The following is a 56,972-nucleotide window of genomic DNA, read 5'->3' as shown; positions in this document are numbered from 1 at the left end:
CGGAGGATCTCCAGGATGGAGTTGGGGAAGTCGGTGTCCCAGCCGCCGGTGCCGAAGCCGACCTGGCCGAAGATCTCCCTGTGCCGGAAGGAGGAGAAGGCCTTCGCGTCGCACAGGAAGCCGTAGAAGGTCTGGTTGTCGAGCTTCTCGACCAGCCGCGCCCAGATCTCGCGGATGCGCGGCACGTCGCGCTCGCGGATGGCGTGCTGCATGTCGGAGAAGTCGGCGCCCTCCTCCAGGCAGGCGTTCCAGGCGTCCATGACCTGGTGGTAGACCTCGGGCAGGTCGTCGAGGGTGCGGGCGTAGTGGGACTCACCCTTGAGGTCGACGACCGTGGACGGGGTGTCCGGCGCGAGGGGGTTCGGGAACGGCGTGGTCTCCAGGCCGGTCAGGTCGACGTAGTGCCGGAAAGCGGTGGAGGAAGGCGGGAAGCGCATGGCGCCCATCTCCGCCGTGAGGTCACCCTCGCAGCCCTCGAAGCGGTCGGTGCGCAGCCGTCCGCCGAGCCGGTCGGCCTCGTACACGACGGGCCGGAGGCCCATCTTCATCAGCTCGTAGGCGGCGACGAGGCCGGACAGGCCGCCGCCGACCACGGCGACCTCGGTGCCGTGTTCGGTGGCGGGCACCGAGCCGATTCCCGCCGGGTGGGCGAGGAAGTCGTCGTAGGCGAAGGGGAAGTCCGGGCCGAACATGGTGAGCGGCCTGCCGGCCTGTGCGGTGGCGTCCGGGTCGTGGTGGTCGTCGTGCGCGGCGGTGGGCACCATGGACGTCATCGGGGCGGTTCTCCTTGCGGGTCGTGCGGGTGGCGCGGGCTGTACAGGTCGGAGCGGCGGTCGGTGAGGTAGGGGTTGCGTGCGCGGGAGGCGGCGAGGAGGGCGGGATCGGCGTCCCCGAGGACGAGTTCGCCGCCTGCTCCTGCGCGGGCGCGGACGGCACCGTCGGGGGCGGCCAGGCAGCTGAGGCCGGCGAAGTCGAAGTCCCCCTCGGGGCCGCAGCGGTCGGCGTAGGCGATGTAGATCTGGTTCTCCCAGGCGCGGGCGGGCAGCAGGGTCTGCGCGACGAACTCGTAGGGCCGCATCAGCGCAGTGGGCACGAGGAGCAGGTCGGTGCCGGCCAGCGCATGCGCGCGTACGGTCTCCGGAAACTCGACGTCGTAGCAGACGAGGAGGCCGATCCGGAGGCCGTCCAGGTCCGCCTGGACGACGAGTGTGTCGCCGGGGGTGAACTGGGCGGTCTCGTAGCCGCCGTAGAGGTGTGTCTTGCGGTAGTGGGCCAGCGGTTCGCCGGTGGGGCCGATCAGCTGCACGGCGTTGTGGACGGCCTTCCCGGCGCGTTCCGGGTAGCCGTAGGCGACGGCGAGGCCGTGCCGCGCAGCGATGCGCGCGACGGCGTGGGCGCCGGGCCCGTCGGCCTCCTCGGCGAGGTCCGTGACGCGGTCGCCGAGTGCGTAGCCGGTCAGGTACAGCTCGGAGGCGACCAGGAGCCTCGCGCCCGCGGCGGCGGCCCGGCCCGCGGCGTCGTCGAGGGCCTCGAGGGTGACGTCGGTGGAGGCGGGTACGCCGCCCGGCCCCTGGAGCAGCGCGGTGCGCAGCGGCGTCATGGAACCCCTGACCTGGTCGTACGGGATGCGAGCGAACACATCGACGGTACGGTCGAGCGGGGAAGGCCGACAAGACGACTCCGTTGCGGGCCGACGGGCGGTTCGTTGCGTCTTCGGCCGTTTCCACGGCGATTCGTTGTGCGTGGGTGGCGCGCCGGAGCGTGGGGCGTCGGTCAGGTGGGGGCGCCGGAGCCGTAGCGGCGGAGCAGCGGGGAGAGCACCAGGACCGACTTGGTGCGTTCCACGAACGGCTCGGAGGCGATGCGTTCGAGCACCGCCTCGAAGTGCCGCATGTCGGAGGCGAAGACCTGCACGACGGCGTCGGCGTCGCCGGTGACGGTGGAGGCGGCGACGACCTCGGGGTAGCGGGTGAGGGCGCGGCGGATGTCCTGGGGCCCGGTGTTGGACCGGCAGTACATCTCGATGAACCCTTCCGTCTCCCAGCCGAGCGCCGCAGGGTCCACGCGCACCGTGAAGCCGGTGATCGCGCCGTCTTCGCGGAGCCTGTCCACGCGGCGTTTGACCGCGGGAGCGGACAGACCGACCTCGGCGCCGATGTCGGCGTAGGAGCGGCGGGCGTCCTCCGCGAGGACGCGGACGATGCGTTCGTCGAGTTCGTTCAGGTGTCGCACTGCGGGTGGTTCACTCTTCTTCTGCGCTTGCGGTGGCCGGGCGGCAGCGGCGCACGCCGTATCCGCAGTAGACCACAGGGCCGCCCGCCCGCCGGGCACGGCGGTGCGGGCGGGCGGGCGAGGCGGGCGGTCGTTCACCGCGGCAGGGCCCGCGCCCAGGTCCGGTCGTCGGTGAGGTAGGCGTCCAGAGTGAGACCGGCCCGGTGCAGCGCCTGGGCGAAGTCGGCCTCGTGGAGGTCGTGGGAGACGAAGGTCTGGCTCCAGGCGGCGTCCTCGAAGGCGTACTCCATGCGGGTGCGCTTGGCGCCGCCCCCGGCGGGTTCACGGAGCGCGATCCGCACGGTCATGCCGTCGTGCTCCCACTCCTCCCCCGTGGTGCGGGTGCGGTGCCATTCGCCCTCGCGCTGGACGAGGACGGCCCCGCCGGGGGCGAGGTGGTACGCGCAGGTGCGCAGCAGCGCGTCGCGCAGCGCGTCGTCGGCGGTGTTGATCAGGAAGGACGCCAGGAGCACGACGTCGAACCGTTCGTCCAGCCGCAGGTCCTCGATGGTGGAGCGGACGGTGGGTGCGCCGTCGATCTGCGCCAGCATCTCGGCGGACTCGTCGACGGCCGTGACGCGGAATCCCTTCTCCCGCAGGGGGCGGGTCAGGCGGCCGGCGCCGGAGCCGAGTTCGAGGAGGGTCGCGCCGCTCGAGGCGGCGGCGGCGACGATCTCCGGCTCGTCGCCGGCCGGGAGGCGTGCGTAGAGGCTGACGGAGCACCCGTCGGGGGTGATGTGTCCGGGGCCGGTGCCCCGGTGGTGGCGCGCGCGGTAGGTGACGCCGTGGGGTGCGGGGGCTGTGTGTGCTGCGGGGGCCGTCTCGTCGCTCATGCCCGCATTCCAGCAAGGAGAGGGGAGCGGGAGAAGGGATTCGCACGGATCCGAATGTTCTCGCCGCGGCTCCGTGATCTGTGCGCGGGTGCCGGCCGCGACCGGGCCGCCGCAGGGTGCGCCCGCGACGGCCACGGGTCACCAGCTGGCGTGCAGCGGCTTGCCCTCGGCGTAGCCCGCGGCGCTCTGAACGCCGACGACGGCCTTCTCGGTGAACTCCTCGAGGGACCCGGCACCGGCGTAGGTGCAGGCGGACCGGACTCCGGCGATGATCGCGTCGATGAGGTCCTCGACTCCGGGCCGGACGGGGTCGATGAACATCCGGGAGGTGGAGATGCCCTCCTCGAACAGGCCCTTGCGGGCGCGGTCGTAGGCGGACTCCTCGCTGGTGCGGTTGCGCACCGCGCGCGCGGACGCCATGCCGAACGACTCCTTGTAGAGCCGCCCGTCGGAGCTCTGCTGCAGGTCGCCCGGCGACTCGTGGGTGCCGGCGAACCAGGAGCCGATCATCACGTTCGACGCACCGGCGGCCAGCGCCATGGCGACGTCACGGGGGTGGCGCACGCCGCCGTCCGCCCAGACGTGCTTGCCGTGCCGCCGGGCTTCGGCGGCGCACTCCAGCACGGCGGAGAACTGCGGACGTCCCACGCCGGTCATCATGCGGGTGGTGCACATCGCGCCGGGGCCCACGCCGACCTTGACGATGTCGGCGCCGGCCTGGATCAGGTCGCGTACGCCGTCGGCGGCCACCACGTTCCCGGCGACGACCGGGACCTGCGGGTCGAGGGCGCGTACGGCCTTCAGCGCGTCGAGCATGCGCTCCTGGTGTCCGTGCGCGGTGTCCACGACGAGGGTGTCGACCCCCGCGTCGAGCAGCCGCCGCGCGCGGTCCGCGACGTCGCCGTTGATACCGACGGCGGCGGCGACGCGCAGCCGTCCGGCGTCGTCGGTGGCAGGGGTGTAGAGGGTGGCGCGCAGCGCGCCCTTGCGGCTGAGGATGCCGACGAGACGGCCGTCGCCGTCGACCGCGGGGGCGAGCTTGCGGTGGGCCGCGTCCAGGCGGTTGAAGGCCTCGCCCGGGTCCAGCCCGGCGTCGATGACCAGCAGGTCGCGGGACATGACCTCGGAGAGCTGGGTGAAGCGGTCGACGCCGGACAGGTCGGACTCGGTGACGATCCCGACCGGCCGTCCCTCGTGCACGACCACCCCGGCGCCGTGGGCCCGCTTGGGCAGCAGGGCGAGGGCGTCGGCGACGGTCTGCTGGGGGGCGAGGGTGATCGGGGTGTCGAGCACCAGGTGGCGCCGCTTGACCCAGGAGGTCACCTCGGCGACCACGTCGAGCGGGATGTCCTGCGGGATGACGGTGAGGCCGCCTCGGCGGGCCGTCGTCTCGGCCATCCGGCGCCCCGCGATCGCGGTCATGTTGGCCACGACGAGCGGGATGGTGGTGCCGGTGCCGTCCGGGGTGGACAGGTCAACGCCCTGGCGGGAACCGACGGCGCTGCGGTTGGGAACCATGAAGACGTCGTCGTAGGTGAGGTCGTAGGACGGACGCTGATCATTCAGAAAACGCACGTACCTCATTCTCCCATGTCAGGGGGCGGAGGGGGCGCGGAGAAAACCCCAGGGCGCAGCGCGGCCGCTCGTGCGATCGTACGAGCCGGCGCGGGGGGGTGCGCGGGAGCCCTGCGCGGGAGCCGTTCACGGGGCCCGTTCAGAGCCCATCGGGGTCGGCCCGGTCCAGGGCAGGGCGGGGCGGCAGCGGGGCGCCGTCCTGGAGCAGATGGTCGGCGGCCGCGGTGTCGGTGACGAGACTGGTGACCAGGCCGGAGCGCAGCACCGCGCCGATGGCGTCGGCCTTGCGCTGGCCTCCCGCGATGGCGACGACCTCAGGGATGCGCCGCAGCCGGTCGGCCTCCACGGTGATGCACCGCTCCCCCAGGTCGCGTCCGATGCGGCGGCCCTGGGCGTCGAAGAGGTGCGCGGACATCTCGGCGGCGACGCCGAGGGAGGAGTAGTGGGCGCGCTCGGAGTCGCTGAGCATGTCGTGCACGGTGGAGACGCCCGGCTCCCACGAGCCGATGGAGACGGCGGCAACGGTCACCTTGTCGAAGTACTCGAACGCGCGGGAGATGCCGGTCTGGCTGCGCAGCGCGGCGGCGGTCGCGGAGTCGGGCAGCAGCATGGGCGCGTAGAGGGGATGCGCCTCTCCCCCGGCGACCTCGGCAGCCCGCCGTACCGCCTCGACCGAGCCCCGGTCGGCCGTCCCCGCGTCGTAGACCCCGGTGAGCTGGACGACGGTGCACGGTGGCAGCTGCCGGAGGGCGGCCGCCATGTGGATGGTGGACCGGCCCCACGCCAGGCCGAGCACGTCACCGTCGGTGACCAGTTCGCCGAGCAGGTCGGCGGCGACCTCGCCGAGGTTCTCGGGGTCGGCACCGGCCTCTTCCGCGGCGGTGTCGGCCCCCTCGGTGGGCGACTCGACGACGACAGCGTGACGCAGCCCGTAGCGGGCCCGCAACGCGTCCGAGCGCTGGGCGTCCAGCTCGGCCGGGACACGAATCTCGATGCGTACCAGGTCGCGCTCCAGTGCCGTCTCCAGAACGCGCGCCACCTTGAAGCGGCTGACGCCGAACTCGTCGGCGATCTGGATCTTGGACTTCCCCTCCAGGTAGAAGCGGCGTGCGATGGCCGCCGCCTGCATGAGCTCGGCGGGTCCCATTCTTGTGGCCCGACCCGTCGACACCGCACTCACCTCACTGTTCTGCCGTACCTGCGCGTTCGCGCCGCGTGTTCATCCTCGCAGATGCGGCGCCGTGTAGGGCCCTGCGGGCTCGTTGATCACGGGTGTGCGGTACATGCACCACATCCCCGCGGGAGGGCTTGCGTGCCGAAGCGTCAGTGGGCGCATGTGCGGGACGCGGTCTCCTCCGCCTGCGCGCGGAGTGACCGGACGGCCGCGGCCGGGTCGTCGGCGCCGTAGACGGCCGAGCCGGCGACGAAGACGTCGGCTCCGGCCTCGGCGCAACGCTCGATCGTCTCGGCGGACACGCCGCCGTCAACCTGGAGCCACATCTGCAGCCCGTGCCGCTCGATCAGCCGCCGGGTGCGGCGGATCTTGGGCAGCATGATGTCGAGGAACGCCTGTCCGCCGAAGCCGGGCTCGACGGTCATGACCAGCAGCATGTCCAGTTCGGGAAGCAGGTCCTCGTACGGCTCGACGGGGGTGGCCGGCCTGAGCGCCATCGCCGCGCGGGCGCCCTGCGCGCGGATCTGGCGGGCGAGCCGCACCGGGGCGGCGGCGGCCTCCGCGTGGAAGGTGACCGATCCCGCGCCGGCCTCCACGTACTGCGGCGCCCAGCGGTCTGGGTCCTCGATCATCAGGTGGCAGTCCAGCGGGGTGTCCGTCGCCTTCCGCAGCGACTCCACCACGGGCACGCCGAGCGTGAGGTTGGGGACGAAGTGGTTGTCCATCACGTCGACGTGCAGCCAGTCCGCGCCCTCGACCGCCCTCGCCTCGTCGGCGAGGCGGGCGAAGTCGGCCGACAGGATGCTCGGGTTGATCTGTGCCATGCCTCCAGTATCCCGGTCCCGGGGGCCGGTTCGCGGGCGGGTCGGCGCGCGGCCCGCCGGGTCGCCGGTCCGCCGGGGTCGCGGGTCGGCCGGGTCGCGGGTCAGCCGGTGCGGCGCAGCAGCGCCAGGTACATGGCGTCGGTGTGGTGCAGGTGCGGCCACAACTGCACGTCGGGGCCGTCGCCGAGGCCCGGCATGTCGGGCAGCAGCGGGCGGGCGTCGAGAAGTTCGGCGCCCCCGGTGTGCTTGAGGACGTCGTCGACGACGGCACGGGTCTCCGCAGGGTGCGGGGAGCAGGTGACGTAGCCGACGACCCCGCCCGGGCGGGTGGCCTTCAGCGCCTGCTCCAGCAGGCCGCGCTGGAGGGGTGCGAAGCCCGCCAGGTCCTCGGGGCGGCGGCGCCAGCGTGCCTCGGGGCGGCGGCGCAGCGCTCCCAGGCCGGTGCAGGGCACGTCGACCAGGACCCGGTCGAAGGCGCCGTCCCGCCAGGGCGGGCGGGTGCCGTCGGCGGTGAGGACCTGGTAGGGGCCCGGGTTGCCGCGCAGCGCGCGGGCGACCAGGCGCGCGCGGTGATGCTGCCGTTCGCCGGCTGTCAGGGTGGCTCCGCGCCGGGCCGCGAGCGCGGCGAGCAGCGCGGCCTTGCCTCCGGGGCCCGCGCAGGCGTCCAGCCAGGAGGCGTCCGGGCCGTCGTCGAGGGGGGCGGCGGCCAGGGCGAGGGCGACCAGCTGGCTGCCCTCGTCCTGGACTCCGGCGCGGCCGTCCTGCACGGTCTCCAGGGTGCCGGGGTCGCCGCCCTCGCTGAGCCGGACCGCGTAGGGCGACCAGCGGCCGGGGGCCGCGTCGGGGACGGTGGCCAGCAGTTCGCCGGGGGTGGTGCGGCCGGGGCGGGCGACGAGGGTGACCTCGGGGCGGTCGTTGTCGGCGGCGAGGAGTTCCTCCATCCCCCTGCGGCCGCCGCCGAGGGCGTCCCACAGCGCGGACACGACCCACCGGGGGTGGGAATGGCGGATGCCGAGGTGTTCCTCGGCGTCGTCGTCGTACGGCGGGGCGACGCGGTCCAGCCAGCCGTCCAGGTCGTCGGCGGCGATGCGGCGCAGCACGGCGTTCACGAACTTGGCGCGGCCGTCGCCGAGGACGACACGGGCGAGTTCGACGGTGGCGCTGACGGCGGCGTGGGTGGGGATGCGGGTGCCGAGGAGCTGGTGGGCGCCGAGCGAGAGCACGTCCAGGACGGGCGGGTCGACGTCGCGCAGCGGCCGGTCGACGCATTCGGCGATGATCGCGTCGTAGGTGCCCTGGTGGCGGAGCGTGCCGTAGACTAGTTCGGTGGCCAGCGCCGCGTCGCGGGCGTCGAGGTCGCCCGCGGTGCGGGCCTTGCGGAGCAGTGGGGGGAGCACGAGGTTGGCGTAGGCGTCGCGTTCGTCGACGGCACGCAGGGCCTCGAAGGCGAGGATGCGGACGGGGTCCCTGCGGGGTCGGCGGTACGGCTTGGCGGGGCGGCGCGGCCTGTTGCTCACGGTGGGAAGGTGCTCCGGGTGCGGTGTGGTGGGGCGGTGCGTCCAGGGTAGCCGCGGCGTGTCAGACGCCGAGCGTCTCGCCGGGCTGGATGCGCACGCCGCGAGCCCAGTCCGCGGCCTGCATCGGCTTCTTGCCCTGCGGCTGCACCCACAGCAGCCGCACCGCGTGCGACCCGGTGCCGGCGTGGACGGCCTTCTTGCCCGCGACGAGTTCGCCGGGCGCCGCCTCCGTGTGCTCGGGGGCGAGTTCCGCGGTGCGCACCTTCAGTCGTTCGCCGCGGAAGGTCGTCCAGGCGCCGGGGGCGGGGGCGCAGCCGCGGACCACGCGGTCCACGCGCAGCGCGGGCGCCGTCCAGTCGATGCGGGCGTCCTCCACAGTGATCTTCGGGGCGAAGCTGACGCCGTCCGCCGGCTGCGGAGCGGCTTCCAGGGTGCCGTCCTCGATGCCGTCCATGGTGGCGGCGAGCAGGCCTGCCCCGGCGAAGGCGAGCCGGGTGAGGAGGTCGCCACTGGTGTCGGTGGGGCGGAGGCGTTCGGTGAGCACGCCGTAGACCGGCCCGGAGTCGAGGGTCTCCTCGATGAGGAACGTGGACGCGCCGGTCATGTCGTCGCCGGCGAGCACCGCGTGCTGCACGGGGGCGGCGCCGCGCCACGCGGGCAGCAGCGAGAAGTGCAGGTTGACCCAGCCGTGCCGGGGGATGTCCAGGGCGGCGCGGGGCAGCAGGGCGCCGTAGGCGACGACGGGGCAGCAGTCGGGCGCGATCTCGGCGAGACGTGCGAGGAAGGCGGGGTCGCGGGGCCGCTCCGGGCGGAGCACCTCGATCTCCGCCTCGCGGGCGCGCTGCGCGACGGGGCTGGCCACCATGTGCCGGCCGCGGCCTGCGGGCGCGTCCGGGCGGGTGACGACGGCGACGACCTCGTGCCGGTCGGACGCGAGCAGGGCGTCCAGGGCGGGTACGGCGACCTCGGGTGTTCCGGCGAAGACGAGCCTCATCGGTGGGTGGTGACCTCTCGCAGCGGTGGTACGGCGCCGACGAGTCTACGGGGCTGACCCCGGGCGGGGGCGCGCGGTGCGACTCGTACGGGCGCTTGTACGCCCCCGGGGCGTGACTGATCCGGGCGTTGCCGCGTTGGTCAAAGCAGATTGACCTCACGAGGCCGCAGCGGTGGCCTCGTCGTACCTTCCCGTCACGCCGGCTCGAGAGGCTTCTTCATGGCCGACCACGCAACCCACGACGCTCAGGCGCGGGCCAGCCTGCACCTGCTGGTCCGGGACATCGAGCGGGTCCGCAGGCAGGTGGACGCGCTGCGGACGCTCACCGCGCAGCTCGGCAACGTCTACCGACCCCGCCGTACCGGCCCGTCGACCGGTTTCGTCGTCTACGGACGGGCCCCGGCGCCGACCGTGCGGCTCGCCCAGGAACTGCGCGACAGCGTCGAGACCCTGGTGACGGCGGCCGTCGACTTCGACCGTTCACTGGGCTTCTCCTGGGACGCGGTGGGCTCGGCGCTCGGCGTCACCAAGCAGGCGGTGCACCGCCGTTACGGTGCGCGGCGCAGCACCGGCAGCACCGCCGCGCAGCAGCAGGTGCCGCCGGTGCCGGGTCCGGAGGAGACCGCGGGCCCGCCGACCGGGCGGCGGCCCGTGGCCCCCGTGGCGCCGGCCGTCGCGGGACGCGCGCCGGCGACGCCCGGAGCCGTGCCCGCCGCCCGGTCGGTGCCCGCGCCGCCTGTGCGGCCGGTGCGCCCGGAGACCCGGCCTGGGGTGTTCCCGGGCCCTCGCAACGGCTGAACCCTCCGCAGCCGTCACACCGCCCGGCGCCTCCGGCCCTCCCCCGGCCGGGGCGCCGGGCGGCCGTGTGCCCGGGGCGTGCCGCGGTGCGGCTTCGGCCTTGCCCGGCGGGGAAGGATCCGGAACCGGTCGACGGGCGGCCGTCAGCCGATGTCGGGCGGGTCGATGCGGAGCCGCACGGCCGGCCCTTCGCGCCGGGCCAGCCGCAGCGCCTGGGTCTGCTTCAGCGCGGCCGCCAGCGCCGCGCCGTCGCCGGGCGGGACCCGGATCAGCGCCCGCTCCCACTGTTCGCCGGGCGGGGGCTCTCCGGTACGGCGGGGCCGGCCGGCCGGGACGACCGGCAGCGGCACCGGCCCCAGTACCTCGGCTCGTTCCGGCAGCCCGGCCTGGGCGAGGAACGCGGCGACGCCGTCGGCGGGGCCGCTGACCGCCGCCATCCGGGAGACCGGGGGGAAGCCGAGTTCGGCGCGTTCGGCGAGTTCGCGGACCGCGTGGCCAGCGGGGTCCCAGCGCAGCAGTGCCTGCACCGGGCGCAGCGTCGGCTCGGCGACGACCAGGACGCTGCCGCCCTCGCCCCCCGGACGGACCAGCGCCGCCGCCGACAGCCAGCGGCGCAGCGCCTCCTCGTCGGCCCGCAGGTCGGGCCGGCCCAGCAGGGCCCAGCCGTCGAGCAGCAGCGCCGCCGCGTAGCCAGCACCCGTGGCGGGCGGTTCGGCGCCGGGCGTGGAGACGACGAGGGCCGGCCGGTCCGGGACGGAGTCCAGGATGTGGTCGCGGCCGGAGGTCCGGACGGGCACGGCGGGGAACGCCCTGCCCAGTTCCTCCGCCGTGCGGCGCGTCCCGAAGACCGACCCGCGCAGCCGGGTGCCTCCGCACTCCGGGCAGGCCCAGCCGGGGGCCTCGGCTGCGCACCAGGCGCAGCGCAGCGTCTCCTCCGCTCCGGTGGCTTCCAGCGGTCCGTGGCAGCGGGTGCAGCGTGCCGGGGTACGGCAGCGGACGCAGGACAGCCGTGGGACGTAGCCGCGACGGGGCACCTGGACCAGGACGGGGCCCTCCTCCAGCGCGTCGCGCACGGTCCGCCAGGCGATGCTGGGCAGCCGGGCGGCGCGGGCGGCGGGGTCGCGGGCCTCGTCGCCGTCGCCGACGGTGCGGACGGCGGGGGCGGCGGCGCGGACCGTGGCGCGGTCGGCGGTCAGCGGCCGGGCCCAGCCGCTGTCGACGAGCTGGGCGGCCTCGACGGTGCAGCCGTGGGCGCCGAGCAGGAAGCCGGCCTGCTCGTGGGCCGCGCGCAGCAGCAGTACCTCGCGGGCGTGCGGCTGGGGTGCGTGGTCGTCGCTGTGGGCCGGGTCGGCGTCGTCCCAGAGGGCGGCCAGGCCGAGGTCCCGGACGGGGGCGAACATCGCGGCGCGGGTGCCCACGACGGCGCGCACGGAGCCGCGGGAGACGGCGAGCCAGCGGCGGTAGCGGGCCTCCGGACCGGCGTCGGCGGTGAGCATGACGTGGTGGCCGGGGCCGAGCAGCGCGGTGAGCGCCTCGTCCGCGCGGGCGGCGCTGCGGCCGTCGGGCAGGACCGCGAGGGCTCCCCGGCCGCCGGACAGCGTGGCAGCGACGGCTCGGGCCAGTTCGTCCGGCCAGCCGGGGCCGGGCAGCGCGGTCCACACCGCGCGGGGTGCCGCACCCCGGGCGAGGGCGTCGAGGAAGCCGGACCCTCGGGGGTAGCGCTCCCAGCCCTCCGGCCGCGGCGCGGGCGGAGGGGGCTGGGGAGGCGGTGACGCGGCCTTCTCGGCGCGGGCCATCCGGGGCGGAACGGCGAGTTGCACCACGTCGGCGAGCGAGCCGGCGTACCGGTCGGCGACGGTCCGGCACAAGGCGAGCAGGCCGGGAGTGAGCACGGGCTCGGGCGACAGCACCTGCGCGAGGGGGGCCAGGGTGCCGGGGTAGTCGCTCTCCTCGACCCGGTCGACGATGAAGCCGCCGGTGAGGCGGCCGCCCTCGCGCCGGCCCTGCTTCTCCCCCGCTCCGAAGCGGACCCGGACGCGGACGCCGGGGGCGGCCTCGTCGTCCATCGCGGCCGGGACCGCGTAGTCGAAGTAGCGGTCGAGGTGGACCAGTCCCTTGTCGACGAGGACGCGGGCGACGGGACGCTCGGGCGCCAGCGCGGCGCCGCGCCAGGTGCGCGGCCGGGCGCGGGGTTCCCGGCTGCGTCGGACGGTGTCGCGGAGCAGGGCGAGCTGCTCCGGCGGCCGCGCCGCGGAGTCGTCTGTGTCGTCGTCGCTGCTCACGGCTTCCTTGCTACCAGACGGCTCGGACATCGGACGTCACGGCTGCCGGACCGAGGGAACAGCGCGGGGCACGGTCCGGGCGTCTCCCCCCCGCACGCGCCGGGGCCCGGATGTCCGTGGCGGACGTCCGGGCCCCGGCGTGAGCGGGCGGCAGCGGGCCGGTTACAGGCCGACGGCCTGGCGGAGTGCGTCGACGCGGTCGGTGCGCTCCCAGGTGAAGTCCGGCAGCTCGCGGCCGAAGTGCCCGTAGGCGGCGGTCTGGGCGTAGATCGGGCGCAGCAGGTCCAGGTCGCGGATGATCGCGGCCGGGCGGAGGTCGAAGACGTCCGAGATGGCCTGCTCGATCTTCTCCACCTCGACCTTGGCGGTGCCGAAGGTCTCCACGAAGAGGCCGACCGGTTCGGCCTTGCCGATGGCGTACGCCACCTGCACCTCGCAGCGGGTGGCGAGGCCCGCGGCGACGACGTTCTTGGCGACCCAGCGCATCGCGTAGGCGGCGGAGCGGTCGACCTTGGACGGGTCCTTGCCGGAGAAGGCGCCGCCGCCGTGGCGGGCCATGCCGCCGTAGGTGTCGATGATGATCTTGCGGCCGGTGAGCCCGGCGTCGCCCATCGGGCCGCCGATCTCGAAGCGGCCGGTGGGGTTCACCAGCAGCCGGTAGCCCTCGGTCTCGATCTTGATGCCGTCCTCGACGAGCTGCTTCAGCTCCGGCTCCACCACGAACTCGCGGATGTCGGGGGCGAGGAGGGAGTCGAGGTCGATGTCCGCCGCGTGCTGCGAGGACACCACGACGGTGTCCAGGCGGATCGCCTTGTCACCGTCGTACTCGATGGTGACCTGCGTCTTGCCGTCGGGGCGCAGGTAGGGGATGGTGCCGTTCTTCCGGACGGCCGAGAGCCGCTGGGAGAGGCGGTGCGCCAGGGTGATGGGCAGCGGCATCAGCTCGGGCGTCTCGTCGCAGGCGTAGCCGAACATCAGGCCCTGGTCGCCGGCGCCCTGCTTGTCGAGTTCGTCCTCGTCGCCTTCGACGCGCTTCTCGTACGCGGTGTCGACGCCCTGGGCGATGTCCGGGGACTGCGCTCCGATGGACTCCGACACGCCGCAGGACGCACCGTCGAAGCCCTTCTTCGAGGAGTCGTAACCGATCTCCAGGACCTTGCCGCGCACCAACGAGGCGATGGGCGCGTAGGCCTTGGTGGTGACCTCGCCGGCCACGTGCACCAGGCCCGTGGTGATAAGCGTCTCGACGGCGACGCGCGAGGTCGGGTCGTCCTTGAGCAGGGCGTCGAGAATGGTGTCGCTGATCTGGTCGGCGATCTTGTCGGGGTGACCCTCGGTCACGGACTCCGAGGTGAACAGGCGGCGGGACACATCGCTCCCTGGGGTTGCAGCGGCTGCTGGCTGAACATGGCCGGATGCGTCGGGGGCTGCGCCCGATGACGATCCGTGGCCAGTTTATCCATGCCGGCCCGAATCCAATCGCGGTGTCTCGAACTGCGACATGATTCAGGGAAAACCTCAGGACCGCGGAAAGCGGTCCCGCACCAGGTCCCACACCGTGTCGGCGAGTGCCTCCTTGGGGCCGTACGGGACCGGGGTCTCGCTGCCGTCGGCGCCGAGCACCACCGCCTCGTTCTCCTCGGCGCCGAAGGTGCGCCGCTCCCCCACCTCGTTGACGACCAGCAGGTCGCAGCCCTTGCGGACGAGCTTGGCGCGCCCGTTGGCCAGTACGTCGTCGGTCTCCGCGGCGAACCCGACGACGACCTGCCCCGGCCGGGTCCGGTCGCCGGCCACTTCGGCGAGCACGTCGGGGTTGCGCACGAGGGCGACCGGCTCGGGGTCCCGGCCCTCCTGTTTCTTGATCTTCCCGGTGGCGTAGGCGGCGGGCCGGAAGTCGGCGACCGCGGCGGCCATCACCACGGCATCGGCGTCGCCCGCGGCCTCGAGTACCCGTTCCCGCAGTTCGACGGCGGTGCCGACGGGGACCACCCGCACGCCGGCGGGGTCGGGCAGCGCCGTGTTGGCGGCCACCAGAGTGACCCGGGCGCCACGCGCGGCCGCCGTGCGGGCGAGGGCGTAGCCCTGCTTGCCGGAGGAGCGGTTGCCCAGGTAGCGGACCGGGTCCAGCGGCTCGCGGGTGCCGCCGGCGCTGACCACCACGTGCCGTCCGGACAGGTCGGCGGGCGCGGCGCCGCGGGCCAGGACGTTCCGGCATGCCTGGAAGATCTGGTCCGGGTCGGGCAGCCGGCCCCGGCCGGTGTCGGCGCCGGTCAGGCGGCCGACCCCCGGTTCGAGGACGACGCAGCCGCGACGGCGCAGGGTGGCGACGTTCTCCCTGGTGGCCGGGTGCTCCCACATCTCGGTGTGCATGGCCGGGACGAAGAGGACGGGGCAGCGGGCGGTGAGCAGCGTGTTGGTCAGCAGGTCATCCGCCATGCCGTGGGCGGCCTTCGCGAGCAGGTCCGCGGTGGCGGGCGCGACGACGACGAGGTCGGCGCGCTGCCCGATGCGCACGTGCGGCACCTCGTGCACCGTCTCCCAGACCTCGGTGGCGGCGGGGCGGCCGGACAGCGCCGCCCAGGTCGGTTCGCCGACGAAGCGCAGCGCGGAGGCGGTGGGCACCACGGTGACGGCGTGCCCGGACTCGGTGAGGCGCCGCAGCAGCTCGCACGCCTTGTAGGCGGCGATGCCGCCACTCACTCCCAGCACGACCTCGGTACGGGCCCGGTCCATCGTTGCTCCCCACTCGTGCTCAGGCCGGGGCCCGGCCTCCGGGCGCCCGGCGTCAGGGTTCCATGACACACCAGGGGCCCGGCAGCCGCGCTGCCGGGCCCGTGCTGGGTGCCGTGCTTACGGGGTGACCGGGCCGTCCACGGCTTCGGAGGTGAGGAGGCCCGCGTTGATCTCCCGCAGCGAGATGGAGAGCGGCTTCTCGTGGACGTGGGTGTCCACCAGCGGGCCGACGTACTCCAGCAGGCCCTCGCCGAGCTGCGAGTAGTACGCGTTGATCTGGCGTGCGCGCTTGGCGGCGTAGATCACCAGGCTGTACTTCGAGTCGGTGGCCTCGAGCAGCTCGTCGATCGGCGGGTTGATGATGCCCTCGGGCGTGGTGAGGGAAGAGGACACGCTGAAACCTTCCGGAGTGTCGAGGATGGTTCACGAGTGGCGGGCGGAAATCCCGTCGGCACGGGTCGGCGCCGCTGAGGTCACTCGTCGTTCATCAAGGCTAGCAGCTCGGCGGAGACGTCCTGGACGGAGGTGTTGACCAGGGTGGTGTCGAACTCCGACTCGGCCGCCAGCTCGGTGCGGGCGGCGGCCAGCCGGCGTTCGATCACCTCGGGCGCCTCGGTGCCGCGGCCGGTGAGTCTGCGCACCAGCTCCTCCCAGCTCGGCGGGGCCAGGAAGACCAGCCGGGCCTCGGGCATGGAGGCCCGGACCAGCCGGGCGCCCTGGAGGTCGATCTCCAGGAGCACCGACTCGCCGGCCTCCAGCCGGTCCAGCACGGCGCGCCGGGGCGTGCCGTAGCGGTTGCCCGCGAACTCGGCCCACTCCAGCAGTTCGCCGTTGGCGACGAGCTTGTCGAACTCCTCGTCGTCGACGAAGAAGTACTGCACGCCGTGCTTCTCGCCGGGGCGGGGGGCACGGGTGGTGGCGGAGACCGAGAGCCAGACCTCGGGGTGTTCTTTGCGCAGATGGGCGACGACCGTGCTCTTGCCGACCCCGGAGGGGCCGGAGAGCACGGTCAGCCGCGGACGATGAGCCATGGAGCGATTATCCAGGTTTCCCGCCGGGGCGGGAAACCTGGGGATTCAGGCGCTGCCGAACTCCCGCTCCAGGGCCGCGATCTGGTTGGACCCGAGACCGCGCACGCGGCGGCTCTCGGAGATGCCCAGTCGCTCCATGATCTGCTTGGCGCGGACCTTGCCGACGCCGGGCAGGCTCTCCAGGAGGGCGCTGACCTTCATCTTGCCGATGACGTCGTTCTCCTGGCCCTGCTTGATGACTTCGTGGAGGGAAGCGCCGGAGTGCTTCAGCCGGTTCTTGACCTCGGCGCGCTCCCGGCGAGCCGCGGCGGCCTTCTCGAGCGCGGCTGCGCGCTGTTCAGGGGTAAGGGGCGGAAGAGCCACGCCTACGTCACCTCGGATGTCGAACTGTCGGATATGGATCGGTGTGGAGCCTGGCGGCTCCGCACCCGCGGAGCACCGAGCAACGCGTCCCCCTGCCCCTTCGGACCTGGGGAGGCTCCACTTCTACGTGCTCCCGACGGAGACTAGCGGCCGAGGGCGCTCCAGTCAGCGATAACTGCGGAAAAGTCCTGGTCAGCTTGTTTCCCCTGGGGTCATTTACGGACATATCACCACAGAAAGACTCAGGAGAGGAAGCGGGCGAGCTCCTCCGCCTGTGTCGCGGCGGCCGCACGCAGGGCCTCCACGCCGGGCCCGTGCCGCAGCACGCCGCGGCTCACGCTGGGCAGCACGTGGGAGGCGGCGGCCCCGAAGACGCGGGGCAGGTCCTCGGCGGCGGCGCCCTGTGCGCCGATCCCGGGCGCCAGCAGCGGCCCGTTGATCGCGAGCGGCGCGCCGAGGCGTTCCGGGACGTCGCCGAGGGTGGCGCCGACGACCGCGCCGAACGAGCCGAACGGCTCCGCCCCGGCGTTCTCCGCACGGAGCTGCTCCAGCACGGCCGCGGCGACGGTGCGGCCGTCCTCGCCGCGGGCGTGCTGCACCTCGGCGCCCTCCGGATTGGAGGTGAGGGCCAGGACGAAGACGCCGCATCCGTTGTCCCGGGCCGTCTCCAGGGCGGGCCGCAGCGCACCGAGGCCGAGGTAGGGGCTGACGGTGACGGCGTCGGAGAACAGCGGGGAGCCCTTCTCCAGGTAGGCGGCGGCGTAGGCGGCCATGGTGGAGCCGATGTCGCCCCGCTTGGCGTCGGTGATCACCAGCGCTCCTGCGCCGCGGGCCTCGGCCACCGCGCGTTCGAGGACGGCGACGCCGCGGGAGCCGAAGCGTTCGAAGAACGCGGACTGCGGCTTGAGCACGGCGACGCGGTCGGCGAGCGCCTCGACCACGGTGCGGGTGAAGGTCTCCAGGCCGCCGACGTCGTCGGCCAGGCCCCAGGAGGCGAGCAGCGAGGGGTGCGGGTCGATGCCGACGCAGAGCGGGCCGCGGGCGTCCATCGCGGCGCGGAGGCGGACGCCGAAGGGTTCCTGGGCGGGTGCGGGGCTCATGGAGTGGCCTTCCGGGTGTCTGCGCCGACGGCTTCGGCGAGGGTGGCGTGCGGGCTGGCGGCGAGGCGTGCGGCCAGGCCCTTGTGGACCGAGCGGCACCACAGCGGGCCGCGGTAGACGAACGCGCTGTAGCCCTGGACCAGGGTGGCGCCGGCGAGGATGCGCCGCCAGACGTCCTCGGCGTCCTCGACGCCGCCCACGCCGACCAGGACGATGCGGTCGCCGACCCGCTCGTACAGCCGGCGCAGCACCTCCAGGGAGCGTTGCTTCAGGGGAGCGCCGGACAGGCCGCCGGTCTCGGCGACGACGGCCGGGTCGGCGGTGAGCCCGAGGCCGTCACGGGCGACGGTGGTGTTGGTGGCGATGATCCCGTCCAGCCCCAGGTCGAGGGCGAGGTCGGCGACCGCGTCGACGTCCTCGTCGGCCAGGTCGGGGGCGATCTTGACCAGCAGCGGCACCCGGCGGCCCGGCACCGTCCGGTCGGCGGCCTCCCGTACGGCCGTCAGCAGCGGGCGGAGCTGCTCCGCGGCCTGCAGGTTCCGGAGCCCGGGGGTGTTGGGCGAGGAGACGTTGACGACCAGGTAGTCGGCGTAGGGCGACAGCCGCTCGGCCGAGGTGACGTAGTCCGCGACGGCCTCCGCCTCGGGGACGGCCTTGGTCTTGCCGATGTTGACACCGACGGTGGTGCGGAACGCCGGGCCGCGGGCGGCGCGGCGGGCCAGGCGTGCGGCAACGGACGCCGAGCCGTCGTTGTTGAAGCCCATCCGGTTGACCAGCGCACGGTCCGGGACCAGGCGGAACAGTCGCGGCCCGGGGTTCCCGGGCTGCGGCCGCGCGGTCACGGTGCCGGTCTCGACGTGGTCGAAGCCGAGCATCGCCATGCCGTCGATGAGGGTCGCGTTCTTGTCGAAGCCCGCAGCGAGCCCGAACGGGCCGTGCATGCGCAGGCCCAGCGCCTCGGTGCGCAGCGCGCGGCGGCGCTGCGCGAGGCAGGCGGCGAGGAGGGTGCGCAGCACGGGGACGCGGGCCGCGAGGGCGATCCAGGCGGTGGCCAGGTGATGGGCGCGCTCGGCGTCCATCCGACTCAGGACCGTGCGGAAGAGCAGCCGGTACATGTCCCCCCTCAGACGCCGCGGGCGGCGGTCAGGTGGCCGGCGTGCTCCTGGAGGGAGCGGACTCCGACCTCTCCCCTGCCGAGCGCGTCGATGCCCTGCACGGCGGCGGCGAGCGCCTGGACCGTGGTGAGACAGGGCACGGAGCGGGCGACGGCGGCGGTGCGGATGTCGTAGCCGTCCAGGCGGCCGCCGGTGCCGTAGGGGGTGTTGACGATGAGGTCGACCTGGCCGTCGTGGATGAGCTGGACGATGGTCTTCTCGCCGTTCGGGCCCTCCCCCTCGCTGTGCTTGCGCACCACGGTGGCGTGCATGCCGTTGCGCCGCAGGACCTCGGCCGTGCCGGAGGTGGCGAGCAGCTCGAAGCCGAGCGCGACGAGTTCCCGGGCGGGGAAGATCAGCGACCGCTTGTCGCGGTTGGCGACCGAGACGAACGCGCGGCCCTTGGTGGGCAGCGCGCCGTAGGCGGCGGCCTGCGACTTGCCGTAGGCGGTGCCGAAGACGGAGTCGATGCCCATCACCTCGCCGGTGGACCGCATCTCCGGGCCGAGGATGGTGTCCACGCCCCGGCCGTGGACGTCGCGGAAGCGCGTCCACGGCATGACGGCTTCCTTGACGGAGATCGGCGCGTCCATCGGCAGGGTGCCTCCGTCGCCCTCGGCCGGCAGCATCCCCTCGGCACGCAGCTCGGCCACGGTGGCGCCCAGCGAGATGCGGGCGGCGGCCTTGGCCAGCGGCACGGCCGTGGCCTTGGAGGTGAAGGGCACGGTGCGGGAGGCGCGCGGGTTGGCCTCCAGGACGTAGAGGATGTCGCCGGCCATGGCGAACTGGATGTTGATCAGTCCGCGGACGCCGACTCCGGCCGCGATGGCCTCGGTGGAGGAGCGGAGGCGCTTGATGTCGTGGCCACCGAGGGTGATGGGCGGCAGCGCGCAGGCGGAGTCGCCGGAGTGGATGCCGGCCTCCTCGATGTGCTCCATGACGCCGCCGAGGTAGAGCTCGTGGCCGTCGTAGAGGGCGTCCACGTCGATCTCGATGGCGTCGTCGAGGAAGCGGTCCACCAGCACCGGGTGTTCGGAGATCAGTCCGGCGTGCCGGGTGAGGTACTCGGCGAGGGAGGGTTCGTCGTAGACGATCTCCATGCCGCGTCCGCCGAGGACGTAGGAGGGCCGCACCATGACCGGGTAGCCGATCTCGGCGGCGATGCCCTTGGCCTCGTCGAAGGAGTAGGCAGTGCCGTACTTGGGGGCGGGCAGGCCGGCGTCGGTGAGGACGCGGCCGAAGGCTCCGCGCTCCTCGGCGAGGTTGATGGCCTCCGGGGAGGTGCCGACGATGGGCACCCCGTTGTCCTTGAGCGCCTGGGCGAGCCCGAGCGGGGTCTGGCCGCCGAGCTGCACGACGACGCCCACGACCGGTCCGGCCTGCTGTTCCGCGTGCACGATCTCCAGAACGTCCTCCAGGGTGAGCGGCTCGAAATAGAGCCGGTCGGAGGTGTCGTAGTCGGTGGAAACGGTCTCCGGGTTGCAGTTGACCATGACGGTCTCGTAGCCCGCGTCGTGCAGGGCGAAGGAGGCGTGGACGCAGGAGTAGTCGAACTCGATGCCCTGGCCGATGCGGTTGGGACCGGAGCCGAGGATGATCACGGCCGGCTTCTCGCGGGGCGCGACCTCGGTCTCCTCATCGTAGGAGGAGTAGAAGTACGGGGTACGGGCGGCGAACTCGGCGGCGCAGGTGTCGACGGTCTTGTAGACCGGGCGGACGCCGAGCGCGTGCCGCACCTCGCGGACGACGTCCTCGCGCAGGCCGCGGACGGCGGCGATCTGGGCGTCGGAGAAGCCGTGCCGCTTGGCGTGGTCGAGGAGACCGGCGTCGAGGCGTTCGGCGGCGGCGACCTCCTGGGCGATCTCGTGGATGAGGAAGAGCTGGTCGGTGAACCAGGGGTCGATCTTCGTGGCGTCGAAGACCTCCTGCTGTGTGGCACCGGCCCGGATGGCGTCCATGACGGTGTTGATCCGGCCGTCGGTGGGGCGTACGGCCTCGGCGAGGAGGGCAGCCTTGTCGCCGGGCGTGCCGGTGAAGTCGAACTGGGAGCCCCTCTTCTCCAGGGAGCGCAGCGCCTTGTTGAGGGCCTCGGGGAAGTTGCGGCCGATGGCCATGGCCTCTCCGACCGACTTCATGGTGGTGGTCAGCGTGCTGTCGGCGGCGGGGAACTTCTCGAACGCGAAGCGTGGCGCCTTGACGACGACGTAGTCGAGTGTCGGCTCGAACGACGCCGGGGTTTTCTCCGTGATGTCGTTGGGGATCTCGTCCAGGGTGTAGCCGATGGCGAGCCGTGCGGCGATCTTCGCGATGGGGAAGCCGGTGGCCTTGGAGGCGAGGGCGGAGGACCGGGAGACGCGGGGGTTCATCTCGATGACGACGACCCGGCCGTCCTCGGGATTGACGGCGAACTGGATGTTGCAGCCGCCGGTGTCCACGCCGACCTCGCGGATGACGGCGATGCTGACGTCGCGCAGGATCTGGTACTCGCGGTCGGTCAGGGTCATCGCGGGCGCGACGGTGATGGAGTCGCCGGTGTGCACGCCCATCGGATCGAAGTTCTCGATGGAGCAGACCACCACGACGTTGTCGTGCCGGTCACGCATCAGCTCCAGCTCGTACTCCTTCCAGCCGAGGATGGACTCCTCCAGGAGCACCTCGGTGGTCGGGGAGAGCGTCAGGCCCTGGCCGGCGATGCGGCGCAGCTCGTCCTCGTCGTGGGCGAAGCCGGAGCCGGCGCCGCCCATGGTGAAGGACGGCCGGACGACGACGGGGTAGCCGCCGAGGGTGTCCACCCCGGCGAGGACGTCGTCCATGGTGTGGCAGATGACCGACCGGGCGGACTCGCCGTGTCCGGTCTTCGCGCGGACCGCCTCGACGACCTCCTTGAAGCGGTCGCGGTCCTCGCCCTTGTGGATGGCGTCGACCTCGGCGCCGATCAGCTCGACGCCGTACTCGGCGAGCACCCCGGAGTCGTGCAGGGCGATGGCGGTGTTGAGCGCGGTCTGGCCGCCGAGGGTGGGCAGGAGCGCGTCGGGCCGTTCCTTGGCGATGATCCGCTCGACGAACTCCGGGGTGATCGGCTCGACGTAGGTGGCGTCGGCGATCTCCGGGTCGGTCATGATCGTCGCCGGGTTGGAGTTCACCAGGACGACGCGCAGGCCCTCGGACTTCAGGACCCGGCACGCCTGGGTGCCGGAGTAGTCGAACTCGGCGGCCTGGCCGATCACGATCGGGCCGGAGCCGATGACCAGGACGCAGGCGATGTCAGTGCGCTTAGGCACGCTGGCCCTCCATAAGGGTCACGAAGCGGTCGAAGAGGTAGGCGGCGTCGTGGGGGCCGGCGGCCGCTTCGGGGTGGTACTGGACGCTGAAGGCGGGGCGGTCGAGGAGCCGCAGACCTTCGACGACGTCGTCGTTGAGGCAGCGGTGGGAGACCTCGGCCCGCCCGTAGGGAGTGTCGGCGGGTCCGTCGAGCGGGGCGTCGACGGCGAAGCCGTGGTTGTGCGCGGTCACCTCGACCTTGCCGCCGCTCCAGGTGCCCCCGTCGGTGCGTTCCTGGACGGGCTGGTTGATACCGCGGTGGCCGTACTTGAGCTTGAAGGTGCCGAAGCCCAGGGCCCGGCCGAGGATCTGATTGCCGAAGCAGATGCCGAAGAGCGGGGTCCGGCGCTCGAGCACGCCGCGCATCAGCGCGACGGGGTGTTCGGCGGTGGCGGGGTCGCCGGGGCCGTTGGAGAAGAACACGCCGTCGGGCTCAACTGCGTAGATCTCGTCCAGGGTTGCCGTCGCGGGGAGGACGTGGACCTCGATGCCGCGTTCGGCCATCCGGTAGGGGGTCATGCCCTTGATCCCGAGGTCGACGGCGGCGACGGTGAAACGTTTCGCGCCCTGGGCGGGGACGACGTACGCCGCGTCGGTGGCGACCTCGCCGCACAGGTCGGCGCCCTTCATCTGCGGCGCGGACCGGACCCTCTCCAGCAGCGCGGCCTCCTCGCCCAGCGCGGTCCCGGAGAAGATGCCGACGCGCATCGCGCCGCGTTCGCGCAGGTGCCGGGTGAGCGCACGGGTGTCGACGCCGCTGATGCCGACGACCCCCTGGGCGGTCAGCTCCTCGTCGAGGCTGCGCACCGAGCGCCAGTTGGAGGGCACCCGGGCGGGGTCGCGGACCACGTAGCCGGCGACCCAGATGCGGCCGGACTCGGGGTCCTCGTCGTTGACGCCGGTGTTGCCGACGTGCGGGGCGGTCATGACGACCACCTGGCGGTGGTAGGAGGGGTCGGTGAGGGTCTCCTGGTAGCCGGTCATGCCGGTGTTGAAGACGGCCTCGCCGAAAGTCTCCCCCACCGCGCCGTAGGAGCGTCCGCGGAAGACGCGACCGTCCTCCAGGACGAGCATCGCGCCGTTGGGCCGGGTGCGCTGGGCGGGGGTCGTCATCGTGCACTCTCCTGGGCGTCGGTCAGGGCGTTCACCGCGTCCACCCAGGCGGGGTGCTCGGCGGCGCGGTCGGAGCGGAAGCCGGAGTCGATGCGGCGGTCGCCGTGCTCCCAGGTGATCACCAGCAGACCGCCCTCGGTGAGGACCTTGCCGGCGATGCCCTTGTCGAGCCGTGCGCCGCGCAGCCGCCCGGCGGGGACGAAGAAGTCCTCGGCGCCGGGCCTGCGGACGTCGAGCCCCCGGTCGGTGAGGGTCACCTCGGCCCGGCTGCGGACGCCGAGGCCGTGGGCGACGATGCGGTCCAGCCACTGGCCGGCAGTGGTCGAGCCGTGGTAGCGGCCGGTGAGCGCCAGGCGCTCCGCGCCGGGGTCGGCGGGGGCGGCGGGGAGCGGCGGCAGATCGCCCTGGAGGGTGCCGCGCCACTTCCAGCCCTGCCGCATCAGCCAGTACAGCAGGGCGACGAACAGCAGCAGCCCGACGGTCCAGCCGATGCGCGCGGGCCAGTTCGTCACTTCCTGGGACTTCGGCTCCGCCGCGGCGAGGCCGGCCAGGTGGTTCAGGTGGGTGAGGACGTTCGGGTGGTTCAAGGGGCTCACTGCAGCTTTCCGTCGACGACCGTCGGCGTTCCCCGCAGGAAGGTGTGAGTGACACGTCCGGGCAGCTCACGACCCTGGTAGGGCGTGTTGCGGCTGCGCGAGGCGAAGCCCGCGGGGTCCACCTGACCACGGTATGCCGGGTCGAGGAGGGTCAGGTTGGCGGGCTCACCCGGTGAGACGGGGCGGCCCTGTCCGGCCAGGCGGCCGATGGCCGCGGGTCGGGTGGACATCCGGTCGGCGACGCCCGCCCAGTCCAGCAGGCCGGTGTCGACCATCGTGTGCTGCACCACGGACAGGGCGGTCTCCAGGCCGACCATGCCCATTGCGGCGGCGCCCCACTCGCAGTCCTTGTCCTCGTGCGGGTGCGGGGCGTGGTCGGTCGCCACGCAGTCGATGGTGCCGTCGGCGAGCGCCTCGCGCAGTGCGCGGACATCGGCCTCGGTGCGCAGCGGCGGGTTGACCTTGTAGACCGGGTCGTAGGAGCGGACCAGCTCGTCGGTGAGCAGCAGGTGGTGCGGGGTGACCTCGGCGGTGACGTCCCAGCCCTTGGACTTGGCCCAGCGCACGATCTCCACCGAGCCCGCGGTGGAGAGGTGGCAGATGTGCACCCGGGAGCCGACGTGGGCGGCGAGCAGCACGTCCCGCGCGATGATCGACTCCTCGGCGACGGCCGGCCAGCCGCCGAGGCCGAGTTCGGCGGAGACGACGCCCTCGTTCATCTGGGCGCCCTCGGTGAGCCGCGGCTCCTGGGCGTGCTGGGCGACGACGCCGTCGAACGCCTTCACGTACTCCAGTGCCCGGCGCATGATCACGGCGTCGTCGACGCACTTGCCGTCGTCGGAGAAGACGCGGACCCCGGCGGCGGAGTCGTGCATGGCGCCCAATTCGGCCAGCTGCTTGCCCTCCAGACCGACCGTGACGGCGCCGACGGGCTGCACGTCGCAGTAGCCCGACTCGCGGCCGAGGCGCCACACCTGCTCGACCACGCCGGCGGTGTCGGCGACGGGGAAGGTGTTGGCCATGGCGTGCACGGCGGTGAACCCGCCCATGGCCGCCGCCCGGCTGCCGGTGAGGACGGTCTCGGAGTCCTCCCGGCCGGGTTCGCGCAGGTGGGTGTGCAGGTCGACGAGACCGGGGAGCAGGATCTGCCCGTCGGCGTCGATCACCGGGGCGCCGGTGCCGTCCAGGCCCGTGCCGGTGGCGGCGATCCTGCCGTTCTCGATCAGTACGTCGGTTGGCTCAGCGCCGAGCACGCGGGCCCCGCGGATCAGGGTCTTGCTCATCGGTCGTTCTCCTCGGCGGTGGGTGCTGGCGGTGTCGTGCTGGGCTGGGTGGCGACAGCGGGCTCGCTGCCGCCGAGCAGCAGGTAGAGGACGGCCATCCGGATGCTGACGCCGTTGGTGACCTGTTCCACCGCGGTGCAGCGCGGGGAGTCGGCCACGTCGGCGGTGATCTCCATGCCGCGGTTCATCGGGCCGGGGTGCATCACCAGGGCGTGGGCCGGCATCCGGGCCATGCGCTGTCCGTCGAGGCCGTAGCGGCGGGCGTATTCGCGCTCGGTGGGGAAGAAGGCGGCGTTCATCCGTTCGCGCTGGACGCGCAGCATCATCACGGCGTCGGTCTTGTCCAGGACGGCGTCCAGGTCGTAGCTGACCTCGCAGGGCCAGTGCTCGACGCCGACCGGGACGAGCGTGGGCGGCGCCACGAGGGTGACGTGTGCGCCGAGCGTGCTGAGCAGGTGGACGTTGGAACGGGCGACGCGGCTGTGCAGGATGTCGCCGACGACGGTGATGTGGCGTCCGGCCAGGTCGCGTCCGGTGCCCTCGCCCTCGGACAGGCGACGGCGCATGGTGAAGGCGTCGAGCAGCGCCTGCGTGGGGTGCTCGTGGGTGCCGTCGCCGGCGTTGACGACGCTGCCGCCGATCCATCCGGAGGTGGCGAGGCGGTGCGGGGCGCCGGAGTCGTGGTGGCGGATGACGACGGCGTCGGCGCCCATGGCCTCCAGGGTGAGCGCGGTGTCCTTGAGGGATTCGCCCTTGGAGACCGAGGAGCCCTTGGCGGAGAAGTTGATGACGTCGGCGGACAGCCGCTTGGCCGCGGCCTCGAAGGAGATCCGAGTGCGGGTGGAGTCCTCGAAGAAGAGGTTGACCACGGTGCGGCCGCGCAGCGTGGGGAGCTTCTTGACCGGCCGGTCCGCGACGCGGGCGAGTTCCTCGGCGGTGTCGAGGATCAGTACGGCGTCGTCGCGGGTGAGGTCGGCGGCCGAGATGAGATGACGCTTCATCGGTTGCCTTGTCTGGGTGAGGAGGTGCCGGGCGGAGCTGTTGCCGGCAGCGCGGGGCGGAGGTGGGCCGCGCGCCGTCCGCGGGAGTCGTTCGGCGGGGTGCTAACGCTCGCGGGCCGGGGCGGGCGCGCGGGTACCCAGGAGCACGCCGTCGCGGCCGTCCTCCTCGGTGAGCTGGACTCTGACGGTCTCCCGCAGCGAGGTGGGGAGGTTCTTGCCCACGTAGTCGGCGCGGATCGGCAGCTCGCGGTGGCCGCGGTCCACGAGCACGGCGAGCTGCACCGCGCGCGGTCGTCCGATGTCGCCGAGGGCGTCGAGTGCGGCGCGGATGGTGCGGCCGGAGAAGAGCACGTCGTCGACCAGGACGACGAGACGTCCGTCGACGCCGTCCGCGGGGATCTCGGTGCGCGCGAGGGCACGCGCGGGCCGCATCCGCAGGTCGTCGCGGTACATGGTGATGTCGAGGGAGCCGACGGGCACGGTGCGGCCGGTGATCTCCTCGAGCTTGACGGCCAGCCTGCGGGCGAGGAAGACGCCGCGAGTGGGGATGCCGAGCAGCACGACGTCGTCGGCGCCCTTGGCGCGTTCGACGATCTCGTGCGCGATGCGGGTGAGGACCCGCGCGATGTCCGGCGCCTCGAGGACGGGGCGCGGCGCAGCGGGACGGTCGTCGCCCGCCGCCGTCGGACCGGTGGTGGTGTCCATGCGAAAAGGACCTCCTTCTCCGCCTCACGGGACGGTTCTTAAAGGACGTCTGAGGTTGTGCGCCGCCCAGAGTAGCAGCCCTGCCTGCGCTGTCCTGTCGGGGGCGGGTATTCGACCTGATCGGACGCAGCGGGCTCCGTTCGGCTTGACGGCGCACATTACGCTGCGTAATCTCACAGTGAGTTACCAAGACTTCGTCCGGGGAGCCCTATGTCCAGCGAATACGCCAAACAGCTCGGAGCCAAGCTCCGGGCCATCCGCACTCAGCAAGGCCTCTCGCTCCATGGTGTCGAGGAGAAGTCCCAGGGGCGCTGGAAGGCCGTCGTGGTCGGCTCGTACGAGCGCGGCGACCGCGCCGTGACCGTACAGCGTCTCGCCGAGCTGGCGGACTTCTACGGCGTCCCGGTGCAGGAGCTGCTTCCGGGCACCACGCCGGGCGGGGCCGCAGAGCCGCCGCCGAAGCTGGTCCTCGACCTGGAGCGGCTGGCCCACGTGCCGGCGGAGAAGGCCGGCCCGCTGCAGCGGTACGCGGCCACCATCCAGAGCCAGCGCGGTGACTACAACGGCAAGGTCCTGTCGATCCGGCAGGACGACCTGCGCACCCTCGCGGTGATCTACGACCAGTCCCCCTCGGTACTGACCGAACAGCTGATCAGCTGGGGCGTGCTGGACGCGGACGCGCGGCGCGCGGTCTCGCACGAGGAGGCCTGAGCAAACGCCGTGGGGCCCGGGAAGCCGGTGGCTTCCCGGGCCCCACGCGTATCCGGTGCGGCGTGTGACGGCCTCCGTGCTCCCGTCAGCGGCGCAGGCTCGGGCCGAGGTCCTTCAGCCGGCCGAGGAGCCCGTTGACGAACGACGGCGAGTCGTCGGTGGAGAACTCCTTCGCGAGCTGCACGGCCTCGTCCAGCACGACCGCGTCGGGCGTCTCCTCCGACCACAGCAGCTCGTACGCGCCGAGCCGCAGGATGCTGCGGTCCACGTCCGGCATGCGGTCCAGTGTCCAGCCCACCGAGTAGGTCGACAGGAGCTCGTCGATGCGCTCCGCGTGCTCGGCGTACCCCTCGACCAGCTCCATGGTGTACTCGCCGACCGGCGGCTGCCGGGGGTCGGACCGTGCATGCCGGATCCAGTCGGCGAGGACGTCCGTCACGGCGCTGCCGCGCTGGTCGGCCTCGAAGAGGATCTGGAAGGCGCGTTTCCGCGCCTTGTTGCGGGCTGCCACGGTTAGCTGTTCACCCGGCCGAGGTAGTCGCCGGTGCGGGTGTCGACCTTGATCTTCTCACCCGTGGTGATGAACAGGGGTACGCCGACCTCGTAACCGGTCTCCAGGCGGGCGGGCTTGGAACCGCCGGTGGAGCGGTCGCCCTGCACACCGGGCTCGGTGTGCTCGATGACCAGCTCGACGGCGGCGGGCAGCTCCACGAAGAGCGGGTTGCCCTGGTACATCGCCACGGTGGCCTCGAAGCCCTCGATGAGGTAGTTCGCGGCGGTGCCGACGACCTCGCGAGTGATGTGGATCTGGTCGAAGGTGTCCATGTCCATGAAGACGAAGTACTCGCCGTCCATGTACGAGAACTGCATGCCGCGGCGGTCCACGGTGGCCGTCTCGACCTTCGTGCCGGCGTTGAACGTCTTGTCGACGGTCTTGCCGGAGAGCACGTTCTTCAGCTTGGTGCGGACGAAAGCGGGGCCCTTGCCGGGCTTGACGTGCTGGAACTCGACGACGGACCAGAGCTGGTCGCCTTCGAGCTTGAGCACCATGCCGTTCTTGAGGTCGTTCGTGGTGGCCACGGTGGCGGAATCTCCTACAGACTGCTGCGGGTGCGCGAGCGCGGGCCCCAGCGCTACAGGGCCAGCAGCTCCTTGGTCGTGATCGTGAGCAACTCGGGCCCGCCGTCCGCCGACGGGCGGACGACGAGTGTGTCGTCGAGCCGGACTCCGCCCCGTCCCGGGAGGTGGACTCCCGGTTCGACGGTGACCGGCACACGATCGTCCAGTTTACTCATGACGCCGGGGGCCAGCCGAGGGTCCTCTCCGATTTCCAGTCCCACCCCGTGGCCGGTGGCGGGGCCGAGGGCGTCGCCGTATCCGGCGGCGTCGAGGACCTGCCGGGTGACGCGGTCGACCTCGCGGCAGGGGATGCCGGGCAGCAGCGCCTCCCGCCCGGCGCGCTGAGCGGCGAAGACCAGCTCGTACAGCTCGATCTGCCAGTCGGAGGGTGCCGTCCCGATGACGAAGGTGCGCCCGATCCGGCAGCGGTATCCGCGGTAGCGGGCGCCGAGGCACACCGACAGGAAGTCGCCCTCCTCGACGCGCCGGTCGGTGGGCAGGTGGCCGGCGAGACCGGCGTGGCCGCCGGTGGCCACGGATGTGGGGAAGGCCGGGCCCTCGGCGCCGTGGTCGATGAGCCGGCGTTCGAGTTCCAGGGCGAGGTGGCGTTCGGTGCGGCCGACGAGTATGGACTCGAGCAGTTCGCCGAGGGCGTGGTCGGTGATCTCCGCGGCGATCCGGAGCGCGGCGATCTCCTCCTCGTCCTTCACCAGCCGCTGCTGTTCGACGGTGCAGGTCAGCGCGGTCAGGCCGAGGCCGGGGGCGGCGGTGGCCAGAGCACGGTGGCGGGCCACAGTCAGGTCGTGCTCCTCGACGGCCAGCGAGTCCGCTCCGGCCCGGGCCGCGAGGGCGGCGGCGGTGACCGCGCCGTCCTCGTCAGCGGCGGCCGGGGCTTGTAGCTGGAGGCTGCGCTCCCCGGAGACGAGCTGACCGGCGGGGGCGAGTTCGGCGGGGACGACGAGCGTGTCGCGCCCGCCGGGGGCGAGAAGCAGCACGGCCCCTGGGACGGCGCTGCCGGTCAGGTAGCGGACGTTGGCCGCGCGGGTGACGAGGACCGCGCACGCCGCGCCGCCGTGCGCCGCGCAGCGCTCCCGCAGTCGGGAGCGCCGGAGCAAGTGCACGTCGGACATACCGCGAGCCTACGGTTCACGGCGGCGCGGGGCCGTCCGGGAGGGGCCGTGCGGGCGACGGACGCTGAGGCCCCGGCGCGCGCGGCTACCAGGAGGGCGGGCTGGCCAGGCTGCGGGCGACCACGTCGTCCAGCATCCGCGCGGTGGTGGCGACGTCCTGCCGGGAGTTGTCGATGATGGGCAGCCCGGAGCCGTACCAGCCGGCCATGCGGCCGTGGATGTGGGCGACCTCCTCGTCGCTGAGCCGCCGGTTGCCGGTGCGTTCGGCGTTGCGTTCCAGCACGACGTCCAGGCCGGGGAGGACCACGACCGGGATGAGCCCGGGCCCGACGTGGCGCTTCCAGCCGCCGAGGCCGACGACCGGCCGGTCGGGGAAGACGGCGTCGTCCAGGATGCAGGAGATGCCGTTGGCCAGGAAGTTGCGGGCGGCGAATCCGCAGGTGCGGCGGGCGAGCCGGTACTGCGCCTCGGAGTGGTCGTTCCAGCCGGACTGGGGGTCGGCGAAACCGGACCGGACCCATTCGCGGACGTCGTCGAGACTGATGTGCGCGGTCGGGACGGGCCGGCGGTCGGCCCAGTGGCGCGCCACGGTGGTCTTGCCCGCGCCGGCGGGCCCGATGAGCAGCACCGCGACCGCCGCGCGGGCGGCATCCAGTGCCGCAGGGTCACGGCCGGGGGGCGGCAGCGGAACGGGGTCGCCGGCGGGCAGGCGTACGTGGCCGGTGGCGCCGTCGGCGGGCGGCGGGGCGGGGGCGGGCGGCGGGGCGGGGGCGGGCGGCGGGGGCTGCGCCGGCCCGCCGACCCAGCCGGGCTGGGGTGGCGGCGGCACGGGCGGGTGACCGGGGTGCGGCACCTGTCCCCCGTGCGGGTGACCCGGCGCGGGCCCCGAGGGTGGAAACGGCTGCTGCGTCCCGTACTGCTGCATCCGCTCCCCTGTCCGTCAACTCTGTGATTGTCACAGGTGTTTGATTGTCGGATACCGAACGGTACCCTCCCCCGTCGCCCGCGCGTGTGGGCGGGCGCCCTTCCGGCCGGCGCGCGGCCGGGGTCACGTGCGCGGCGCGTTCAGTCGCGGAGCAGGTCCGCGAGGGCGCGCAGCGCGAGTTCGTAGGAGCCGACGCCGAAGCCGGCGACCGTGCCGTCGGCCACGGCCGCCACGACCGAGGTGTGCCGGAACTCCTCGCGGGCGTGCGGATTGGAGAGGTGCACTTCGACCAGCGGCGCGGTGCGCTGCGCGGCGGCGTCCCGCATGCCGTACGAGTAGTGGGTGAACGCGCCGGGGTTGAGCGCCACGGGCGTGGCGCGGTCCGCGGCCTCATGCAGCCAGCGGATCATCTCCCCCTCGTCGTTGGTCTCCCGCACCTCCACCGCCAGGCCCAGTTCCCCGCCCAGTTCGGTGCAGCGGCGCACCAGCCCGGCGTAGGAGGTGGTGCCGTAGACGTCGGGTTCACGGGAGCCCAGCCGGCCGAGGTTCGGCCCGTTGAGGACAAGAACCTCGCGCGCGGGGCTCACGCGGCGATCTCCGCGTGCGCGGCGAGCAGCATCGCCGGATCGGGACCTTCGAGCACCGCGGGCCGTGCGAGACCCTCCAGGACGATGAAGCGCAGCAGGTCGCCGCGGGACTTCTTGTCGACCCTCATGGTCTCCAGCAGCCGGGGCCACTGATCGCCGCGGTAGGTGACAGGCAGTCCGACGGAGGTGAGGACCGCGCGGTGCCGGTCGGCGGTGGCGTCGTCCAGCCGCCCGGCGATCCGGCCGAGTTCGGCGGCGAAGACCATGCCGACGGCGACGGCGGCTCCGTGCCGCCACTCGTAGCGCTCGTTCTTCTCGATGGCGTGCGCGAGGGTGTGGCCGTAGTTGAGGATCTCGCGGCGGCCGGACTCCTTCAGGTCGCCGGAGACGACGTCCGCCTTGACCTGGATGGAGCGGCGCAGCAGTTCCGTGGTGTGCCGCCCGGCGGGCGTGCGGGCGGCCTCCGGGTCCTTCTCGATGAGGTCGAGGATGACCGGGTCGGCGATGAAGCCGGCCTTGATGATCTCGGCGAGTCCGCTGACGTAGTCGTGGACGGGCAGGGACTCCAGGGCGGCGAGGTCGCACAGCACGCCGGCGGGCGGGTGGAAGGCGCCGACGAGGTTCTTGCCCTCGGCGGTGTTGATGCCGGTCTTCCCGCCGACGGCGGCGTCGACCATGCCGAGGACGGTGGTGGGCACGGCGATCCAGCGCACGCCGCGCAGCCAGCTGGCGGCGACGAAGCCCGCCAGATCGGTGGTGGCGCCGCCGCCGACGCCGACGATGACGTCGGTGCGGGTGAAGCCGGTCTGACCCAGGGCCTTCCAGCAGTAGGCGGCGACCTCGGCGGTCTTGGCCTCCTCCGCGTTCGGCACCTGGACGGCGACCGCTTCGTAGCCCTGGTCGGCGAGGTCCTGCCGGAGCACGTCGCCGGTCTCGGCGAGCGCCTCGGGGTGGAGGACGGCGACCCTTTTCGCCTTCTCCCCGATCAGCTTCGGGAGTTCGCCGAGCAGCTGCCGTCCGATGAGCACGTCGTAGGGCGCGGTCCCCGCACTGCCGCCGACAGTGATCCGCTGCGTGTCGTCGGTGTTCATGCCTGCTTGAGCTCCAATGCGTCGAGGACGGCCTGCGCGACCTCTTCGGGGGTGCGGTCGTCCGTGCCGACGACGGCACGGGCGACCTCGGTGTAGAGGGGGCGGCGCTTCTCCATCAGCTCGCGCCACTGCTTGCGCGGGTTGACGGTGAGCAGCGGACGGGGCGCGTCGAGGCCGACCCGGCGCACCGCCGAGGCGAGGGACATGTCGAGGAAGACGACGGGCAGCCCGGCGAGCAGCGCGCGGGTCTCCTCGGCGAGGACCGCGCCGCCGCCGAGCGAGAGCACGCCGTCGTGTTCGGCCAGGGCGGCGGCGACAGCGGCGCGTTCGAGGGAGCGGAAGTGCGGTTCGCCGTCGTCGAAGAAGATCTCGGGGATCTCCTTGCCGGCCTGCCGTGCGACATCGTCGTCGGTGTCGCGGAGGGCGACCTGGAGGCGTGCGGCGAGAACGGCGGCGACGGTGGACTTGCCGGCGCCGGGCGGGCCGACGAGGACGACGACGGGCCCGGTCACCGGATCTCCAGGTTGTCGAGGTAGCCGGTGACGTTGCGGCGGGTCTCGGCGACGCTGTCGCCGCCGAACTTCTCCGCCACCGCGTCGGCGAGGACCAGGGCGGTCATGGCCTCGGCGACGATACCCGCGGCGGGCACGGCGCACACGTCGGAACGCTGGTGGTGGGCAACGGCGGGCTCGCCGGTGGTGACGTCCACGGTCGCCAGGGCGCGGGGCACGGTGGCGATGGGCTTCATCGCCGCGCGCACGCGCAGCAGTTCGCCGGTGGACAGGCCCCCCTCGGTGCCGCCGGAGCGGCCGGAGGTGCGGCGGATGCCCTGGTCGGTGCGGGTGATCTCGTCGTGCGCCTGGGAGCCGGGGACGCGGGCGAGGTCGAAGCCGTCGCCGAGTTCGACGCCCTTGATGGCCTGGATGCCCATCAGCGCGCCGGCCAGCCGGGCATCCAGGCGCCGGTCCCAGTGCACGTGCGAGCCGAGGCCCACGGGCACGCCGTAGGCGAGGACCTCGACGACGCCGCCGAGGGTGTCGCCGTCCTTGTGGGCCTGGTCGATCTCGCCGACCATCGCCTCGCTCGCCGCGGTGTCGAGGCAGCGCACGGGGTCGGCGTCGAGCCGTTCCACGTCCGAGGGCACGGGGACCACGCCGTACGGGGCCCGGGCCGCGCCGAGTTCGACCACGTGGGAGACCAGTTCGATGCCAGCGGTCTCCTTCAGGTAGGAGCGGGCAACGGTGCCGAGGGCGACGCGTGCGGCGGTCTCCCGGGCGCTGGCCCGCTCGAGTACGGGCCGTGCCTCGTCGAAGCCGTACTTCTGCATGCCGGCCAGGTCGGCGTGGCCGGGGCGGGGCCGGGTCAGCGGGGCGTTGCGGGCGAGTGCGGCGAGTTCGTCGGCGTCGACCGGATCGGCGGCCATCACCTTCTCCCACTTGGGCCACTCGGTGTTGCCGACCATGATCGCGACCGGGGAGCCCAGGGTGCGGCCGTGCCGGACGCCGCCGAGGAAGGTGACCTCGTCGCGCTCGAACTTCATCCGGGCGCCCCGTCCGTACCCGAGGCGGCGGCGCGCCAAGGCGTCCGCGACCATGTCCGTGGTCACGGGCACGCCGGAGGGCAGGCCCTCCAGCGTCGCCACCAGTGCGGGTCCGTGCGACTCCCCGGCCGTCAGCCAGCGCAACCTGCTCAAAGGTGCTCCTCCGTCTCGCGCCCCGGAGCGGGTGTCCGGGCGCTCACGTCGTCCTCGTCTTGATCCTCCCACGCCCCGCCCGTCCGGCGAGTGCCGGTCCGGGTGCCGGACGACGGGCGTGTCAGCTCCCCGGCGCCCCGCGCCGGGCGAGGGCGGTCCCGCCCGCCGCACGCATCGCGGCGAGCGGCGCGGGGGCGCGACCGGTCATCTGCTCGACCTGCAGCACCGCCTGGTGCACGAGGAGGTCGAGTCCGCCGACGACCGTGCCGCCGGCCTTGTCCCAGGCTGCGGCGAGCGGGGTGGGCCAGGGGTCGTAGAGCACGTCGAAAAGGGTCCCGGGGTGCTCGGTCACCGAGGCCGCCAGGTGGTCGGCGGCGCGGGCCGGGGTGGTGGCGACGACCAGCGGCGCGTCCAGCCCTTCGGCCGCGTCGCGCCAGGGACGGGGCCGCACGTCGACGCCGAGGCGTTCGCCCCAGCCGCGCATCTCCTCCGCGCGGGCGTCGCTGCGCACGTAGGCCGCCACGGGGCCGGTGCACACCTGGGACAGCGCGGCAAGTGCGGAGGAGGCCGTGGCGCCCGCCCCGAGCACGGTGGCCCGTTCGATCCGGCCGACGCCGCGTTCCCGCAGGGCGGCGACCATGCCGGGGATGTCGGTGTTGTCGCCGACGCGGCGGCCGTCGGCCCGGAAGACCACCGTGTTGACGGCCTCCACCGATGCGGCCGTGGCGCTGACCTCGTCGAGCAGAGGGATCACCGCCCGCTTCAGCGGCATGGTCAGTGACAGGCCGGCCCACTCCTCGCCGAGGCCGGCGAGGAAGGACCGCAGGTCCTCCTCGCCCACCTCGAACCGCTCGTAGGTCCAGTCAGTGAGCCCGAGGGCGGCGTAGGCGGCCCGGTGCAGTTCGGGCGAGAGGGAGTGCCCGATCGGCGTGCCGAGCACAGCCGCCCGCCGCACCGTCACTGCTGGGCCTCCTCGTACTTCCGGACGTTGCGCCGGTGCTCCTCGTAGGTGTCCGAGAAGACGGTGTTGTCCTCGGTGATCGAGACGAAGTAGAACCAGTCGCCCTCGGCCGGGTCGAGCGCGGCGTCGATCGCCTCCTGGCCGGGGCTGTTGATGGGGCCGGGCGGCAGGCCCTTCTTGGCGTACGTGTTGTACGGGTGGTCGAACTTCGCCATGGCGCTCGGCGACGGCACGTGCAGCGTCGACTGGTTCTTGGCGAAGTTGTACGTCGAGTCGAACTGCAGGTAGCCGTTGGTCTCGGTGTTGTCGGGCTTCAGGCGGTTGTAGACGACGCGGGACACCTTCACGAAGTCGCGCTGGTACTTGCCCTCCGCCTGCACCAGGCTCGCGACGGTGAGGACGTCCAGCGGGGAGTCCAGCCCGAGGGTGTCCGCCTGGCCCTTCAGATCGGCCTTCTCGTAGTGGGCGTCGGCGCGCGCGACCATCTTGCGCAGGACGTCGGCGGGATCGGAGTCCTCGGTCACGCTGTACCGGGAGGGGTAGAGGAAGCCCTCGACGCGCCCGTCGGCCCACTCGGGCAGGCCCAGTTCGCCGGATTCGGCCGCCTTCTCGGTGGTGCCCTTCTCGGAGCCGGTGCGTTCGTCGATCATCTCGAAGACGCGGGAGGCGCGCAGCCCTTCGGGGACGATCAGGCTGCTCTGGCTGGCCGGGTCGAGCATCATGTCGATGGCCGCGTCCGCGGACATCTCCTTGCGCAGCGTGTAGAAGCCGGGCTGGACCGACTGGGCTTTGTCGCCGTCGCCGGCGGAGGCCTCGACGAACGCCTGGCCGCTCTTGACGACCCCGGCCTCCTTGAGCGCGGTGCCCATGTCGGCGACGGAGGAGCCGTCCGGGATCTCCACCTGGACCTGGCCGGTGCCGTCGCCGCTGTAGTCCGGGGCGGCGGCGAAGTGCGACTGGTAGAAGCCGTAGCCGAACCAGGCGGCGGCGCCGAGCACCCCGCCCAGCAGCAGGATCACCACGAGGCAGGCGGCGCCGCTGCGGCGCTTGGTGCCGCCGCGCTTGGTGCCACCGCGTTTGCGGCCGCCGCCCCGGCCCGTGCCGGAGTCGTCCTCGGCGTAGCGGTCGTCGTCCTCGTCGTCTCCGCCGAAGAAAGCGCTTTCGCCCTGGTCGGGGCCGGGGTCCCAGCCCGTCTCCGGATCGGGGCCGGTGCGTGGGAGGCCGCTGCCGCGGCCGACGGGGGCCCCTGCGGGGCCGTCGGGGCCGGACTCCGGGGAGACGGCCTCCATGCCGTACGGGTCGGTGGCGCCCAGGTCGTGCGGGTCACCGGGCTGCCCTGTATGCGGGCCGTGCGGAGAACCGGTGTCCCAGGCGCCGTGCCCGGGGTGGCCGCCGTGCGCTCCATAGGGCTGCCCGCCCTGCTGGTAGGGGTCGGCCGGCGGCACCGGCTGTTGCCAGCCGGTGTCGTGCGGGCCCGGCTGCTGGTGGCCGGGAACGCCCTGGCCGCCGTAGCCGGGCTTCGCGTGCGCCTGCGGTCCGCCGCCCGGGTGACCGCCGTAGTGCGGCCCGGGGAACCCGGCGTCGGGGTACGGCGCGTCGGGGTAGCCGCCGGCCGGGTGGCCCCCGGCGGCGTAGGTCTCGCCCGGGTAGCCGCCCTGGGCGTACTGCCCGGTGGCGTAGGGGTCCGCGTACGGGTCGGCCTGCTGGTCCCAGTCGCCGGAAGGGCCGGCCTGCTGTCCACCGTGCCATCCCTGGTCCCCGTACAGGGGGTCTTCCGGGTGCCACGGTTCGGAGCCGGGGCCCCGGCCATAGTCAGTCATCGATCCCCTTGCGCCGCCAAGCGGCAGCGGTGGTGTGCGCGATTACCGCGCGGTCCGTTCGGCGGTCCGTCCGGGGAGACGGTGTTCGAACGTCCGGCGTCGCGCCGCACGTTACCGTATCGCGATCAGATGACCACTTCGACGCACTGCCCCGGCGGCCCGCCCGACGTCCGTTCGGTCTCCAGGGCGCTCTGGAGGATGACCACGGCTGCCGCCTGGTCGATCCGGGAGCGGCCCTTCTTCGCGCTGACCCCGGAGGCGCGCATGCCCTGCGCGGCGGTGACGGTGCTCATCCGCTCGTCGACCAGCCGCACCGGCACCGGGTGGACGTTCCCGGCCAGCCGCGTGGCGAATGCACGGACCTTGGCCGCGGCGGGCCCCTCGCCTCCGCTGAGCGAACGCGGGAGGCCCACGACGACCTCGAGCGGCTCGTACTCCGCCACGAGCGCGGCGAGCCGCCGCTGGGCCGCCGGGACGTCGCGCCCCGGTACGGTCTCCACGGGCGTGGCCAGCATCCCGTCGGGGTCGCTCGAGGCGACCCCGATCCGGGCATCGCCGACATCGACGGCGAGGCGCCTGCCGCGCCGCATCAGCCGGCCTCGGCGACCAGCCGCTCCACGGCGGCCATGGCCTCGGTGACGGCCTCCGGGTTCTGCCCGCCGCCCTGGGCGACGTCCGGCTTGCCGCCGCCTCCGCCGCCGAGGGTCTTGGCGGCGGCGCGGACCAGGTCGCCCGCGCGCAGCCCGCGGTCGCGGGCTGCGGCGTCGGTGGCGACCACGGTCAGCGGGCGGCCGTTCGTCACGGTGAACAGGGCGACGACGGCGGGCCGGCCCGCCAGGCGCTGCCGCACGTCCAGCACGAGGGTGCGCAGGTCGTCGGCGGTGGTGCCGTCCGGCACCCGTCCGACGGCCAGTGCGGTGCCGCGGACATCCTTGGCGCCCTCGGCCAGCCCGGCGGCGGCCTGGAGCACCTTCTCGGCGCGGAAGCGCTCGATCTCCTTCTCGGCGTCCTTGAGCCGGCCGAGCACGCCGGAGATCTTCTCCGGCAGCTCCTCCGGCCGCCCCTTGACCAGTTCGGTGAGCTGGGAGACCACGGTGTGCTCGCGGGCGAGGAAGCGGTAGGCATCGACGCCGACGAGGGCCTCCACGCGGCGCACGCCGGAGCCGATGGAGGACTCGCCGAGCAGCTTGACCAGTCCGAGCTGTGCGGTGTTGTGCACGTGTGTGCCGCCGCACAGCTCCTTGGAGAAGTCGCCGATGGTCACCACGCGGACCTGCTCGCCGTACTTCTCGCCGAACTCGGCGAGCGCGCCCTGCTTCTTGGCGTCGGCGATGGACATCACCTCGGCGGTGACGTCGAGTTCGCGGGCCAGCACCTCGTTGATCTTCTGTTCGACGTCGGTGAGCACCGTGCCGGGCACGGCGTTCGGCGAGCCGAAGTCGAAGCGGAAGCGGCCCGGGGAGTTCTCCGAACCGGCCTGGGCGGCTGTCGGGCCGAGGGCGTCGCGCAGCGCCTGGTGGGTGAGGTGGGTGGCGCTGTGGGCGCGGGCGATGGAACGGCGGCGTGCGAGGTCGATGACGCAGTGGACCGACGCGCCGACGGTGACCTCGCCGACCTGGACGACGCCCTTGTGCACGCTGACCCCGGGCACCGGCTGCTGTACGTCGCGGACCTCGACGACGGCGCCGGTCTCGAGGCGGATCCTCCCGGTGTCGGCGAGTTGGCCGCCGCCCTCCGCGTAGAACGGGGTGCGGTCGAGCACGACCTCCACCTCGTCGCCCTCGTGGGCGGCGGGGGCGGAGGCGCCGTCGACGAGCAGGCCGACGACGGTGGACTCGCCCTCGGTGTCGGTGTAGCCGGTGAAGACGGTGGTGCCGGAGGCGTCGGCGACGGCGCGGTAGGCGGACAGGTCGGCGTGACCGGTCTTCTTGGCGCGGGCGTCGGCCTTCGCGCGGTCCCGCTGCTCCTTCATCAGGCGGCGGAAGCCGTCCTCGTCCACGGACAGGCCCTGCTCGGCGGCCATCTCCAGGGTGAGGTCGATGGGGAATCCCCAGGTGTCGTGGAGCAGGAACGCCTTGTCGCCGGCCAGCACCTTCCCGCCGCCGGCACGGGTCTCGGTGACGGCGGTGTCCAGGATGTTGGTGCCGGCCTTGAGGGTCTTGAGGAAGGCGGCCTCCTCGGCGAGGGCGACGGTCTCGATCCGCCTGCGGTCCTCGGCCAGCTCCGGGTACTGCGGGCTCATGGCCTTGATCACGGTGTCGGTCAGCTCGCCGACGGTGGGACCGGTGGCACCGAGGATGCGCATGTTGCGGATGGCGCGGCGCATGATGCGGCGCAGCACGTAGCCGCGCCCCTCGTTGCCGGGGGTGACGCCGTCACCGATGAGCATGACGGCGGTGCGGACGTGGTCGGCGACCACGCGCAGCGAGACGTCGGCGGCGTCCTTCTCCCCGTAGGTCGTACCGGTGAGTTCGCCGGCCCTGTCGATGACCATGCGGGAGGTGTCGATCTCGTACAGGTTATGCACGCCCTGCAGGATCATCGCCAGGCGTTCGAGGCCGAGGCCGGTGTCGATGTTCTTGGTGGGCAGCTCGCCGAGGATCTCGAAGTCGGTCTTGCCCGTGCCCTCGCCGCGGACGTACTGCATGAAGACCAGGTTCCAGATCTCCACGTAGCGCTCGTCGTTGACGGCTGGGCCGCCCTCCTCGCCGAACTCCGGGCCCCGGTCGTAGTTGATCTCCGAGCAGGGTCCGCAGGGGCCGGGGACGCCCATGGACCAGTAGTTCTCCTCCATGCCGAGACGCTGGATGCGCTCGGCCGGCACGCCGACGTCCTCGCGCCAGATGCGCTCGGCCTCGTCGTCGTCGGTGTAGACGGTGATCCACAGCCGCTCCGGGTCCAGCCCGTAGCCGCCGTCCTCGACGGAGGAGGTGAGCAGTTCCCAGGCGAGCGTGGCGGCACCCTGCTTGAAGTAGTCGCCGAAGGAGAAGTTGCCGCACATCTGGAAGAAGGTGCCGTGCCGGGTGGTCTTCCCGACCTCCTCGATGTCCGGCGTCCGCACGCACTTCTGCACGCTGACGGCGCGGTTGTACGGCGCGGTGGACTCGCCGAGGAAGTACGGCTTGAAGGGGACCATGCCCGCGTTGACGAGCAGCAGCGTCGGGTCGTCCGCGATCAGCGACGCCGACGGCACGACGGTGTGCCCCCGCTCCTCGAAGAAGCGCAGCCAGCGGCGGCGGATTTCAGCCGACTCCATCAGTGGTCCTCATTCCGGTCGTAACGGTCGACGGTGGTCGTGCCCGGCAACGGCCTGCGGGCGGTGCGGGCGGGAAGTTCGGGGTGGTCGGCGTCGGGCGACGCCTGGAGGCCGAGCGCGTCGGTGAGTTCGTCCTCGCGCTGCGCCATGCCCGCACGCACGTCGAGCGCGAACTCCCGGACGCGGTGGCCGGTCTCGACCGCCTTGTCAGCGGCGCGGGCCGCGAGCGAGTCGGGCGCGAGGCTGCGCAGCTTGCGGTTGACCTTGGTGGTGGCCCACACGCCGGCTGCGGCGCCGGTGGTGAACCAGAAGGCGCGTCGGAACATGGCGTGATCAGCTCTTTCGGCGGGTCGAGCGGCCGCCCTTGCGCGCGGCGGGCAGCGTACGGCCGGGGACGACGTTGCGGGGCGGCGGCGCGGGCTCGCCGCGGCGCCGCAGGGCACGGCGCACGCCGTAGCCGAACGAGGCCACCTTGACCAGCGGCCCGCCGAAGACCGTGGAGACCGTGGTGGACAGCGCGTTGGCGTTGGAGGTGACCTCCTGGACGTCGGACGCGATCGAGTCGACCCGTTCCAGCTGCGACTGCGCGGAGCGCACCGTCTCCGACGCCTCGGACAGCAGGGGGACCGCTCGTTCGGTCACGCCCGTCACCAGCTTGGTCGCCGCCTTGAGCGTCTGGGCGAGCCTCACCAGCACCACGGCGAGGAACGACACCAGGATCGCCCAGAAGACCGCCACCAGCAGACCGGCCACTTCACCACCGGACACGCTGCACCGCTTCCCTCGGTTCTCGTTCTGGGTCGGCCGTCGCCCGGTGGGTGCGGTCCGCTCCGGGCGTTACGGCAGGTACCGAGCCTATCGCGCCGCGAAGGCACCACTGAACCCGATTACCGGCGCGGGCGGCGTCACGGAGGGGGGTCGCGGCGCGCTCAGCCCGCTGCGGGCGGGGCCGGACCGTCCTGTGCAGCCGCCCATCCGGCATGCAGCCGGGCGCAGCGGAGGGCGAACAGGACAGTGGCGGCCTCGACCGGCCGGGTCACCCGCAGGCCGGTCAGCTCGGTGAAGCGGCCCAGGCGGTTCAGCACGGTGTTGCGGTGGCAGTACAACCGGCGGGTGGTCTCGGCGACGGATCCGGAGTCGCAGTACGCGGTCACGGTCTCCAGCAACCGCTCGCGTTCGTGGACTGCCAGCGGCTCCAGGCCCGCCAGGACGCTCTCGGCCAGCAGCGCTCCCGTCTCCCCCAGGCGTGCCGCGGCCAGCGGCATCCATGCGTCGCTGAGCGGCACCGGGCCGGCGGCCTCGTCGTCGAGAGCGGCGGCCACCGCCGCCGCGACCCGGACCATGGCGGGCACGCGGGCGAGGCCGTGCGCCACCGGCGCCACGGCGCACGGCACGTCGGCGGGCCAGCCCGGCGGCAGGCCGCCGGCGCCCGCGGGGAGGCGGGCCAGGAGCAGCAGCGTGCCGTGGTGCTGGTGCAGATGGGCGACATCGGGGCCGAGGCGGGCAGCCGCCCGCCGGAGCTCCTGCGAGCGCTCCGGCAGCGCGGCGGCGACGCCGAAGGCGTCCTGGACGTCGGCTTGGAGCAGGGTCGCCGCCTGGGAGACCAACTGCTGGTCGCGGCCGTCGGAGGAGAGCAGGCGGCCTAGCAGCGCGGCCTTGGCCCGCTCCCGTTCGCGGGCCTGGACGGCGACCTCGTCCAGGTAGGCGGCGTGCGCCTCGACGGTGTGGAACTCGACCGCTTCCCAGACGCGCACCGCCGAGAGGGTCAGCTGCGGCAGGCCCTCGGGCGGGGTGCGTTCGGTGAACGCCTCCCACAGGATGCGGAAGTCCATCCGCACGGCCTGGAGCATGCGTTCCAGGGGGACGCCCTGGCGGGCGCGTCGATGTCCGAGCCGCTGCGGGGTCTCGCGCAGTTCGCGGGTGACCGGGAGGCCGCCGATCATCCGCAGCAGCATCTCGAAGCAAGCCCGGGCGGTGTCGCGCAGGTCCTGCGCGGGGACGGTGGCGCGGTAGTCGTCGAAGGCGGAGACCTCGGCGGCGTAGCGGTCGACGAGGGCGTCGACATCGTCCAGGCAGTCCCGCACCAGGGCGCGCAGCCCGGCGGACGGCGGCCCTGGGGCCGCGGTGTCCGCGACCCCGCCCTGGGGGGGCGGCATGTTGTGCATGTGCACAGTATGCACCCCGCAGTGCGGAGCGATTCGGGCCTTGTCGGCCCGCCGGGCGGCGGGCACGCTGCCAGGAACGCCCGGAGCACCGCCCGCCCGCCCGCCACGTCCGCACCCGGACCGTCGAGAGAAGGCCGATGCATCTCACCCCACGGGAACAGGAACGCCTCCTGCTCTTCTCCGCTGCCGAACTGGCCCGCAGACGGCTGGCACGCGGCGCGCGACTGGGGGCCGCCGAGGCCGTCGCGCTGGTCTGCGACGAGATCCAGGAGTGGGCCTGGGACGGCGTGGCGCTGGCCGACGTCGTCGAGCGCGCCGCAAGCGTGGTGCCCCGGGACCGCCTGCTGCCGGGCGTCCCGGAGGCGGTGCCCGCCGTGCAGGTGGAGGCGCTGTTCCCGCACGGCACCACGCTGGTGCACGTCGCGGAGCCCTTCGGGCCCGCTTCCGACACGGGGCCGGGCGGCGTGCTCACGGCCGGTGAGGACGCGGACCTGGCGCCGGGCCGTCCGCGCCGCCCGCTGACGGTCCTCAACACCGGCTCGCGGCCGGTCTGGGTCTCCTCCCACTTCCCGCTGGAGGAGGCCAACCGGGCGCTGGAGTTCGACCGGGAGGCGGCCCGCGGGCACCGGCTGGACGTTCCCGCGGGCACGTCCGTGGAGTTCGCCCCCGGGGCCGCCAGGACCGTCACCGTTGTCGCGCGAGGAGGAGAACGATGAACCGCATGCCGCGGAGCGCGTACGCGTCCCTGTACGGCCCCACGACCGGCGACCGGGTCCGGCTCGCCGACACGGGGCTGTGGGTGGAGGTCGAGGGCGACGACACCGAGCCCGGCGAGGAGATGCTGGGCGGCTGCGGGAAGACGGCCCGCGACGGGTTGCTGGTCGCCGGCCGCGCGCCGCGCGACAGCGCGCTGGACATGGTGGTCCTCGGCGTCGTGGTGCTGGACCCGCTGCTCGGCGTCCGCAAGACCAACATCGGCATCAAGGACGGGCGGGTGGTCGGCACCGGCCGTGCCGGGAACCCGCACACCGCCGACGGCGTGGAGCTGGTGGTCGACTCGCACACCGCGATGATCACCGGTGAGGGTCTGCTGGCGACACCCGGCATCGTCGACTCCCACGTGCACCTGTCCAGCCCCGAGGTGGTGCCTGCCGCGCTGGCCGCAGGGGTCACCACGATGGTCGGCATGGGCATCGGCGGCGTGTGGGACGTGGGCGCCAACCCGGCGTACAACCTGCACAGCCTGATCGAGGGCTGGCGGGACGCGCCGGTCAACGTGGCCTTCCTGGCGCGTGGGTCGTCCTCGTCGCAGGAGCTGCTGGAGCGGGCGGTGCTGGCCGGCGCCGGCGGGTTCAAGATCCACGAGGACTGGGGCGCCACCCCTCGGATCGTCGACACCTGCCTGGGTGTCGCCGAGGACGCGGACCTGCCGGTCGCGCTGCACACCGACACCCTCAACGAGTCCGGCTACCTGGCGGACACCCTGGACGCCACCCGCGGCCGGACCGTGCACGCCTACCACGTGGAGGGCGGCGGCGGTCACCCCGACCTGCTGGAGATCGTCTCCCGGCCGCATGTGCTGACCTCGTCCACGACACCGACGCTGCCCCTGACCCCGGCGACCGTCGCCGAGCTGCTGCCGATGACGATGACGGTGCACCGCGGCCACCACGGCGTGAGCAGCGACGTGTCGATCGCGGCGAGCAGGGTGCGCGAGCACGCCATCGCGGCCGAGAACGCCCTGCACGACCTGGGCGCCATCAGCATGGTCAACTCCGACTCGATGGGCATGGGCCGGATCGCGGAGACCGCGCGGCGCACCTGGCAGCTGGCACACGTGCAGGCCGAACTGGCGGGCGAGAGCGGCCCGGACGTGGTGAACAACCGGCGGGTGCTGCGCTACCTGTCGAAGATCACGCTCAACCCGGCCGTCGCGCACGGCATGGCCCGGGAGGTCGGCGCGCTGCGGCCGGGCGCGCTCGCCGACCTGGTGCTGTGGCGTCCGCAGTACTTCGGTGCCCAGCCGGAGCTGGTGCTGAAGTCCGGCTTCGTGGCGTGGGGGCAGAGCGGCTCGGGTTCCGGCTCGACGCGGCTGACCCAACCGAGGGTGATGAAGCCGTACTTCGGCGGCATGGGCGGTGCGCCGCGCAGGCTGTCCACCGTGTTCGTCTCCCGCGAATGCCTGGAGGACGGCCGGGCGGCCGGAGCGCTGCCGGGCGGAGTGCGCTACTCCGCACTCGCCGACAGCCGCGGCCTCACCCGCGCCGACATGGTCGCCAACACCGCCGTGCCGCAGGTGGCGGTGCCCACCACGCCGGACCCGGTGCTGGTCGACGGCCGTGCCGTGCCCGTCCACCGCGCCGCCGAGCTGCCGCTCACCCGGCTGCAGAACCTGGCCTGAGGGGGCGGACGCGACCATGCTCGACCTGAAGCTGACCGACGCCCGCATCCGCACCGTCGACGACGCCCGCCCACTCGCCCGCACCCTCGGCGTCCTCGGGGACGTGGTGGTGGGCCTCGACGAGGCGGTGGCGGATCTGCCGGCCCGGACGGTGCTCGACTGCGGCGGCGCGACGGTCGTACCCGGGTTCGGGGACGCGCACAACCACATGGCGTGGTTCGGGCAGTCCCTGGACCAGCTCGACCTGACGGCGGCCCGGACGACGGACGCCGTGTACGGGGCCGTCGCCCGGAAGGCCGCCGGACTGCCCTCCGACGGCTGGGTGGTCGGCTCCGGTTACGACGACACGGTCATGGGCGCGCACCCGCACCGCGAGGCGCTGGACCGGGCCGGCGGGGGCCGGCCGGTGTGGCTCACCCACCGTTCCGGGCACATGTGCACGGTCAGCAGCGACGTGCTGCGGCGCTGCGGCGTACTCGACGGCACGGCCGCCGAGCCGGCCGGGGGCGTGGTCGTGCGCCGGCCGGACGGCGATCCGACGGGACTCCTCCAGGAACGGGCGCAGTCCCTGGTGACCGCCCTGGTCATGCCGTACCCCGTGGAGGAGCTGGCCGGGGCGATCGGCCGGGCGAGCGCGGTCTACGCGGCCGAGGGCCTCACCCACGTCACCGAGGCCGGTATCGGCGCCGGGCTCATCGGGCGCAGCCCGGCCGAGGCGGCCGCCTACCAACTCGCCCGCGAGCGCGGCACGCTGCGCACGCGGGTGGAGCTGATGACGGCCGCCGACAACCTGCACCCGCTGGGCGCCCATGCCGACGACGGCATCACCGCCGGCATCGATCTGGGCCTGCGCACCGGTTTCGGCGACGCCTGGCTGCGTCTGGGCCCGATGAAGATCTGGCTCGACGGCTCCCTGGTGGGCCGTACGGCCGCGCTGACGGAGGCGGCCTGCGGCCACCCGCACGCCGGGGGCGTCTACCAGGACGAGCCGGAGGACATGCGGCGGCTGATCGTCGAGGCCCACCGTTCGGGCTGGCGGGTGGCGGCGCACGCCATCGGCGACGAGGCCGTCGACCTGGCTCTGGACGCCTTCGAGGAGGCGCAGCGCGACGCGCCGCGCCCCGGCGTCCGGCACCGTGTGGAGCATTCCGCGGTCGTACGGCCGGACCAGCTGAAACGTTACGCCTCCCTGGGTGTCGTCCCGGTGCCGCAGGCGCACTTCCTGCACGCCATCGGCGACACCATGGCCGACGCCCTGGGCCCGGCGCGGGTCGACTGGCTGTACCGGCACGGGACCTTCCTGCGGCACGGCCTGCGGGTGCCCGGCAGTTCGGACCGTCCCGTCGCCCCCGGCGCCCCACTGCTCGGCATGCAGTCCATGGTCGAGCGTCTGAGCCGGGACGGCCGCGTGCTGGGCGCCGACGACCGCGTCACCGCCGAGCAGGCGCTGCGCGCGTACACCCTGGACGCCGCGTGGGCCGGGCACGACGAGCAGCGCCGCGGCAGCCTCTCCCCCGGCAAACTCGCGGACTTCGTCCTGCTCGCCGACGACCCGGTACGCACCGCGAGCAGCCGCATCGGCGCCATCGACGTCCTCGCCACCTTCGTGGCGGGGCGGTGCGTCCACGGAGCGGACGCACTGGAGCAGCGCACCACCCCCGCCGGAACCGTCCCCGTGACCGGCGAACAGGCACCGTAGTAGGCAAGGAGCAACCGATGAAGCAGACGGACCCCAGCACGCTCCCCGGTGAGACACCGGCCGACGGCGAGGCGGTGGTCACCGGCAAGGAGGCCGGGAAGGTCGCCTTCGCCGCGTTCGTCGGCACCGCCCTGGAGTGGTACGACTACTTCCTCTTCGGCACCGCGGCGGCACTCGTCTTCAACCGCCTGTTCTTCACCTCGCTCGACCCGACGGCCGCGACCCTGGCGGCGTTCGCCACCTTCGGCGTCGGCTTCGCCGCCCGCCCGCTCGGTGCCGTGCTCTTCGGCTGGCTCGGCGACCGGATCGGCCGGCGGCCCGCACTGCTGATCACGGTGGTGGCCATCGGTGTGGCCACCGGACTGATCGGCTTCCTGCCCACGCACGCCTCGATCGGCCTGGCCGCACCCGCGCTGCTGGTGCTGCTGCGGCTGCTCCAGGGCGTCGCGGTCGGCGGCGAGTGGGGCGGCGCGGTCACCCTCGCGGTGGAACACGCACCCCCCGGCAAACGGGGCCGCTACGCCGCGCTGCCGCAGGTCGGTTCGCCCGTCGGCACGCTCCTCTCGTCCGGCGCGTTCGCCCTGGTGCTACTGCTCCCCGAGGAGTCCTTCGACGCCTGGGGCTGGCGGCTGCCGTTCCTCGCGGCCTTCCCGATGCTCCTCGTGGCCGTCTACATCCGGCGCCGGGTGGAGGAGTCACCGCTGTTCGACGAGCTGCTGCGGCACGACGACCGGGCCAAGGTCCCGGCACTGGAGGTCTTCCGCACGGCGTGGCTGCCGCTGCTGGTCGCGATGGCATCCGCCCTGCTCGGCATCGGCGGCTTCTACCTGCTGACCACCTTCATGATCTCCTACGGCGCGGACACGCTCGGCCTGGACCGCGGGCTGATGGTCAACGCGACACTCGTCGCGGCCGTCGTCGAGATCGTGGTCATCCTGGTGATGGGCCGGCTGGCGGAGCGACTGGGACCGGGCAGGGTCACCATGTGGGGCGGCCTGGCGAGTGCGCTCTTCGCCTTCCCGTTGTTCTGGCTGATCGAGACGGAGAACCCGGTGGTGGTCGTACTCGCGGTGACGGCCGGCATCGCGGTGGTGTCCGTGGCGTACGCGGTCACCGGCGCACTGCTCACCGAGCTCTTCCCGGCGCGGCTGCGCTACAGCGGTGTCGCACTGGCGTACAACCTGGCGGGGGCCTTGACCGGATTCCTGCCGGCCCTCGCCACCGCCCTGCTGGACGCGGGCGGCGGCGCGTCCTGGCCGGTGGCGCTGCTGATGGTCGGACTGTCGCTGATCACTCTGGTGGGCGGCGTACTCGGCGGGCGGATGCGCGTCACGGACCCGGTCACGACGGGCTGACGGCGGCGGCCGGACGGCGGCCGTGCGAGCGAGACGACGGACCCCGGCTTCCGCGCCCCGCGTGACGCGGGTGCGGAGCCGGGGTCCGTGACGTCCGGCGGGAACCGGCCCCGGGCTCAGCGGGCGTAGTACTCGACGACCATCTGCTCGTCGCACACCACGGGGACCTCCTTGCGCTGCGGGTCCCGGTCGAGGCGGAAGGCCAGCGCCTCGAGGTTGACCTCGAGGTAGCGCGGGGTCTCGCCGTCGGTGGCGTAGCCGCCCTCGCGGGCCACCAGGAACGGGTGCTTGGCGCGGCTGCGCTCGCGGACCTGCACCACGTCGTCCGGGTGGACCCGGTAGGAGGGCCGGTCGACCTTGCGGTCGTTGACCGCGATGTGACCGTGCACGACCATCTGGCGGGCCTGGTAGATGGTGCGGGCCAGACCGGAGCGCAGCACGAGCGCGTCCAGGCGGCGCTCCAGCTCGATGATCAGCGCCTCGCCGGTCTTGCCCTCCTTGACCTTGCGGGCACGGTCGTAGGCGCGGACCATCTGGCGCTCGCTGATGTCGTACTGGGCGCGCAGCCGCTGCTTCTCCAGCAGGCGGACCTTGTAGTCACTGTTCTGCTTGCGGCCGCGGCCGTGCTCGCCCGGCGGGTAGGGGCGCTGCTCGAAGTACTTGACGGCCTTCGGAGTCAGCGCGATGCCGAGTGCCCGCGACTTCTTGACCTTGGGACGCGACTGGTTCACGTTGAACGGACCTCCGTGTAAGTTAGGTGAGGCTTACCTTAGCGGAGGAGTACGCATGTTTCGACCTCGGAACCCCCACGACGGCACCGGTGACGGTACGGAAGCGGGGCAGCCGCGTCCCGTGGAAGACGCCCGGGGCCCTTCGGCCGCCGAGCGCGTACGCACTCTCGTGGAGTCCAGCGTATCCGCCCGTCTGCTCGTTCCCGGCATCGAGTCCGAGACGGGCGGACTCGGGCTCCCGGACGACGTGCCCGTCGCCCGTGCCGTGGACACCGACGGCGACGTGCTGCTGCTGGTCGGCGCCGCACACCCGGCCGCCCGCGCCGCCGCGCGGGCCCGGGACGACGAGCTGTGCGCCGTGATGGAGATCACCGACGTCGCACCCGTCGCGGTGCCCCACCGGGTCCGCGGCCGGGCCTGGGTGGCCGGCTGGCTGACGCCGGTGGCGGCGGCGGACAGGCCCGCCGCCGCACGGCTGCTGGCCGAACACGCCATGGGCGGGCCGGTGCCGGACGACGGACGGCTGCTGCTCCGGCTGGAGGTCGGCGAGGCACACGTGGACGACCTGTGGGGCGAGGACGCCGTCGAGCCCGACGCGTTCGCCGCCGCGACGGCCGACCCCCTCGCCCGGCACGAGGCGGAGCTGCTCCAGCACCTGGCCGCCGCCCACGGCGACCAGGTACGCGGCCTGTGCACACTGCTCGACGCCTTCCCCGCGCCGCACGAGGCGCCGGGGGACGCCTCGTGCGCGGCGGTCGCGCTCGGCCGGGTGACACCGCTGGCCCTGGACCGCTTCGGCATCCGGGTGCGGTTCGGCGACGGGGACGGGATCGCCTGCTACGACGCGCGCTTCGACTTCGCCGAGCCCGTGCGGGACATGGGCGGGCTCCGCAGGGCCATGCACGGACTGTTCGAGGCCGCGACCACCGCACGGTGACGGGGGCCGCCGGGGAGAGCGTGCACGGGGGCGTCAGCCCTTCCTCTCCTCCGCCTCCGCCGGTGGTGCCGCCTCCTCGGCGGCGGGGAGAGACCGGCCCGCGAGCCGCGCGCGCACCCGCTCGGCCACGTCCGCGTACCGAGCCTCGGCGCCGTAGCGGGTGGGGGCGTAGTACCGCTTGCCGTGCACGGCGTCCGGGGCGTACTGCTGGGCCGCGACGCCGCCCGGCAGGTCGTGCGGGTACTGGTAGCCCTGGCCGTGGCCGAGCTTCTGGGAGCCCTTGTAGTGGCTGTCCCGCAGGTGTGGTGGTACCGGACCGGCCAGCCCCGCCCGTACGTCCGCCAGCGCCGCGTCGATCGCCAGGTAGGCGGCGTTGGACTTCGGCGCCAGGGCGAGCGTCACCGTGGCCTGCGCGAGGGTGATCCGCGCCTCCGGGAAGCCGATCATGGCGACGGCCTGGGCAGCGGCGACGGCCGTCTGGAGCGCCGTCGGGTCCGCCATCCCGACGTCCTCGCTGGCGGAGATCATCAGCCGGCGGGCGATGAAGCGCGGGTCCTCCCCCGCCTCGATCATGCGGGCCAGGTAGTGCAGCGCGGCGTCGACGTCGGAGCCGCGGATCGACTTGATGAGCGCACTCGCCACGTCGTAGTGCTGGTCGCCGTCCCGGTCGTACTTCACGGCGGCACGGTCGACGGCCTCCTCCAGGGACGCCAGGGAGATCTCCCGCTCCCCCTTGGCGAGCGCCGCTCCGGCACCGGCCTCCAGCGCGGTGAGCGCGCGACGGGCGTCGCCGCCGGCGACGCGGAGGAGATGGTTCTCCGCCTCCTCGGGCAGCGTGACCGCGTCGTCCAGGCCGCGCGGGTCCGCGACCGCGCGGCGGACCAGGCCGCGCACATCGTCGTCGGTGAGCGGCTCCAGGGTGAGCAGCAGGGAGCGGGACAGCAGCGGGGAGATCACTGAGAAGTACGGGTTCTCGGTCGTGGCCGCGATCAGCGTGACCCAGCGGTTCTCCACCGCGGGCAGCAGCGAGTCCTGCTGGGCCTTGCTGAACCGGTGGATCTCGTCCAGGAAGAGGACGGTGTCCTTGCCGTAGGCCCCCGACGAGCGGCGGGCGCCGTCGATGACGGCCCGCACCTCCTTCACGCCCGCGGTGATGGCGGACAGCTCCACGAAGCGCGCGTCGGTGGCCCGGCTGACGACGTGGGCGAGAGTGGTCTTGCCGGTGCCGGGCGGGCCCCAGAGCATGACGGACGACTGGCCCGCCGGGCCTCCCGCTCCCTCGCCGACCAGGCGGCGCAACGGGGACCCGGGACGCAGCAGGTGCCGCTGGCCGACGACCTCCTCCAGGGTGCGCGGACGCATGCGTGCGGCCAGCGGGCTGGCGGACGGCTCGCGCTCCTGGCGGTCCTCGGCGGCGGCGGTGAACAGATCGGGCTCCACGTCGCCACACCCTAGGTCACCCCTCTGACAACGCCGTCCGGTGACCGCGTACGGACGCGGTCACCGGACGGCGGAGAGGTGTGCGCAGCGGTCAGCCGGTCCAGAAGCTCCACCACTGGGTGAGGATCAGCATGCCAATCACGCCCGTGTGCATCACGGGCAGGACCCAGGGGAACTCCTCGACGAAGTTCCGCACGCCGGCCGGTGCGGGCAGGAGACCGCGGGTGAGGGTGTGGCTGGTGACGTACCAGAACAGGAAGATCGTGGCGACCCAGGCCAGGCAGCACCACAGGCACAGGGCGCCGATGGTGTACAGCGAGTGGTACTGGAGCCAGGTGACGAAGCCGACGCCGAAGAGGCAGCCGGCGTTGAAGGTGAGCCAGTACCAGCGGGGGAAGGTGGTCCCGGTGAGCAGCGTGACGCCGATGGCGATGACCACGGGGTACGCCACCAGGCCGATCAGCGGGTTGGAGAAGCCGAACGCGGAGGCCTGCGCGCTCTCCATGATGTTGCCGCAGGAGAGGATCGGGTTGAGGCTGCAGCCCGGGGTGTAGGTCTCCCCTAGCGCCTTCGCCTCAAGGATCTTGGTCTTGTCGATGGTGATGACGACGGCCGCGAGCAGCCCCATCAGGCCGGTGACGATCAGCAGCCAGGAGAAGCCGCGCCGGGCTCCCACGGCACCCTCCGGTGGCTCGTCCGTGGAGGTGCGAGCGTGGTCGGGGGATGCCGTGGTCGTCATCACGTGTCGCGTCCTACTCGTCGGCCGGGGTCGGTGGTGTCGGGCTGTCACTCATTCTGCCCCAACGGCGCAAGGGTCAGCCGAGCTTCGCCCGAACCGCGGCCACCACTCGTTCGAGTGGTACCGGGCTCTGCTCGCCGCTCTCCAGGTCCTTGAGCTGGACGACGCCTTCGGCCAGGTCCCGGTCGCCCAGGACCAGGGCGAACCGCGCCCCGGAGCGGTTGGCGGACTTCATGGCGTTCTTCATGCCCTTGCCGCCGTAGGCGAAATCCGCGGCGACGCCCTCCCGGCGCAGCTCGATGACCGCCGCGAAGAGGGCGCGACGGGCGTCCTCGCCGAGCGGGACGGCGAAGACCTGCGCCCCCGCCGGCGTCTCCGGCGCCACGTCCTCGGCCCGCAGCGCGAGCACGGTGCGGTCCACGCCCAGCGCCCAACCCACCGACGGCAGCTCCGGCCCGCCGATCATCTCCGACAGGCCGTCGTACCGGCCGCCGCCGCCGACGGCGGACTGGGAGCCCAGCCCGTCGTGCACGAACTCGAAGGTGGTGCGGGTGTAGTAGTCCAAGCCGCGCACCAGCCGGGGGTCGTCCTCGAAGGCGACGCCGGCCGCGGTGAGCAGTTCGCGCACCTGCTCGTGGTAGGCCTTGCAGCCCTCGCACAGGTGGTCGCGCATCATCGGTGCGCCGGTGAGCTGCTGCTGGACGCTCTCCCGCTTGTCGTCGAGCACCCGCAGGGGGTTGATCTCGATGCGCCGACGGGTGTCCTCGTCAAGGTCGAGGGCGCGGAGGAAGTCCTGGAGGGCGGCGCGGTAGGCGGGGCGGCACTCCTTGTCGCCGAGCGAGTTCAGCAGCAGCCGGACCTGCCTGAGGCCCAGGGCGCGGAACGCGTCGGCGGCGAGGATGATCAGCTCGGCGTCGAGTGCCGGGTCCTCGGCGCCAAGGACTTCCGCGCCCACCTGGGAGAAGTGCCGGTAACGGCCGGCCTGCGGGCGCTCGTAGCGGTAGTAGGAGCCGGAGTACCAGAGCTTGGCGGGCAGGGCGCCGCGGTGCAGGCCGGCCTGGAGCGCGGCGCGCAGCACGGAGGCGGTGCCCTCCGGGCGCAGCGCCAGCTCGTCGCCGCCGCGGGTGGTGAGGGTGTACATCTCCTTGGTCACGATGTCGGTGGACTCGCCGACGCCGCGGGAGAAGAGGCCCGTCTGCTCGAAGCCGGGCGTCTCCACGTAGCCGTAGCCGGCGCGGCGCAGCGGGGCGGAAAACGCCTCGCGCACGGCCAGGAACTGCGCGGACTCCGGGGGAATCAGGTCGTAGGTGCCCTTGGGGGCGGAGAAGGTGCTCATCGCGTGCGTCTTCGTCACATTCCTCGTCGTGGCGGGGCGCTCGGGCCGCCGCCGCGACCGCCCGCGGCCACCTCCCGCAGGAAGGGGTTGGTGTCGCGTTCGCGGCCGATGGTGGTCTGGGGGCCGTGGCCGGACAGCACCACGGTCGAGTCCTCCAGGGGCAGGCACACGCGTGCCAGCGAGTCGAGGATCTCGGCGTGGTCGCCGCCGGGCAGGTCGGTGCGTCCGATGGAGCCGGCGAACAGCAGGTCGCCCGAGAAGAGGACCGGCGGGATGTCGGCCTGCTCGGGCATCCGGAAGGTCACCGACCCCCTGGTATGGCCCGGTGCGTGCGCGACGGCGAGTTCGAGGCCGGCCAGCTCCAGTGCCGCGCCGTCGGACAGCTCCCGCAGGTCGTCCGGCTCGCCGATGGTCAACTCGTCCATCAGCGGCCTGCCGATGACCCGGCCCATGGCCTTCTCCGGGTCGCTCATCATGAAGCGGTCCTCGGGGTGGATCCACGCCGGCACGTCGTGCGCCCCGCAGACCGGGACGACCGAGGCGACGTGGTCGATGTGCCCGTGGGTGAGCATCACCGCGACGGGCTTCAGCCGATGCTTGGCCACGGCCTCCCGTACGCCCTCGGCGGCCTGGTGGCCGGGGTCGATGATCACGCACTCCTCGCCGGCGGCGGGGGCGACCAGATAACAATTGGTCCCCCAGGCCCCGGCAGGGAACCCGGCTACGAGCACATTCGTCCTTCGGTCGTCCGGCAGATGGATAACGGCTGCCCGGAAGCCTACCGGCGCCGGTACGGGCGCCGCGAATGCGTATACGGTACGGGCCAGGTTCCCGGCCGTACGCATGTACGCACGCACGTTCTGAAGGAGACGTCCCCGTGGTCACCAGTGAGCAGCGGCGGAAGCAGCTCGCACGCGAGAAGTACCTCCGCCAGCAGGAGCGCCGCGCGGAGACGCGACGCAAGGCCCGCATCCGCAACGCGGCCATCGCGGCCGGCGTGGCGGTCGTGCTCGTGCTGTGCACCGCGTACGCCCTGTCCGGCGGGCTGGAGGGCAAGGAGGACACCGCCTCCGACCCGCAGCCGAGTGCGACACCGTCCGCGGAGAAGGACGCTCCCGACCCCTGCGCCAAGCCCGCGAAGGGCAAACCGAACGGCGAGCAGTGGAAGAAGGAACCCGAGCTGACCGTGGACGAGTCCGCGACGTACACCATGGCGCTGGACACCGCCTGCGGGAAGATCGGCATCGAGATGGACGCCGGCAAGGCGCCCCACACGGTGAATTCGTTCGCCTTCCTGGCCGAGAACGACTTCTTCGACCACACCGAGTGCCACCGCCTGACCACCGAGGGCATCTTCGTGCTGCAGTGCGGCGACCCGCAAGGCTCCGGCATGGGCGGCCCCGGCTACACCATCCCGGACGAGAACCTGGACGACGAGCGGGTGAAGGACGGCGTGTACCCGGCCGGCACGGTCGCGATGGCCAACACCGGGCAGAAGGACTCCGGCGGCAGCCAGTTCTTCCTCGTCTACCGGGACAGCAAGCTGCCGCCGAGCTACACCCCCTTCGGCACCGTCACCGACTCCGGCATGAAGGTGCTGAAGAAGATCGCGAAGGCCGGCGTGAAGGGCCAGGCCGAGGACGGCCGCCCGGTCGCCACCGCGACGATCGACGACGCGACGGTGCGGAAGTCCTGACCCCCCACTCCTCCGCCGGCGGGTGCGCCGGCACCGCGGGCCCGGCTGATCAGCGCGATCGGCCGGGCCCGCGAACAATTCGGACCGCGCTGGATGCGGACAGCACACCCGGCGTTCGCTTATGTTGGGCGTGACGAAATATGTGGACGACGCCCCTGGGATCGGACCCGGTGCGGGCGTCATGTGGAGGAGGCGCTGTGAGCAGCGATCCGTGGGGCCGCGTCGACGAGGCGGGGACCGTGTACGTGCGTACGCCGGACGGCGAGAAGGTCGTCGGCTCGTGGCAGGCGGGCTCGCCCGAGGAGGCCCTGGCCTACTTCGAGCGCAAGTACGACGGCCTGGTCGTCGAGATCAGCCTCCTCGAACGCAGGGTGAAGACGACCGACCTGTCCGCCAAGGACGCGTCGACGGCCATCGAGCACCTGCGGGAGCAGGTCGACGCGCATCACGCGGTCGGCGACCTGGCCGCACTGCGCGAGCGACTGGACCAGCTCACCGAGGCGGTGGACAAGCGGCGCGAGGAGCGCAGGGCCAGGAAGGCGCAGCAGTCCGAGGAGGCCCGCCGGGCCAAGGAAGAGGTCGTCGCCGAGGCGGAGCAGCTGGCGGACAGCGATCAGTGGCGGGTGGCCGGCGAACGGCTGCGTGCCCTGGTGGAGACCTGGAAGGGCCTGCCCCGGCTCGACCGGAAGTCGGACGACGAACTCTGGCACCGCTTCTCGCACGCACGTTCCGCCTTCTCCAAGCGGCGCAAGGCGCACTTCGCCCAGCTCGACGCGCAGCGCGAGGAGGCACGGCAGCGCAAGGAGAAGCTGGTCTCCGAGGCGGAGTCGCTGTCCGGTTCCCGTGAGTGGGGGCCGACGGCTGCCAAGTACCGCGACCTGATGCAGGAGTGGAAGGCCGCGGGCCGGGCGCAGCGGGAGCACGAGGAGGACCTGTGGAGCCGCTTCCGCGGCGCGCAGGACGTGTTCTTCCAAGCACGCTCCGAGGTGTTCGCCGAGCGGGACGCCGAGCAGCGGGAGAACCTGACCCGCAAGGAGGAACTCGCGGCAGAGGCGGAGAAGCTGCTGCCGGTGTCGGACCTGAAGTCGGCCCGTTCGGCGTTCCGCGCGCTGAACGAGCGGTGGGACGCCGTGGGGCACGTGCCGCGGGACTCCAAGGCGCGGATCGAGGGCCGGATGCACGCGGTGGAGCGGGCCATCCAGGACGCCGAGGACTCCGAGTGGCGCCGGAGCAACCCGGAGGCCCGGGCGCGGGCGGCCGGACTGACCGGTCAGCTGCAGGACGCGGTGGACAAGCTGCGGGAGCAGGCCGAGAAGGCCCGGGCGTCGGGCAACGACGCGCGGGCGGCGAAGCTCGAGCAGGAACTCGCCGGGCGGCAGGCGCTGCTGGACCAGGCACAGAAGGGACTGGAGGAGTTCGGGGGCTGACGCCTGACAGACACGGAGGGGCACGGTCCGGGCGGGCCGTGCCCCTCTTTCGTGTGCGGCGGGCCGGCTACTGCCGACGTGCGGAGGTCACGCGGTAGACGTCGTAGACGCCCTCCACGCCCCGCACGGCCTTCAGCACGTGTCCTAGGTGCTTGGGGTCGCCCATCTCGAAGGTGAAGCGGGAGATGGCCACCCGGTCGCGGGAGGTCTGGACGGCCGCCGAGAGGATGTTGACGTGCTGGTCGGACAGCACGCGTGTGACGTCGGACAGCAGCCGGGACCGGTCCAGCGCCTCGACCTGGATGGCGACCAGGAACACCGAGGACTGGGTGGGCGCCCATTCCACGTCCAGGATGCGCTCGGGCTCCCGGGACAGGGCGTCGACGTTCTGGCAGTCGGCGCGGTGCACGGAGACGCCGCTGCCGCGGGTGACGAACCCGATGATCGGGTCGCCGGGCACCGGGGTGCAGCAGCGGGCGAGCTTGACCCACACGTCGTCGACGCCCTTGACCACCACGCCCGGGTCGGCGGAGCGGCGCTTGCTGCGCTTGCGCAGCGGCGGCGTGGTCTCCGCGATGTCCTCGTTGGCGGCCTCCTCGCCGCCGACCGCGTGCACCAGCTTCTTCACGACGTTGGCCGCGTCGGCGTGGCCCTCGCCGATCGCCGCGTAGAGGGCCGAGATGTCGGGGTAGCGCATCTCGTGCGCGATGGTGACGAGGGAGTCGCCCGTGAGGATGCGCTGGATCGGCAGGTTCTGCTTGCGCATCGCGCGGGCGATGGCGTCCTTGCCCTGCTCGATGGCCTCGTCGCGGCGCTCCCGGGTGAACCAGGCGCGGATCTTGTTGCGCGCGCGGGGGGACTTGACGAAACCGAGCCAGTCCCGGGAGGGGCCGGCGTTAACCGCCTTGGAGGTGAACACCTCCACCAGGTCTCCGTTGTCGAGCGTCGACTCCAGCGGCACCAGGCGGCCGTTGACCCGGGCCCCTATGGTGCGGTGACCCACCTCGGTGTGCACGGCGTAGGCGAAGTCGACGGGGGTGGCGCCGGCGGGCAGCGCTATCACGTCGCCCTTGGGAGTGAAGACG

Annotated in this window: 53 protein-coding genes (2 of these 53 only partly in view); 9 read left to right on the top strand and 44 right to left on the bottom strand. The window is 73.1% G+C overall.

Annotation, left to right across the window (positions count from 1 at the left end):
- The 9 genes from E4198_RS24385 to fmt form a co-directional block, all read right to left on the bottom strand.
- Positions 1-692, bottom strand: the 5' portion of a protein-coding gene (locus tag E4198_RS24385; RefSeq protein WP_247597984.1) for an NAD(P)/FAD-dependent oxidoreductase. The gene continues 946 nt to the left of window position 1, outside the view; the window shows 692 of its 1,638 coding nt (coding positions 1-692); it begins with the start codon at positions 690-692; the stop codon falls past the left edge of the window.
- A gap of 77 nt (positions 693-769) precedes the next feature.
- Positions 770-1,600, bottom strand: a complete 831-nt coding sequence (locus tag E4198_RS24380; protein ID WP_136185597.1) for a carbon-nitrogen hydrolase family protein — start codon at positions 1,598-1,600, stop codon at positions 770-772.
- Positions 1,601-1,773: 173 nt separating this feature from the next.
- Complete coding sequence (locus E4198_RS24375) at positions 1,774-2,223, bottom strand: Lrp/AsnC family transcriptional regulator (RefSeq protein ID WP_136185596.1); 450 nt, start codon at positions 2,221-2,223, stop codon at positions 1,774-1,776.
- 143 nt (positions 2,224-2,366) lie between these two features.
- On the bottom strand, positions 2,367-3,104 hold the full coding sequence (locus E4198_RS24370; RefSeq protein ID WP_136185054.1) for a class I SAM-dependent methyltransferase: 738 nt from the start codon (positions 3,102-3,104) through the stop codon (positions 2,367-2,369).
- Between the two features lie 138 nt (positions 3,105-3,242).
- Positions 3,243-4,688 carry a GuaB1 family IMP dehydrogenase-related protein gene (locus E4198_RS24365; RefSeq protein WP_168711497.1) on the bottom strand — a complete coding sequence of 482 codons (1,446 nt, stop codon included), beginning with the start codon at positions 4,686-4,688 and terminating at the stop codon, positions 3,243-3,245.
- A 130-nt stretch (positions 4,689-4,818) separates the two neighbouring features.
- Positions 4,819-5,826, bottom strand: coding sequence for a sugar-binding domain-containing protein (locus E4198_RS24360; RefSeq protein WP_210732892.1), 1,008 nt, complete (start codon positions 5,824-5,826; stop codon positions 4,819-4,821).
- A gap of 176 nt (positions 5,827-6,002) precedes the next feature.
- Positions 6,003-6,677 carry a ribulose-phosphate 3-epimerase gene (rpe, locus tag E4198_RS24355; protein ID WP_136185051.1) on the bottom strand — a complete coding sequence of 225 codons (675 nt, stop codon included), beginning with the start codon at positions 6,675-6,677 and terminating at the stop codon, positions 6,003-6,005.
- Between the two features lie 101 nt (positions 6,678-6,778).
- On the bottom strand, positions 6,779-8,194 hold the full coding sequence (locus E4198_RS24350; RefSeq protein ID WP_136185050.1) for a transcription antitermination factor NusB: 1,416 nt from the start codon (positions 8,192-8,194) through the stop codon (positions 6,779-6,781).
- Between the two features lie 61 nt (positions 8,195-8,255).
- Positions 8,256-9,188, bottom strand: coding sequence for a methionyl-tRNA formyltransferase (gene fmt / locus E4198_RS24345; protein WP_136185049.1), 933 nt, complete (start codon positions 9,186-9,188; stop codon positions 8,256-8,258).
- A gap of 219 nt (positions 9,189-9,407) precedes the next feature.
- On the opposite strand from fmt, the gene E4198_RS24340 reads away from it, so the two are divergent.
- Entirely contained in the window at positions 9,408-9,986 is a 579-nt protein-coding gene (locus tag E4198_RS24340) for a hypothetical protein (protein WP_136185048.1), read from the top strand.
- Positions 9,987-10,129: 143 nt separating this feature from the next.
- On the opposite strand, the gene E4198_RS24335 is transcribed toward E4198_RS24340, so the two are convergent.
- The 14 genes from E4198_RS24335 to pyrR all read right to left on the bottom strand — a co-directional run bounded on the left by E4198_RS24335 (position 10,130) and on the right by pyrR (position 26,668).
- Positions 10,130-12,268, bottom strand: a complete 2,139-nt coding sequence (locus E4198_RS24335) for a primosomal protein N' (RefSeq protein WP_247597822.1) — start codon at positions 12,266-12,268, stop codon at positions 10,130-10,132.
- A gap of 162 nt (positions 12,269-12,430) precedes the next feature.
- Positions 12,431-13,639, bottom strand: coding sequence for a methionine adenosyltransferase (metK, locus tag E4198_RS24330; protein ID WP_136185046.1), 1,209 nt, complete (start codon positions 13,637-13,639; stop codon positions 12,431-12,433).
- 147 nt (positions 13,640-13,786) lie between these two features.
- Positions 13,787-15,001: a bifunctional phosphopantothenoylcysteine decarboxylase/phosphopantothenate--cysteine ligase CoaBC gene (gene coaBC, locus E4198_RS24325; protein ID WP_136185045.1), complete on the bottom strand. Its 1,215-nt coding sequence runs from the start codon at positions 14,999-15,001 to the stop codon at positions 13,787-13,789.
- Positions 15,002-15,118: 117 nt separating this feature from the next.
- Positions 15,119-15,394, bottom strand: coding sequence for a DNA-directed RNA polymerase subunit omega (gene rpoZ / locus E4198_RS24320; protein ID WP_136185044.1), 276 nt, complete (start codon positions 15,392-15,394; stop codon positions 15,119-15,121).
- An 80-nt stretch (positions 15,395-15,474) separates the two neighbouring features.
- Complete coding sequence (gmk, locus tag E4198_RS24315; protein WP_136185043.1) at positions 15,475-16,032, bottom strand: guanylate kinase; 558 nt, start codon at positions 16,030-16,032, stop codon at positions 15,475-15,477.
- 45 nt (positions 16,033-16,077) lie between these two features.
- Positions 16,078-16,395, bottom strand: a complete 318-nt coding sequence (locus E4198_RS24310) for an integration host factor (RefSeq protein ID WP_027762615.1) — start codon at positions 16,393-16,395, stop codon at positions 16,078-16,080.
- Positions 16,396-16,637: 242 nt separating this feature from the next.
- Positions 16,638-17,495 (bottom strand): orotidine-5'-phosphate decarboxylase, encoded by an 858-nt coding sequence (pyrF, locus tag E4198_RS24305; RefSeq protein WP_136185042.1) that lies wholly within the window; start codon positions 17,493-17,495, stop codon positions 16,638-16,640.
- Positions 17,492-18,610, bottom strand: a complete 1,119-nt coding sequence (locus E4198_RS24300; RefSeq protein ID WP_136185041.1) for a quinone-dependent dihydroorotate dehydrogenase — start codon at positions 18,608-18,610, stop codon at positions 17,492-17,494. The genes pyrF and E4198_RS24300 overlap by 4 nt, the downstream gene beginning before the upstream one ends.
- Before the next feature lie 8 nt (positions 18,611-18,618).
- Positions 18,619-21,930, bottom strand: a complete 3,312-nt coding sequence (gene carB, locus E4198_RS24295; protein WP_136185040.1) for a carbamoyl-phosphate synthase large subunit — start codon at positions 21,928-21,930, stop codon at positions 18,619-18,621.
- A complete protein-coding gene (gene carA, locus E4198_RS24290) occupies positions 21,923-23,083 on the bottom strand; it encodes a glutamine-hydrolyzing carbamoyl-phosphate synthase small subunit (RefSeq protein WP_136185039.1) in 1,161 nt (386 codons plus the stop codon). The genes carB and carA overlap by 8 nt, the downstream gene beginning before the upstream one ends.
- Positions 23,080-23,643, bottom strand: coding sequence for a hypothetical protein (locus tag E4198_RS24285; protein ID WP_210732959.1), 564 nt, complete (start codon positions 23,641-23,643; stop codon positions 23,080-23,082). The genes carA and E4198_RS24285 overlap by 4 nt, the downstream gene beginning before the upstream one ends.
- Before the next feature lie 32 nt (positions 23,644-23,675).
- The gene (locus E4198_RS24280; RefSeq protein WP_136185038.1) at positions 23,676-24,962 is read right to left on the bottom strand and encodes a dihydroorotase; all 1,287 of its coding nucleotides are present in this window, start codon (positions 24,960-24,962) and stop codon (positions 23,676-23,678) included.
- A complete protein-coding gene (locus E4198_RS24275) occupies positions 24,959-25,963 on the bottom strand; it encodes an aspartate carbamoyltransferase catalytic subunit (protein ID WP_136185037.1) in 1,005 nt (334 codons plus the stop codon). Before E4198_RS24275 ends, E4198_RS24280 begins: the two co-directional genes overlap by 4 nt.
- 102 nt (positions 25,964-26,065) lie before the next feature.
- On the bottom strand, positions 26,066-26,668 hold the full coding sequence (gene pyrR / locus E4198_RS24270) for a bifunctional pyr operon transcriptional regulator/uracil phosphoribosyltransferase PyrR (protein ID WP_136185036.1): 603 nt from the start codon (positions 26,666-26,668) through the stop codon (positions 26,066-26,068).
- 210 nt (positions 26,669-26,878) lie between these two features.
- Here pyrR and bldD point away from each other — a divergent pair, with 210 nt between their 5' ends.
- Complete coding sequence (gene bldD / locus E4198_RS24265; protein ID WP_015661809.1) at positions 26,879-27,379, top strand: transcriptional regulator BldD; 501 nt, start codon at positions 26,879-26,881, stop codon at positions 27,377-27,379.
- 85 nt (positions 27,380-27,464) lie between these two features.
- Here bldD and nusB read toward each other — a convergent pair whose 3' ends face one another.
- The 15 genes from nusB to E4198_RS24190 form a co-directional block, all read right to left on the bottom strand.
- Positions 27,465-27,890 carry a transcription antitermination factor NusB gene (gene nusB, locus E4198_RS24260; protein WP_027762623.1) on the bottom strand — a complete coding sequence of 142 codons (426 nt, stop codon included), beginning with the start codon at positions 27,888-27,890 and terminating at the stop codon, positions 27,465-27,467.
- Positions 27,891-27,892: 2 nt separating this feature from the next.
- A complete protein-coding gene (gene efp / locus E4198_RS24255; protein WP_027762624.1) occupies positions 27,893-28,459 on the bottom strand; it encodes an elongation factor P in 567 nt (188 codons plus the stop codon).
- Positions 28,460-28,512: 53 nt separating this feature from the next.
- Positions 28,513-29,628 carry a M24 family metallopeptidase gene (locus E4198_RS24250; RefSeq protein ID WP_136185035.1) on the bottom strand — a complete coding sequence of 372 codons (1,116 nt, stop codon included), beginning with the start codon at positions 29,626-29,628 and terminating at the stop codon, positions 28,513-28,515.
- Positions 29,629-29,713: 85 nt separating this feature from the next.
- Positions 29,714-30,553, bottom strand: a complete 840-nt coding sequence (locus tag E4198_RS24245; protein ID WP_136185034.1) for an AAA family ATPase — start codon at positions 30,551-30,553, stop codon at positions 29,714-29,716.
- Between the two features lie 140 nt (positions 30,554-30,693).
- Positions 30,694-31,140 (bottom strand): type II 3-dehydroquinate dehydratase, encoded by a 447-nt coding sequence (aroQ, locus tag E4198_RS24240; protein WP_136185033.1) that lies wholly within the window; start codon positions 31,138-31,140, stop codon positions 30,694-30,696.
- A complete protein-coding gene (aroB, locus tag E4198_RS24235) occupies positions 31,137-32,231 on the bottom strand; it encodes a 3-dehydroquinate synthase (protein ID WP_136185032.1) in 1,095 nt (364 codons plus the stop codon). The genes aroQ and aroB overlap by 4 nt, the downstream gene beginning before the upstream one ends.
- Positions 32,228-32,743: a shikimate kinase gene (locus tag E4198_RS24230; protein WP_136185031.1), complete on the bottom strand. Its 516-nt coding sequence runs from the start codon at positions 32,741-32,743 to the stop codon at positions 32,228-32,230. The genes aroB and E4198_RS24230 overlap by 4 nt, the downstream gene beginning before the upstream one ends.
- Entirely contained in the window at positions 32,740-33,924 is a 1,185-nt protein-coding gene (gene aroC, locus E4198_RS24225) for a chorismate synthase (RefSeq protein ID WP_136185030.1), read from the bottom strand. The genes E4198_RS24230 and aroC overlap by 4 nt, the downstream gene beginning before the upstream one ends.
- A gap of 121 nt (positions 33,925-34,045) precedes the next feature.
- Complete coding sequence (locus tag E4198_RS24220; protein ID WP_136185029.1) at positions 34,046-34,885, bottom strand: shikimate dehydrogenase; 840 nt, start codon at positions 34,883-34,885, stop codon at positions 34,046-34,048.
- Positions 34,882-36,705 carry an endolytic transglycosylase MltG gene (gene mltG, locus E4198_RS24215; RefSeq protein WP_136185028.1) on the bottom strand — a complete coding sequence of 608 codons (1,824 nt, stop codon included), beginning with the start codon at positions 36,703-36,705 and terminating at the stop codon, positions 34,882-34,884. The genes E4198_RS24220 and mltG overlap by 4 nt, the downstream gene beginning before the upstream one ends.
- A 125-nt stretch (positions 36,706-36,830) precedes the next feature.
- Positions 36,831-37,295, bottom strand: a complete 465-nt coding sequence (gene ruvX, locus E4198_RS24210; RefSeq protein WP_136185027.1) for a Holliday junction resolvase RuvX — start codon at positions 37,293-37,295, stop codon at positions 36,831-36,833.
- Complete coding sequence (gene alaS, locus E4198_RS24205) at positions 37,295-39,961, bottom strand: alanine--tRNA ligase (RefSeq protein ID WP_136185026.1); 2,667 nt, start codon at positions 39,959-39,961, stop codon at positions 37,295-37,297. The genes ruvX and alaS overlap by 1 nt, the downstream gene beginning before the upstream one ends.
- Positions 39,961-40,287: a DUF6167 family protein gene (locus E4198_RS24200; RefSeq protein ID WP_136185025.1), complete on the bottom strand. Its 327-nt coding sequence runs from the start codon at positions 40,285-40,287 to the stop codon at positions 39,961-39,963. Before E4198_RS24200 ends, alaS begins: the two co-directional genes overlap by 1 nt.
- 7 nt (positions 40,288-40,294) lie before the next feature.
- The gene (locus E4198_RS24195) at positions 40,295-40,729 is read right to left on the bottom strand and encodes a DUF948 domain-containing protein (RefSeq protein ID WP_136185024.1); all 435 of its coding nucleotides are present in this window, start codon (positions 40,727-40,729) and stop codon (positions 40,295-40,297) included.
- Between the two features lie 161 nt (positions 40,730-40,890).
- Positions 40,891-42,126 carry a helix-turn-helix domain-containing protein gene (locus E4198_RS24190; protein ID WP_136185023.1) on the bottom strand — a complete coding sequence of 412 codons (1,236 nt, stop codon included), beginning with the start codon at positions 42,124-42,126 and terminating at the stop codon, positions 40,891-40,893.
- Between the two features lie 137 nt (positions 42,127-42,263).
- On the opposite strand from E4198_RS24190, the gene ureA reads away from it, so the two are divergent.
- Genes ureA through E4198_RS24170 form a run of 4 tightly spaced genes read left to right on the top strand, consistent with a single transcriptional unit; the run spans position 42,264 to position 47,581 of the window.
- Entirely contained in the window at positions 42,264-42,842 is a 579-nt protein-coding gene (gene ureA / locus E4198_RS24185; RefSeq protein WP_136185022.1) for an urease subunit gamma, read from the top strand.
- Complete coding sequence (locus E4198_RS24180; RefSeq protein ID WP_136185021.1) at positions 42,839-44,527, top strand: urease subunit alpha; 1,689 nt, start codon at positions 42,839-42,841, stop codon at positions 44,525-44,527. Before ureA ends, E4198_RS24180 begins: the two co-directional genes overlap by 4 nt.
- 16 nt (positions 44,528-44,543) lie before the next feature.
- Complete coding sequence (locus E4198_RS24175; RefSeq protein WP_136185020.1) at positions 44,544-46,226, top strand: amidohydrolase; 1,683 nt, start codon at positions 44,544-44,546, stop codon at positions 46,224-46,226.
- A 17-nt stretch (positions 46,227-46,243) separates the two neighbouring features.
- Complete coding sequence (locus E4198_RS24170; protein ID WP_136185019.1) at positions 46,244-47,581, top strand: MFS transporter; 1,338 nt, start codon at positions 46,244-46,246, stop codon at positions 47,579-47,581.
- A gap of 116 nt (positions 47,582-47,697) precedes the next feature.
- Here E4198_RS24170 and rpsD read toward each other — a convergent pair whose 3' ends face one another.
- Positions 47,698-48,312 carry a 30S ribosomal protein S4 gene (gene rpsD, locus E4198_RS24165; protein WP_136185018.1) on the bottom strand — a complete coding sequence of 205 codons (615 nt, stop codon included), beginning with the start codon at positions 48,310-48,312 and terminating at the stop codon, positions 47,698-47,700.
- Positions 48,313-48,481: 169 nt separating this feature from the next.
- Between rpsD and E4198_RS24160 the strand changes: the two genes are divergently transcribed.
- Positions 48,482-49,249, top strand: a complete 768-nt coding sequence (locus E4198_RS24160) for a DUF2470 domain-containing protein (protein ID WP_247597821.1) — start codon at positions 48,482-48,484, stop codon at positions 49,247-49,249.
- Between the two features lie 33 nt (positions 49,250-49,282).
- Here E4198_RS24160 and E4198_RS24155 read toward each other — a convergent pair whose 3' ends face one another.
- The 4 genes from E4198_RS24155 to E4198_RS24140 all read right to left on the bottom strand — a co-directional run bounded on the left by E4198_RS24155 (position 49,283) and on the right by E4198_RS24140 (position 53,495).
- Positions 49,283-50,689: a replication-associated recombination protein A gene (locus E4198_RS24155; RefSeq protein ID WP_136185017.1), complete on the bottom strand. Its 1,407-nt coding sequence runs from the start codon at positions 50,687-50,689 to the stop codon at positions 49,283-49,285.
- A 91-nt stretch (positions 50,690-50,780) separates the two neighbouring features.
- Positions 50,781-51,428 (bottom strand): vitamin K epoxide reductase family protein, encoded by a 648-nt coding sequence (locus tag E4198_RS24150; RefSeq protein WP_136185016.1) that lies wholly within the window; start codon positions 51,426-51,428, stop codon positions 50,781-50,783.
- A gap of 76 nt (positions 51,429-51,504) precedes the next feature.
- The gene (gene hisS / locus E4198_RS24145) at positions 51,505-52,764 is read right to left on the bottom strand and encodes a histidine--tRNA ligase (RefSeq protein WP_136185593.1); all 1,260 of its coding nucleotides are present in this window, start codon (positions 52,762-52,764) and stop codon (positions 51,505-51,507) included.
- A gap of 14 nt (positions 52,765-52,778) precedes the next feature.
- Entirely contained in the window at positions 52,779-53,495 is a 717-nt protein-coding gene (locus tag E4198_RS24140; RefSeq protein WP_136185015.1) for an MBL fold metallo-hydrolase, read from the bottom strand.
- Between the two features lie 146 nt (positions 53,496-53,641).
- Here E4198_RS24140 and E4198_RS24135 point away from each other — a divergent pair, with 146 nt between their 5' ends.
- Both E4198_RS24135 and E4198_RS24130 read left to right on the top strand, forming a co-directional pair.
- Positions 53,642-54,460, top strand: a complete 819-nt coding sequence (locus E4198_RS24135) for a peptidylprolyl isomerase (protein WP_136185014.1) — start codon at positions 53,642-53,644, stop codon at positions 54,458-54,460.
- A 197-nt stretch (positions 54,461-54,657) separates the two neighbouring features.
- Complete coding sequence (locus E4198_RS24130; protein ID WP_136185013.1) at positions 54,658-55,887, top strand: DUF349 domain-containing protein; 1,230 nt, start codon at positions 54,658-54,660, stop codon at positions 55,885-55,887.
- Between the two features lie 67 nt (positions 55,888-55,954).
- On the opposite strand, the gene E4198_RS24125 is transcribed toward E4198_RS24130, so the two are convergent.
- Positions 55,955-56,972, bottom strand: the 3' end of a protein-coding gene (locus tag E4198_RS24125) for a bifunctional (p)ppGpp synthetase/guanosine-3',5'-bis(diphosphate) 3'-pyrophosphohydrolase (protein WP_136185012.1). 1,514 nt of this gene lie beyond the right edge of the window; the window shows 1,018 of its 2,532 coding nt (coding positions 1,515-2,532); its start codon lies beyond the right edge, outside the window; its stop codon occupies positions 55,955-55,957.

The organism is Streptomyces sp. RKND-216 (assembly GCF_004795255.1).
Classification (GTDB): Bacteria; Actinomycetota; Actinomycetes; order Streptomycetales; family Streptomycetaceae; genus Streptomyces; species Streptomyces hazeniae.
The sequence above is the reverse complement of the archived record's forward strand: the minus strand, read 5'-3'. Positions and strand labels throughout refer to the sequence as shown.

Excerpts from the sequence above, each read along its gene's own strand:
- E4198_RS24300 (WP_136185041.1), bottom strand. The coding sequence starts at position 18,610 with ATGTACCGGCTGCTCTTCCGCACGGTCCTGAGTCGGATGGACGCCGAG.
- gmk (WP_136185043.1), bottom strand. The coding sequence starts at position 16,032 with ATGGCTCATCGTCCGCGGCTGACCGTGCTCTCCGGCCCCTCCGGGGTC.
- E4198_RS24370 (WP_136185054.1), bottom strand. The coding sequence starts at position 3,104 with ATGAGCGACGAGACGGCCCCCGCAGCACACACAGCCCCCGCACCCCAC.
- E4198_RS24360 (WP_210732892.1), bottom strand. The coding sequence starts at position 5,826 with ATGGGACCCGCCGAGCTCATGCAGGCGGCGGCCATCGCACGCCGCTTC.
- E4198_RS24200 (WP_136185025.1), bottom strand. The coding sequence starts at position 40,287 with ATGTTCCGACGCGCCTTCTGGTTCACCACCGGCGCCGCAGCCGGCGTG.
- coaBC (WP_136185045.1), bottom strand. The coding sequence starts at position 15,001 with ATGGACCGGGCCCGTACCGAGGTCGTGCTGGGAGTGAGTGGCGGCATC.
- E4198_RS24190 (WP_136185023.1), bottom strand. The coding sequence starts at position 42,126 with ATGCACAACATGCCGCCCCCCCAGGGCGGGGTCGCGGACACCGCGGCC.
- mltG (WP_136185028.1), bottom strand. The coding sequence starts at position 36,705 with ATGACTGACTATGGCCGGGGCCCCGGCTCCGAACCGTGGCACCCGGAA.
- carA (WP_136185039.1), bottom strand. The coding sequence starts at position 23,083 with ATGACGACCCCCGCCCAGCGCACCCGGCCCAACGGCGCGATGCTCGTC.
- aroB (WP_136185032.1), bottom strand. The coding sequence starts at position 32,231 with ATGAACACCGACGACACGCAGCGGATCACTGTCGGCGGCAGTGCGGGG.
- E4198_RS24340 (WP_136185048.1), top strand. The coding sequence starts at position 9,408 with ATGGCCGACCACGCAACCCACGACGCTCAGGCGCGGGCCAGCCTGCAC.
- pyrR (WP_136185036.1), bottom strand. The coding sequence starts at position 26,668 with ATGGACACCACCACCGGTCCGACGGCGGCGGGCGACGACCGTCCCGCT.
- E4198_RS24250 (WP_136185035.1), bottom strand. The coding sequence starts at position 29,628 with ATGTCCGACGTGCACTTGCTCCGGCGCTCCCGACTGCGGGAGCGCTGC.
- E4198_RS24170 (WP_136185019.1), top strand. The coding sequence starts at position 46,244 with ATGAAGCAGACGGACCCCAGCACGCTCCCCGGTGAGACACCGGCCGAC.
- E4198_RS24380 (WP_136185597.1), bottom strand. The coding sequence starts at position 1,600 with ATGACGCCGCTGCGCACCGCGCTGCTCCAGGGGCCGGGCGGCGTACCC.
- alaS (WP_136185026.1), bottom strand. The coding sequence starts at position 39,961 with ATGGAGTCGGCTGAAATCCGCCGCCGCTGGCTGCGCTTCTTCGAGGAG.
- E4198_RS24365 (WP_168711497.1), bottom strand. The coding sequence starts at position 4,688 with ATGAGGTACGTGCGTTTTCTGAATGATCAGCGTCCGTCCTACGACCTC.
- E4198_RS24175 (WP_136185020.1), top strand. The coding sequence starts at position 44,544 with ATGCTCGACCTGAAGCTGACCGACGCCCGCATCCGCACCGTCGACGAC.
- pyrF (WP_136185042.1), bottom strand. The coding sequence starts at position 17,495 with ATGAGCCCCGCACCCGCCCAGGAACCCTTCGGCGTCCGCCTCCGCGCC.
- E4198_RS24150 (WP_136185016.1), bottom strand. The coding sequence starts at position 51,428 with ATGACGACCACGGCATCCCCCGACCACGCTCGCACCTCCACGGACGAG.
- E4198_RS24245 (WP_136185034.1), bottom strand. The coding sequence starts at position 30,553 with ATGCAGCAGTACGGGACGCAGCAGCCGTTTCCACCCTCGGGGCCCGCG.
- E4198_RS24180 (WP_136185021.1), top strand. The coding sequence starts at position 42,839 with ATGAACCGCATGCCGCGGAGCGCGTACGCGTCCCTGTACGGCCCCACG.
- fmt (WP_136185049.1), bottom strand. The coding sequence starts at position 9,188 with ATGAGGCTCGTCTTCGCCGGAACACCCGAGGTCGCCGTACCCGCCCTG.
- E4198_RS24280 (WP_136185038.1), bottom strand. The coding sequence starts at position 24,962 with ATGAGCAAGACCCTGATCCGCGGGGCCCGCGTGCTCGGCGCTGAGCCA.
- E4198_RS24275 (WP_136185037.1), bottom strand. The coding sequence starts at position 25,963 with ATGAAGCGTCATCTCATCTCGGCCGCCGACCTCACCCGCGACGACGCC.
- rpe (WP_136185051.1), bottom strand. The coding sequence starts at position 6,677 with ATGGCACAGATCAACCCGAGCATCCTGTCGGCCGACTTCGCCCGCCTC.
- bldD (WP_015661809.1), top strand. The coding sequence starts at position 26,879 with ATGTCCAGCGAATACGCCAAACAGCTCGGAGCCAAGCTCCGGGCCATC.
- ruvX (WP_136185027.1), bottom strand. The coding sequence starts at position 37,295 with ATGCGGCGCGGCAGGCGCCTCGCCGTCGATGTCGGCGATGCCCGGATC.
- ureA (WP_136185022.1), top strand. The coding sequence starts at position 42,264 with ATGCATCTCACCCCACGGGAACAGGAACGCCTCCTGCTCTTCTCCGCT.
- hisS (WP_136185593.1), bottom strand. The coding sequence starts at position 52,764 with ATGAGCACCTTCTCCGCCCCCAAGGGCACCTACGACCTGATTCCCCCG.